The 41,480-nt window shown below is 62.5% G+C and carries 39 protein-coding genes (1 of these 39 cut by a window edge); 11 read left to right on the top strand and 28 right to left on the bottom strand.

The features are described 5' to 3' along the window. Positions 1-151 precede the first annotated feature (151 nt). From FHT70_RS16580 to FHT70_RS16570, 3 genes are all read right to left on the bottom strand, one after another. The gene (locus FHT70_RS16580) at positions 152-733 is read right to left on the bottom strand and encodes a histidine phosphatase family protein (protein ID WP_183703070.1); all 582 of its coding nucleotides are present in this window, start codon (positions 731-733) and stop codon (positions 152-154) included. 34 nt (positions 734-767) lie between these two features. After that, complete coding sequence (locus FHT70_RS16575; RefSeq protein WP_183703067.1) at positions 768-2,027, bottom strand: cyclopropane-fatty-acyl-phospholipid synthase family protein; 1,260 nt, start codon at positions 2,025-2,027, stop codon at positions 768-770. Positions 2,028-2,160: 133 nt separating this feature from the next. After that, positions 2,161-4,470 carry a Tex family protein gene (locus tag FHT70_RS16570; protein WP_183703064.1) on the bottom strand — a complete coding sequence of 770 codons (2,310 nt, stop codon included), beginning with the start codon at positions 4,468-4,470 and terminating at the stop codon, positions 2,161-2,163. A gap of 239 nt (positions 4,471-4,709) precedes the next feature. On the opposite strand from FHT70_RS16570, the gene glyS reads away from it, so the two are divergent. The 3 genes from glyS (at position 4,710) to FHT70_RS16555 (ending at position 7,682) form a co-directional block, all read left to right on the top strand. Then, on the top strand, positions 4,710-6,824 hold the full coding sequence (glyS, locus tag FHT70_RS16565; RefSeq protein WP_183703061.1) for a glycine--tRNA ligase subunit beta: 2,115 nt from the start codon (positions 4,710-4,712) through the stop codon (positions 6,822-6,824). Between the two features lie 112 nt (positions 6,825-6,936). Next, positions 6,937-7,083, top strand: a complete 147-nt coding sequence (locus FHT70_RS16560) for a hypothetical protein (RefSeq protein WP_183703058.1) — start codon at positions 6,937-6,939, stop codon at positions 7,081-7,083. Between the two features lie 110 nt (positions 7,084-7,193). Continuing rightward, a complete protein-coding gene (locus tag FHT70_RS16555; protein WP_183703055.1) occupies positions 7,194-7,682 on the top strand; it encodes a DUF523 domain-containing protein in 489 nt (162 codons plus the stop codon). An 80-nt stretch (positions 7,683-7,762) separates the two neighbouring features. Here FHT70_RS16555 and FHT70_RS16550 read toward each other — a convergent pair whose 3' ends face one another. The 10 genes from FHT70_RS16550 to FHT70_RS16505 form a co-directional block, all read right to left on the bottom strand. Further along, positions 7,763-9,586: a methyl-accepting chemotaxis protein gene (locus tag FHT70_RS16550; RefSeq protein ID WP_183703052.1), complete on the bottom strand. Its 1,824-nt coding sequence runs from the start codon at positions 9,584-9,586 to the stop codon at positions 7,763-7,765. A 429-nt stretch (positions 9,587-10,015) separates the two neighbouring features. Next, complete coding sequence (locus FHT70_RS16545) at positions 10,016-10,477, bottom strand: plant virulence effector HPE1-like domain-containing protein (protein ID WP_085777159.1); 462 nt, start codon at positions 10,475-10,477, stop codon at positions 10,016-10,018. A 93-nt stretch (positions 10,478-10,570) separates the two neighbouring features. Next, a complete protein-coding gene (gene purD / locus FHT70_RS16540; RefSeq protein WP_183703049.1) occupies positions 10,571-11,854 on the bottom strand; it encodes a phosphoribosylamine--glycine ligase in 1,284 nt (427 codons plus the stop codon). Between the two features lie 66 nt (positions 11,855-11,920). Next, entirely contained in the window at positions 11,921-13,855 is a 1,935-nt protein-coding gene (locus tag FHT70_RS16535; RefSeq protein WP_183703046.1) for a DUF2207 domain-containing protein, read from the bottom strand. Between the two features lie 38 nt (positions 13,856-13,893). Continuing rightward, positions 13,894-15,156: a 3-phosphoshikimate 1-carboxyvinyltransferase gene (gene aroA, locus FHT70_RS16530; RefSeq protein WP_183703044.1), complete on the bottom strand. Its 1,263-nt coding sequence runs from the start codon at positions 15,154-15,156 to the stop codon at positions 13,894-13,896. A gap of 91 nt (positions 15,157-15,247) precedes the next feature. Then, positions 15,248-15,799, bottom strand: coding sequence for a LemA family protein (locus FHT70_RS16525; RefSeq protein WP_183703042.1), 552 nt, complete (start codon positions 15,797-15,799; stop codon positions 15,248-15,250). A 61-nt stretch (positions 15,800-15,860) separates the two neighbouring features. After that, entirely contained in the window at positions 15,861-16,412 is a 552-nt protein-coding gene (locus FHT70_RS16520; RefSeq protein ID WP_183703040.1) for an AAA family ATPase, read from the bottom strand. Further along, positions 16,409-17,365, bottom strand: a complete 957-nt coding sequence (locus FHT70_RS16515) for a glycine--tRNA ligase subunit alpha (RefSeq protein WP_064694016.1) — start codon at positions 17,363-17,365, stop codon at positions 16,409-16,411. Before FHT70_RS16515 ends, FHT70_RS16520 begins: the two co-directional genes overlap by 4 nt. 390 nt (positions 17,366-17,755) lie before the next feature. Further along, a complete protein-coding gene (locus FHT70_RS16510; protein ID WP_003584596.1) occupies positions 17,756-17,947 on the bottom strand; it encodes a hypothetical protein in 192 nt (63 codons plus the stop codon). Positions 17,948-17,965: 18 nt separating this feature from the next. After that, positions 17,966-18,826: a S49 family peptidase gene (locus tag FHT70_RS16505; RefSeq protein ID WP_183703038.1), complete on the bottom strand. Its 861-nt coding sequence runs from the start codon at positions 18,824-18,826 to the stop codon at positions 17,966-17,968. Positions 18,827-19,008: 182 nt separating this feature from the next. Between FHT70_RS16505 and FHT70_RS16500 the strand changes: the two genes are divergently transcribed. After that, on the top strand, positions 19,009-20,349 hold the full coding sequence (locus tag FHT70_RS16500) for an Nramp family divalent metal transporter (protein ID WP_183703036.1): 1,341 nt from the start codon (positions 19,009-19,011) through the stop codon (positions 20,347-20,349). Here FHT70_RS16500 and FHT70_RS16495 read toward each other — a convergent pair. Together FHT70_RS16495 and FHT70_RS16490 are read right to left on the bottom strand one after the other, a co-directional pair. After that, positions 20,339-21,136, bottom strand: a complete 798-nt coding sequence (locus FHT70_RS16495) for a methyltransferase (protein WP_183703034.1) — start codon at positions 21,134-21,136, stop codon at positions 20,339-20,341. The genes FHT70_RS16500 and FHT70_RS16495 overlap by 11 nt on opposite strands. A gap of 7 nt (positions 21,137-21,143) precedes the next feature. Continuing rightward, positions 21,144-21,371, bottom strand: a complete 228-nt coding sequence (locus tag FHT70_RS16490) for a DUF2007 domain-containing protein (protein ID WP_085777151.1) — start codon at positions 21,369-21,371, stop codon at positions 21,144-21,146. Positions 21,372-21,479: 108 nt separating this feature from the next. Here FHT70_RS16490 and FHT70_RS16485 point away from each other — a divergent pair, with 108 nt between their 5' ends. From FHT70_RS16485 to moaB, 4 genes are all read left to right on the top strand, one after another. Then, the gene (locus FHT70_RS16485) at positions 21,480-22,496 is read left to right on the top strand and encodes a polyprenyl synthetase family protein (RefSeq protein WP_183703032.1); all 1,017 of its coding nucleotides are present in this window, start codon (positions 21,480-21,482) and stop codon (positions 22,494-22,496) included. A gap of 127 nt (positions 22,497-22,623) precedes the next feature. Beyond that, positions 22,624-24,456, top strand: coding sequence for a tetratricopeptide repeat protein (locus FHT70_RS16480; protein WP_183703029.1), 1,833 nt, complete (start codon positions 22,624-22,626; stop codon positions 24,454-24,456). Between the two features lie 12 nt (positions 24,457-24,468). Further along, positions 24,469-25,353 (top strand): 4-(cytidine 5'-diphospho)-2-C-methyl-D-erythritol kinase, encoded by an 885-nt coding sequence (locus FHT70_RS16475; protein WP_183703026.1) that lies wholly within the window; start codon positions 24,469-24,471, stop codon positions 25,351-25,353. Then, positions 25,353-25,904, top strand: coding sequence for a molybdenum cofactor biosynthesis protein B (moaB, locus tag FHT70_RS16470; RefSeq protein WP_183703025.1), 552 nt, complete (start codon positions 25,353-25,355; stop codon positions 25,902-25,904). Before FHT70_RS16475 ends, moaB begins: the two co-directional genes overlap by 1 nt. An 80-nt stretch (positions 25,905-25,984) precedes the next feature. Here the strand turns inward: moaB and FHT70_RS16465 are convergent, their stop codons facing one another. After that, on the bottom strand, positions 25,985-26,341 hold the full coding sequence (locus FHT70_RS16465) for a hypothetical protein (protein ID WP_183703022.1): 357 nt from the start codon (positions 26,339-26,341) through the stop codon (positions 25,985-25,987). 370 nt (positions 26,342-26,711) lie between these two features. After that, positions 26,712-27,230, bottom strand: a complete 519-nt coding sequence (locus FHT70_RS16460) for a glycosyltransferase family A protein (protein ID WP_183703019.1) — start codon at positions 27,228-27,230, stop codon at positions 26,712-26,714. 139 nt (positions 27,231-27,369) lie between these two features. Between FHT70_RS16460 and FHT70_RS16455 the strand changes: the two genes are divergently transcribed. After that, entirely contained in the window at positions 27,370-28,527 is a 1,158-nt protein-coding gene (locus FHT70_RS16455; protein WP_183703016.1) for a PA0069 family radical SAM protein, read from the top strand. Between the two features lie 167 nt (positions 28,528-28,694). Next, a complete protein-coding gene (locus tag FHT70_RS16450; RefSeq protein ID WP_183703011.1) occupies positions 28,695-29,384 on the top strand; it encodes a ribonuclease HII in 690 nt (229 codons plus the stop codon). 403 nt (positions 29,385-29,787) lie between these two features. Here the strand turns inward: FHT70_RS16450 and FHT70_RS16445 are convergent, their stop codons facing one another. The 11 genes from FHT70_RS16445 to FHT70_RS16395 all read right to left on the bottom strand — a co-directional run bounded on the left by FHT70_RS16445 (position 29,788) and on the right by FHT70_RS16395 (position 41,138). Then, positions 29,788-30,279: a F0F1 ATP synthase subunit B gene (locus FHT70_RS16445; RefSeq protein ID WP_183703009.1), complete on the bottom strand. Its 492-nt coding sequence runs from the start codon at positions 30,277-30,279 to the stop codon at positions 29,788-29,790. Between the two features lie 3 nt (positions 30,280-30,282). Then, positions 30,283-30,906 (bottom strand): F0F1 ATP synthase subunit B, encoded by a 624-nt coding sequence (locus tag FHT70_RS16440; RefSeq protein ID WP_085777142.1) that lies wholly within the window; start codon positions 30,904-30,906, stop codon positions 30,283-30,285. Between the two features lie 77 nt (positions 30,907-30,983). Further along, positions 30,984-31,211, bottom strand: a complete 228-nt coding sequence (locus FHT70_RS16435; RefSeq protein ID WP_003588243.1) for a F0F1 ATP synthase subunit C — start codon at positions 31,209-31,211, stop codon at positions 30,984-30,986. 68 nt (positions 31,212-31,279) lie between these two features. Next, positions 31,280-32,032: a F0F1 ATP synthase subunit A gene (locus FHT70_RS16430; protein ID WP_085777141.1), complete on the bottom strand. Its 753-nt coding sequence runs from the start codon at positions 32,030-32,032 to the stop codon at positions 31,280-31,282. Positions 32,033-32,095: 63 nt separating this feature from the next. After that, complete coding sequence (locus FHT70_RS16425) at positions 32,096-32,431, bottom strand: AtpZ/AtpI family protein (protein WP_183703006.1); 336 nt, start codon at positions 32,429-32,431, stop codon at positions 32,096-32,098. Between the two features lie 272 nt (positions 32,432-32,703). Beyond that, the gene (locus FHT70_RS16420; protein WP_183703002.1) at positions 32,704-33,915 is read right to left on the bottom strand and encodes a cell wall hydrolase; all 1,212 of its coding nucleotides are present in this window, start codon (positions 33,913-33,915) and stop codon (positions 32,704-32,706) included. Positions 33,916-34,260: 345 nt separating this feature from the next. Next, positions 34,261-36,159, bottom strand: coding sequence for a potassium transporter Kup (locus FHT70_RS16415; RefSeq protein WP_085777138.1), 1,899 nt, complete (start codon positions 36,157-36,159; stop codon positions 34,261-34,263). An 18-nt stretch (positions 36,160-36,177) separates the two neighbouring features. Further along, positions 36,178-37,152, bottom strand: coding sequence for a magnesium transporter CorA family protein (locus FHT70_RS16410; RefSeq protein ID WP_183702999.1), 975 nt, complete (start codon positions 37,150-37,152; stop codon positions 36,178-36,180). Between the two features lie 451 nt (positions 37,153-37,603). After that, the gene (locus FHT70_RS16405; RefSeq protein WP_183702996.1) at positions 37,604-38,773 is read right to left on the bottom strand and encodes an Mrp/NBP35 family ATP-binding protein; all 1,170 of its coding nucleotides are present in this window, start codon (positions 38,771-38,773) and stop codon (positions 37,604-37,606) included. A 614-nt stretch (positions 38,774-39,387) separates the two neighbouring features. Continuing rightward, positions 39,388-40,122 carry a LuxR family transcriptional regulator gene (locus FHT70_RS16400; protein ID WP_183703084.1) on the bottom strand — a complete coding sequence of 245 codons (735 nt, stop codon included), beginning with the start codon at positions 40,120-40,122 and terminating at the stop codon, positions 39,388-39,390. Between the two features lie 221 nt (positions 40,123-40,343). Next, positions 40,344-41,138, bottom strand: a complete 795-nt coding sequence (locus tag FHT70_RS16395; RefSeq protein WP_183702993.1) for an IclR family transcriptional regulator — start codon at positions 41,136-41,138, stop codon at positions 40,344-40,346. Positions 41,139-41,267: 129 nt separating this feature from the next. Between FHT70_RS16395 and FHT70_RS16390 the strand changes: the two genes are divergently transcribed. Further along, positions 41,268-41,480, top strand: the beginning of a protein-coding gene (locus FHT70_RS16390) for an SDR family oxidoreductase (RefSeq protein ID WP_183702991.1). 558 nt of this gene lie beyond the right edge of the window; 213 of the gene's 771 nt are visible here — the first part of the coding sequence; its start codon is at positions 41,268-41,270; its stop codon lies off the right edge, out of view.

The raw sequence follows: 41,480 nt of genomic DNA, 5'->3' as shown, positions 1-41,480 counted from the left end.
GCTAAGAAGGTGACGATCCGACAACCAGCTGCCGGGCGGGCGGCCACCCGCCCGGCAGGCATCAATATCCTACATTTTTCTTATCCAAGAAGGTGGCCCGAAGGGTCGGATGAGGGGGCCGCACGGGCCGACGCCAGCTATGGAATTTGCCCTATCTCTGGTTCCAGCGGCGGATGACCGGCTCGGTCAGGTCGTGCTCATAACCGAGCACGCTGATGCTGGCGGTATCGAGCACGAAATGCGCGCCACCCTGCGGCGGCAGGCCAAGCCAGCGGGCGGCCAGCACGCGCAGGAAATGCGAGCTGGAAAAGATCAGGATGGGCGCTGCCGCTTGGCGAAGCGCATGGATGACGGCATCGGCGCGGGCACCGACATCGGCAGCCGTTTCGCCGTTCGGGCAGCCGTCGCGAAAGAGCTGCCAGCCGGGACGTTCCGCCAGGATCGCCTTCGTCGTGACACCTTCATAGGCGCCATAGTCCCATTCGGCGAGGTCGTCGCGGATCAGAGCGCCCGTTCCGAAGCCGGCGAGCGCGCAGGTCTTGCGGGCTCGCGCCGACGGGCTCGACCAAACGGCGGAAAAGGAAAGGCCGGCCAGCCGCTCGGCAAGTTTTCGAGCGGCGGCTTCACCATTCGCCGTCAAGGGAATATCGCTGCGCCCGGTATGGCGCCCGGACAGGCTCCATTCGGTTTCACCGTGTCGAACCAGATATATTTCGGGAAACGCACTGCTCATCCGCATTCCCTTTCATTCCAAACGCTGCGGCGGTTCAGAACGTCACCTTTTCCAGCGGCGCCCGCCGCGCCTCGAATTCCTTCAGCTTGGCTTCATTCTCGGCGATGTAGTTGCGGTTGTCGGGAACGGCGAACTGGTTTTTGGCGATCTGGATCTGCAGGATGAACAGCTCATCCCAGCGGAAGCCCATTTCGGAACCGGCGAGATAGAATTCCCACATGCGGAAGAACTGTTCGTCGTAAAGGGCCACCGCCTCGGCCTTGCGCGCCACGAAACGCTCGCGCCAGTGGCGCAGCGTATAGGCGTAATGCATCGGCAGGATTTCGACATCCTTGACCAGCAGCCCGGCCTTTTCAAGCGGCGGCAAAACCTCGCCGACGGAAGGGATGTAGCCGCCCGGAAAAATATATTTCTCGATGAAGGCATTGGTGCCGAAGCTCGGCTTCGGACGGCCGATCGAATGCAGCACCATGACGCCGTTGTGGTCGAGCAGGTCCGAGACCTTGCGGAAGAAATTGCCGTAGTTGCCGATCCCGACATGCTCGAACATGCCGACCGAGACGATGCGGTCGAACTTCCTGCCCGTCATGGTGCGGTAATCCTGCAGCTCGAAACGAACACGCTCGGACAGACCGCGTTTTTCGGCGCGTGAGCGGGAGACCTTCAGCTGCTCTTCGCTCAGCGTGATACCGGTAAACTCGGCGCCTTCAGTTGCTTCCGTCAGGTACATGCCCATGCCGCCCCAGCCGGAGCCGATCTCCAGGATGCGCTGGTTGGGGGCAAGCAGGAGCTTGGCGGCGATATGGCGTTTCTTGGCGAGTTGCGCCTCATCCAGACCGATGCCCGGCGGGTTGAAATAGGCACAGGAATATTGCCAATCCTCGTCGAGGAAAAGATCGAAGAGCTTGGCCGAGAGATCGTAATGATGGGCGACATTGTGCTTGTTACGATTGATCGGCACGCGGCTTTTCAGCTGCTGCCAGGCGATACGGCCGACGAGCAGCGCCGCCATCTTGAAGTCGAAGATCTCGTTGGTGGTGTTCTGCTTCACCAGCGACAGGAAGTCGTAGATGTTGCCCTGTTCGAGAATGAACCGGCCCTGCATGTACATCTCGCCGAGCTTCATCGTCGGGTCGCGCCGGATGGCGTCTTCAGCCTCCTGATCGGCAAGCCGGGCGACCACCAAGTCGCCGGTGCCGTCGCCGATCACGTGGGTCTCGCCGTTGGCAAGGGTAAGCTTCAACGAACCCTTGCGGATGATTTGCTGGACGATCGATAAGAAAGCCGACGCCATGGACGCCTCGCAAATGTGACAGGATGGTCACATCAACTTAATAGCTCTCACTCGCCTTACAAGCGCCGGATTTAGCAGTCAGCGCAGAACGCTGCCAAACTGTGGCATTTTTGCAAGAATGCCGGCTAAATCCTTATTTTCGCTTCATGGCTTCAGCGAGTGCAGCGCCGAAAGCACCCTGGCCCTCCGCTTTCGGAGCTGCGGGCCGGCGCTCATTCTGCGGCCGGGCGCCCTGACTTGCGCGAGAATCGCCCCGCGGCTGAGACGCAGAAGAACCATCGTCGCGGCGCATCGAAAGGCCGATGCGCTTGCGCTTGGCATCGATTTCCACGACCCGCACCTTGACGACATCGCCCGCCTTGACCACCTCATGCGGGTCCTTGACGAAGCGATCGGCGAGTTGCGACACATGCACCAGACCGTCCTGGTGCACGCCGATATCGACGAAGGCGCCGAAGGCCGCGACATTGGTGACCGTGCCTTCGAGCACCATGCCGGGCGTCAGGTCGGAAATCTCGTGGACGCCCTCGGCGAAGGTCGCGGTCTTGAAGCTCGGACGCGGGTCGCGCCCGGGCTTTTCCAGCTCGGCGATGATATCCTTCACCGTCGGCAGGCCGAATTTCTCGTCGATGAACTGACGCGGATCGATCGATTTCAAGATGGCGCTATCGCCCATCAGCGTGCGCAGGTCGCGGCCGCAGGCGGCGACGATCTTCTTGGCGACGCCGTAGGCCTCGGGATGCACCGAGGAGGCATCGAGCGGCTCCTTGCCGTTCGGAATGCGCAGGAAGCCGGCGCATTGTTCGAAGGTGCGGCCGCCGAGGCGTGCGACCTTCAGCAGATCGCGGCGCGTCTCGAAGCGGCCCTCGCTGTCGCGGTGGCGGACGATGGCCTCTGCGATCGACGGGCCGAGGCCGGAGACACGGGCGAGCAGCGGCGCCGAGGCGGTGTTCAAATCGACGCCGACGGCGTTCACTGCGTCCTCCACGACAGCATCGAGGGAACGCGATAGCTTCTGCTGGTCGACATCGTGCTGATACTGGCCGACGCCGATTGACTTCGGTTCGATCTTGACGAGCTCGGCAAGCGGATCCTGCAGGCGGCGGGCGATGGAGACGGCGCCGCGCAGCGATACGTCGAGATCGGGAAACTCCGCCGCTGCGGTCGCCGAGGCGGAATAGACCGAGGCGCCGGCTTCCGAGACGATGACCTTGGTCGGCTTCGGGGTCGGCAGATCGGCCAGCATGTCGGCCACCAGCTTTTCCGTTTCGCGGCTGCCGGTGCCGTTGCCGATCGAGATCAGCTCGACATTGTGCTTGCGGATCAGCGAGGCGAGTTCGATCTGGGCGCCGCGCACGTCGTTCTTCGGCTGGAAGGGATAGACGGTCGAGGTCGCCACCACCTTGCCGGTGCCGTCGACGACGGCGACCTTGACGCCGGTGCGGATGCCGGGATCCAGGCCCATCGTCGCGCGCGAGCCGGCGGGTGCGGCCAGGAGCAGGTCCTTGAGATTGCGGGCGAAGACGTGAATCGCCTCCTCTTCGGCCCTTTCGCGCAGCTCGCGCATCAGGTCAAGCGACAGCGACATGGAAAGCTTCACCCGCCAGGTCCAGCTGGCGACCTCCATCAGCCAGCGGTCGCCGGGGCGACTCGTGCAGATCTCGTAAGCAGCGGCGATCATCCGTTCGACCGGCTTATTCGGCGAGGCGATCTCGGCATCGGCCTCGATGGTCAGCGTCAGCACCTCCTCGTTCCAGCCGCGCAGCATGGCAAGCGCCCGGTGGCCGGGCGCGGTCGCCCAGCGTTCCGAGTGATCGAAATAGTCGGAAAACTTCTCACCCGCCGCCTGCTTGCCATCGATGACCTTGGCTTTCAGCAGCGAAGCCTGGCGCATATGGGCGCGCAACTTGCCGAGCAGGTCGGCATTTTCGGCAATGGCTTCGGCAATGATGTCGCGAGCGCCTTCGAGCGCCGTCTTCACGTCGGGCACATCAGCCGTGACGAAGCCTTCAGCGAGCACCGCTGGCTCCCGGCCGCGATCGGCAAGGATCGCCTCGGCAAGCGGGCCGAGGCCGCGTTCCCGGGCGATTTCGGCGCGGGTACGCCGCTTCGGCTTATAGGGCAGATAGAGATCCTCGAGCTCCGCCTTGGTTGCGGCACCCGCGACCTTGGCCATCAGCTCCTCAGTCATCTTGCCCTGGCCGGTGATCGATTCGACGATCGTGTCGCGCCGGGCCTCGAGCTCGCGCAGGTACACCAGCCGCTCGGCGAGATCGCGCAGCTGCGTGTCATCGAGCCCGCCCGTCACTTCTTTGCGGTAGCGGGCGATAAAGGGCACGGTGGCCCCCTCGTCGAGCAGCTCGATGGCGGCCTTGGCCTGGTCGGGCCGGGCATTGATTTCGGAGGAGATGCGGGCTGCGAGAAAATGGAGGTCTGCGGCCATGGGATTCCCTATGTCGACGAAAGTTGCGGGACCATAGCGGCGAAAAGCGGCAAGGCAATGCCCGACTGGGGTTTCCACAGCGGAAGTTGACGGGTTGGGGCTACACGGCACAACGCCAACCGTTGCCCACTACCCCATTGCTCTCTTCCGTTTTTGCGGTTGTGCAGATGCGGCATTCTTTGATAGCAGAAGCAACGTTTTTGGATCGCCCTGCCCGCGGGCGCAAGGAAAAGAGTGACATGCCAAACCTTCTTCTCGAACTTCGCTCCGAAGAGATTCCGGCCCGCATGCAGCGCAAGGCTGCGGGCGACCTGAAGAAGCTCGTCACCGATGCGCTCGTCGAAGCCGGCCTGTCCTATGAAGGCGCGCGCGAATACTGGACGCCACGACGGCTGGCGCTCGACATTCACGGCCTGACGGCGCGCTCGGCCGATGTGCGCGAGGAGCGCAAGGGGCCGCGCACCGACGCCAACGAGAAGGCGATCGAGGGCTTTCTTCGCGGCGCCGGCCTTTCATCCGTCTCTGAGGCCCAGGTGGTGAGCGACCCGAAGAAGGGCGATTTCTACGTCGCGGTGATTTCCAAACCCGGCCGCGCGACGGAAGAGATCGTTGCCGAAGTGATGCCCGGCATCATCCGCGATTTCCCCTGGCCGAAATCCATGCGCTGGGGCAAGGCTTCCTCCAAGCCCGGCGCAATGCGCTGGGTGCGGCCGCTGCAGTCGATCGTCTGCACCTTTGGCCCGGAGCATGAGGAAACCGTCGTTATCCCGTTTGAAATCGACGGCATCACCGCCTCCAACATCACCTACGGCCATCGCTTCCACGCGCCCGAGGGAATCACCGTCCGGCGTTTCGACGATTACGTGGCGAGCCTGGAAAAGGCGAAAGTCATCCTCGACGCCGAGCGGCGCAAGGACATCATCCTGCATGACGCGCGCGACATCGCTTTTGCCAACGGGCTCGAACTGGTGGAAGACGAAGGCCTGCTGGAGGAAGTTTCCGGCCTCGTCGAATGGCCGCAGGTGCTGATGGGTTCCTTCGAGGAGGATTATCTCTCCATTCCCTCGGAGATCATCCGCCTGACGATCAAGACCAACCAGAAGTGTTTCGTAACCCGCAGGCAGGGTGAAGAGACGCTGTCGAACAGGTTCGTTCTCGTCTCCAACATCCAGGCGAGCGACGGCGGCAAGGAAATCGTTCACGGCAACGGCAAGGTCGTGCGCGCCCGGCTTTCGGATGCCCTGCATTTCTGGAAGCGCGACCAGGGCGATATGCCCGATCTCGAAACGCTGAAAGCATCTGCGGCAAAGTTCGGTCTCGACCTGAGCAAGCCGCTCGACCAGCGCATGGCCAAGCTCGACGCGCTCGACGTGACCTTTCATGCCAAGCTTGGCACACAAGGCGCCCGTGTCGCCCGCATTCGCGCGCGGGCATCGGAGCTCGCGAAAATTACCGGCGCCGACGCGGCTCTCGTCGATCGCGCCGCCGTGCTCGCCAAGGCGGATCTGCGCACCGAAGCCGTCGGCGAGTTTCCGGAACTGCAGGGCTTGATGGGCCGCAAATATGCGGTGCTGCAGGGCGAGAACGCCTCCGTCGCCGCGGCGATCGAGGACCATTACAAGCCGCAGGGTCCGTCGGACCGCGTGCCGGAGGACAAGGTGGCGATCACGCTGGCGCTTGCCGACAAACTCGACACGCTGACCGGCTTCTGGGCGATCGACGAAAAGCCGACCGGTTCGAAGGATCCGTTCGCCCTGCGGCGGGCGGCCCTCGGTGTCGTCCGCATCCTGCTGGAGCGACGGATCCGCCTGCCGTTGCTGGCGGCCACCAAGGACGGCGATCTGCTCTCCTTCTTCCATGACCGGCTCAAGGTCTACCTGCGCGATCAGGGCGCACGGCACGATCTGATCGATGCCGTGCTGACGCCTGAAGCCGACGACCTGTTGATGGTGGCGCGCCGCGTCGAAGCGCTGACGGCTTTCATCACCTCGGAGGACGGCGAGAACCTGCTTGCCGGCACCAAGCGCGCCACGCAGCTGCTCGCCGCCGAGGAGAAGAAGGGCACCGTCATCGCCGACGGCGTTTCGCCGGCGCTCTTCAGGCTCGATGCCGAAAAGGAGCTGTTCGCCGCCATAACGAGTGCCTCGAAAGATGCGGCGAACGCCGTTGCCGGCGAGGATTTCCGCTCGGCGATGGAGGCGCTTTCCAAGCTGCGCGGCCCCGTCGACCGCTTCTTCGAAGACGTGCTCGTCAACGACGAGGATGCCGCGATCCGCGCCAACCGTCTTGCCCTGCTGCGGTTGATCCGCGAGGCGACGGGAACGGTGGCGGATTTCTCGAAGATTTCGGGGTGAGCGGATTTTGAGCTGGGTGCTCTCGCCAGTGCTAACGCGAACGCTGTGCTTGCCGCATGGATCCTCGGGTCAAGCCCGAGGATGACGGAGTGGGGAGTGAGCACTGCGCCAAATGCGGCGCCGCAGACGCAATACGATCAGCGACTTCGAATTCAGTTTCCTAGAGCGCAGCCAGCTTTTCATGGGAAAGATGCAGACGTCCTTTCTTGCCAACAGTGCCGCCCATCTCTCCGTCATGCTCGGCCTTGACCTGCCTTGACCCGAGCATCCATGCCAAGCACTCTGCTTGTGCGGTTTGTTTTGGTCGGTCACCATACATCGATGATCCAACCCTAGCATCACCGCCCCAATGCGGTTACTCAAGCAGCCATGCAAAACAAGATTCTCGTCAGCGCCTGCCTCATGGGGCACGCCGTCCGTTATGACGGGCGGGCGAAGCCGTTGCTTCACCCGGCGATCGAGAGATGGCGGGCCGAAGGGCGGCTGGTGACGATCTGTCCGGAGATGTCGGCGGGCATGCCGGTGCCGCGGCCGCCGGCGGAGATCGCGGATGGAGCGACCGGCGAAGAGGTTCTGGCCGGCACGGCTCGGGTTATAGAGCTGACGGGCGGCGATGTGACGGAAGAGTTCCAGCAGGCGGCCGGAAATGCCGTGGCGCTCGCACGCCAGACCGGTTGCCGCTTTGCGCTGCTCATCGACGGTAGCCCGTCCTGCGGGTCTGGGTTCATCTATGACGGCACGTTTTCCGGCCGCCGGCAGGCCGGCAGCGGCGTCACGGCGGCAGCACTGAAAGCGGCCGGCATCGAAGTGTTTTCCGATCGGGAGATCGAGCGGCTGATCGAGCGCATCGCACGATAGGCCTCCAAATGACACGGCCGCCGGAGAACCGACGGCCGCTAAGAATTTCGTGATAAAAAGGCTTGTTGCCTCCGCGCCGTTTAGGCCGCGCGGCGACCCTGATGTGCAACGGGAGCAGCGCCGGCATTGCCGACCCGGAAGCCGCGGATGAGATCGATCAATTCGTCGGTGTCGCTGGCGAGCGTCTCGGCCGATGCAGTGGTCTCTTCGGCCATGGCGGCGTTCTGCTGGGTGGCGGCGTCGAGCTGGTTCACCGACGAGGAGATCGAGCGCAGCGTCGTGTCCTGCTCGGAGGCGCTGTGGGCGATCTTGGCGACGATCTCGTTGGCGGCCTTGATCTGGTCGGAGATGCGCTTCAGCGCCTCGCCTGCCTCGCCGACCAGACGGACGCCGTGTTCGACCTGGCTGGAGGAGCGGGCGATCTGGTCCTTGATCTCCTTTGCCGCGGCGGCGGAGCGCTGGGCAAGTTCGCGCACTTCCTGGGCGACGACGGCAAAACCCTTGCCGGATTCGCCGGCACGGGCAGCCTCGACGCCGGCGTTCAAAGCCAGGAGGTTGGTCTGGAAGGCGATCTCGTCGATGACGCCAATGATCTTTGATATCTCCGAAGACGATTTCTCGATGCCGCTCATCGCCTCGATCGCCTGGCTGACGATCGCATCGCTATGGGTGGTCTCGGCACTGACGGCGTGTACGCGCTTGCTCGCCTCATGGGCGCCATCGGCGGTCTGGCGGACGGCAACCGTGAGCTCATCGAGGGCGGCGGATGTTTCCTCCAGGCTTGCGGCCTGGCGCTCGGTCCGCTGCGACAACTCGTTGGAGGCGCGGCGGATCTCTTCCTTGCTGGTGCCGATATCACTGCCCTTGGCGCTGACCTTGGCCATGGCAGCCTCGAGATGCGACAGCGCATCGTTGAAGTTATCGCGAAGGGCGGCGTATTTTTGGCCGAGATCGGCGCAGCGGACCGTAAGGTCGCCGCGGGCGATCAGTTCCAGCGCCTGGCCGATCCTCGCCACCACGCGGGCCTGGAGCGCCGTCTCGTCCTGCTGCTGGCGCAGGTTGTTTTCGCGCTCGCTTTCCAGCGCCAGCTGCTGGGCCGCCTCGCGATCGGACATCTGATGGCGTTCGCGGATCTTTTCCTGCAGCGACAGCGTCGCCTTCGCCATCATGCCGACCTCATTGTTCATGCCGGTATGCGGGATGGCGATGGAAACGTCCTCTTCGGAGACCGCCTTCAGGGCGGCATGGACATTGTTGAGAGGGCCAGAAATGCCGCGAATGACGACGTAGGCAGCCGCCATGGCAAGGACGAAGAGAACGATGCTGCCGGAGAGCGCGGTCAGGATCGTGCTGTTAATCTGGGCATCGAGATCATCCATATAGACGCCGGTGACAACGACGACCTTCCAGGGGTCGAAGGCCTGGCCATAGGCCGTCTTGCGATAATCGCCGGCCGGCTGGCCCGGCTTGCTGGTGGAATAAAATTCAACCAGACCGCCACCCTGCTGACCGAGCTTGACCAGCTCTTCACGATAGAGCTTGCCCTTGCTGTCCGGCTGCCCCTTCAGGTTCTGTCCGACCTTCGAGGCATCGTAGTGAAACATCATCTGGACATCGTAGCTATAGCCGAAGAAATAGCCGTCAGGATCGTATTTCATGCCGTTGACGGTGGCGTAAGCCTGCTTCTGGGCATCCTCCAGCGTCATTTCGCCTGCGGTGACCTTGGCCTGGTAAAGCTTCAGAACCGAGATCGCCGACTGAACCTCGGCACGGAGCATGTCGTAACGCTCCGTGTAAATCGCATCGACCGAGGAGCGGATCTGCAGGGACGTGGCGATCGCAAAGGCCGCCATCAAGCCGACGATCAGCAATATGAGCTGCTTCGATATCTTTAGATTTTTCATGATTCCTCGCAAAGGGAATGAGCGAATACATTCCGGTGCGGTCTTCTACCGCCTGTGCGAGCGCATCTGAGAAGGACGCGTCTACCGCTGCTAAACAACATGCTGCGACCGGCGAATAAGAATTGAAGGTGACTCAATAAGAAAGCTTTAATTTTATTCGAACTGACGCGAATTTCCCTAAAAATCAGGGAGCTGAGTTACTAAGACAAGCGGTGAGTTTCCCCCTCACAGTCGGATATCGCTCGTTTTCGCTCTGCGGATCTGCCGGGGCCTCAAAGCAGGAATGCACCCCCGCTTCTCTTCGAGGGTGCATCCGCTCCACCGCAGTGGAACCCCAAGCGATCGAAACCTTGATCGGGCAGGGGCAGGGAACTGTCGCAGCGACTCCAATTGGCTTAAGGGCACACAGCCCTCTGATGCCGTGATTTTTTAGAAACGCAGCTTGAATTCGGAAACATCGGGAGCTGGCGGCTGCTCAACCATGCCGGCGGCAACCGGCTTGGCATCGCCGCCAATGACGGCTGCAGTCGTTGCGTTCATGTCGATGCCTGGCGCGGGCGAGATCGAAGGTTCGGCGGCTGCCAAGGCTTCCGGCGTTGCCTTGCTGACGAAGACGACGGGCGAACCGCCCATCCAGGCTTCGGTGCGGAAGATCTTCGTTTCGCCGCCGACGTCGCGAACTTCGCTCGCCTGGAGGACGCCGGGTTTCAGTTCCGGCACCGTATAGTCCTTGCGGCTTTGCTCGGCCTGTAGCGGCGGGCAAGCAGTGCAGCGTTCAGTGACGATGCTGCCTTCGGCACGCCCTGCCGTTTTGCCGATCACCTCGATCGAGGAGGCCATCGCCGAGCCTGCCATCAGCAGGACTGCCGCACCGAGGAAAATCTGACGCATCAACGCACCTCCGTCTCACTACGACAGCGGTATAGCGCAGCTTCGTTTCCATCCCGTCAGGGGAAAGGATAAAAATTTAAGGAACGCGACGATTTATGCGTCGTTCGAGGCTTTTTCGCGCTCGATCGCGCGCCAGCCGATGTCGCGCCGGCAGAAGCCGTTTTCCCACCGAACCCTATCCAGCAGGGCATAGGCGCGGCCCTTCGCCTCGGCAACCGTGCCGCCCGATGCCGTGACGTTCAGCACGCGGCCGCCGGTTGCGACCAGCACGCCGTCCTTCACGCCCGTGCCGGCATGAAACACCTTCTCGCCCTCGCCTGCCTCCGGCAGGAATTCGATCGGCGTGTTCTTCTCATAGGTGCCGGGATAGCCCTTCGAAGCCATGACCACCGTCAGCGCCGGATCGTCGCTCCATTCGGCCTTCACCTGATCGAGCGTGCCGTTGGCGGTGGCAAGCAGCAAGGGCAGGAGATCGCTTTTCAATCGCATCATCAGCACCTGGCATTCGGGATCGCCGAAGCGGACATTGTACTCGATGAGCTCCGGCCCCTTCTTCGTGATCATCAGTCCGGCGAAAAACACGCCGGAGAAGGGATGACCGCTCTCGGCCATGCCGCGAATCGTCGGCTCGATGATCTCCTTCATGGTGCGCTCGACCATCTCGGCCGTCATCACAGGCGCCGGCGAATAGGCGCCCATGCCGCCGGTATTGACGCCGGTATCGCCCTCGCCCACCCGCTTGTGATCCTGGGCGGTCGCCAGCGGCAGCGCATGTTTTCCATCGCAGAGACAGAAGAAGCTCGCTTCCTCGCCATCGAGATAAGCTTCGACGACAACTTCGGCGCCAGCGACGCCAAAAGCGCCCTCGAAGCAGTCGTCGACGGCATCGAGCGCTTCGTCGAGCGTCATCGCAACAGTCACGCCCTTGCCGGCGGCCAGCCCGTCGGCCTTGACGACGATCGGAGCGCCCTGGGCGCGAATATAGGCTTTGGCTTTCGGTGCGTTGTTGAAGCGCTGGTAAGCGCCGGTGGGGATGCCGTAGCGAGCGCAGATATCCTTGGTGAAGCCCTTGGAGCCCTCGAGCTGGGCGGCACCGGCGGAGGGCCCGAAGACTGCCAGGCCGTCGGCGCGCAGCCGGTCGGCGAGGCCGGCGACGAGCGGCGCCTCGGGCCCGACGACGACGAAGTCGATCGCATTGTCCTTGCAGAAAGAGGCGACCGCTTCGTGATCCTCGACATTCAAGGGCGCGAGGATCGCATGTTCGCCAATGCCGGGATTGCCGGGGGCGGCGTAGAATTCGCTCATCAACGGCGATTGCGCCAGCTTCCAGGCGAGCGCGTGCTCGCGTCCGCCCGATCCGATCAACAGAACCTTCATGCGCGATCCCTTTCCTGTTCCGTCAGGCGGTTAAGGGCCGAGGGCCGAAAGGTCAAGCGGGAAAGCTTACCAGCCCCCGCCTCCGCCGCCGCCTCCACCGCCGCCGGAGGAGCCGCCGCCGGAAAAACCGGAGGATGAACTCGATGGCGGCGGCGAGGGTATCGTCGACGCGATGGTGGAGGCCATCGACGAGGAGAAGCCGCCGATGCGATCGGAGAAGCTGCCGCTGTTGAAATCGCCGGAATACCAGGAGGGGGCATAGGCTGCGGCCGCGCCGGCGGCAGCGGCCGCAAGCCAGGTTTCGAAGGTGCGCGACCAGGGCTTTTCGACGCCGAGCGCCACCGCATAGGGCAGCAGCGTCTCGAAATGCTGCGGCGACATTTGTGGGGCGCCGGCCATATTCATGCGATCCTTCTCGGCCAGCGTCAGATATTGTCGCAGGCCGTCAATGCCGTCCATCATCCTGGCGCCGAGTGGCGTCGGCGCGCCCATGATGAAGAAATAGAGGACATTGAGCAGCACGATGCCGCCGACGGCAAAGAGCATCGGCGTCTCGTGCAATTCCACCAGCGACGAGGCAAGCGTCAGGACGATAATGGAAAGAATGCCGATGCCGACAAAAACGCCGACCGCTGCGGCGATGACGGCCATGACCTTGGCGAACAGCGATCTGCCCTGGTGCAGCGACTTGACCAAACCGGCGATGAAGACGGCAATAAAGACGGAAATGCCAATCGGGATCAGCATCAGCGCGATCGTATCCGGCTCCAGTGAGCCGAAGACGAACAACGCCACTAGGGCGGCGGCGCTCAGCGCAACGCCGCCGGTGGTGTAGCCGATGTTGGAATTATAATATTTGCCGCGATGCTCCCTCTCGATCGCCGAACGGAAGGACTGGCCGATCGTTTTCACCCGCTCACCATTCGCCTCGTCGATCGTCAGCGTCCGGCCTTCGCCGCCGGCAGCCTTCAGCAGCTCTGTCTCACCGGCCTGGAATTTCTCCTTGCCGAGCGGCTTGCCGGTGCCGCGGATGATGATCGAATCCTTGAGGTCTTCGAGCTTGACATAGCCGCGCACCGCAAGATTGAGGGCGGTTGCGGCAAGCGCCGTCCAGCCGCCGCCGGAGAAGCCCTTATTGTCGATATAGTTGACCAGCGCCGGCGAGATGCCGTCCGGCGCATCCCAGCGCGGCACGACGACGCCTCGGGCGGGGTCGCGGCCGACCTTCAGCCAGGATCTGAGGTAGTAGGCAAAAACCAGGATCAGGCCGCCGAAGCCGATGAAATAATTGCGGTTGTCCTTCAGCCACCAGGTGCTTTCCATGTCCGCGCCCGGCGGATCGATCGAGCCCTTCGGCATGCGGATCGCAAAGGTCAGGCCTTCATTGGGGCCAAGAGGCGCGGTGGTGGAAAAGACGATGCCGGCGCCGCTTTCGCTGACACTGGCATCCTTTCCCCTGGCGCCCTGCGGGCCGGTAAAGAAAGTCGTCTCGGTCGCGCTGACATCAGGCGGCAGGTTCACGGTTGCGGTGACTGACCTGATCGGAAAGATCCAGCCATTGCCGGTGACGTTCCAGTAGAGTTCGTCGTGATCGTCGAAGTAGCGGATCTGGCGGTTGGTCCGGTAGGTGAAGACATAGCGATGACGGCCCGGCGTCACCGTCACCTCGGCTGAGCCGGCATAAATGCGGATACCGCCGGATATCGATTCCGTGTGCCAGCGCTCGTTCGCGCCATCGCGCGTGACCGAGACCATGTCGAAATCGACGCTGCGGCGACGGCCGCCGGCGTCGGTGAAATAGAGCGGAAAATCCCGGAAGATGCCGTGGTTGATCCGGTTACCCTCGGCATTGACGATGATGGTTTCCGTCACCGTCATCACGCCGCTCTTTTCGAGCGCGATCTCGGAGGCGAAACTGTCGATCACCTCGGCTGCAAAGGCCGCCGGGGCGGCGACCATCAGGAGCAGCGCCAAGCAAAAACCGAAAAACCGACGCCCCATCCCTGTCTCCCCGCCGGCTGCCCCGGCTGCGCCTTGCTTCAATCCCTATCCCGATAGGTCACGCCAAGCGCGGCAAGCGTCCGCCAATAGGCGGGGAAGGTCTTGCCGACACAATCAGGATCGAGAATGGTGATGCCGTCGATCTTGAGGCCCGCAAGTGCGAAGCTCATCGCGATCCGGTGGTCGGCAAAGGTGTCGATCTCGGCCGGCAACGTCTGACCGGCGAGAGCAGGATCGGAGTGGACGATCAGATCGTCCCCCTCCTCGACGGCCAGACCTTCGCGGATATTGTTGAGTCCGGTGGACAGGGCGCGGATGCGGTCGCATTCCTTGACGCGCAGATTGGCGATGCCGACGAAGCGGACCGGCGTCTCGTTGAAGGCGGCCAGCACGGCGATGGTCGGAACGGCATCCTGCATCTGCGAGCCGTCGATTTCAGCCGGCAGATGCGGAAATTTGGCGATCGTCTCGTAGGCCTTGGCATCCGGCTGGGTGAAGGCATCGTTCGGCACGCCGAGATCGATCCTGCCATCGCTCAGCACTTCGGCCGCCCAGAGATAGGTCGCGGCGGATGCATCCGGCTCGATGACGAAATCGGCGGCGCGATAGCCGGTCGGCTCGACGCGCCAGGTGACGGGGCTGGTCTTTTCGACATTGGCGCCGAAGGCCTTCATCGCCGCGGTGGTGAGATCGATATAGCCAAGCGCGCCGATATCCTCGCCAACGAGTTCGATGTTGACCGGACGGTCGCCGCCGGCTGCCATCATCAGCAGCGCCGAAACATATTGGCTGGACAGCCCGCCATCGATCAGGATTCGATCGGCCTCAAAGCGGCCGGTGCCTCTGACGGTGACCGGCGGGCAGCCGGTCTCAGCTGCGACGTCGATGCCGAGTGTGCGCATCGCTTGAACCAGCGGTCCGATCGGGCGCTTGCGCATGTGCTCATCGCCGTCGACGATGACGGTGCCGTCGACCAGAGCCGCAGCCGCCGTCAGGAAGCGTGTGGCCGTGCCGGCATTGCCGAGGAAGAGCGGCGCCTTCGGCGGCATGAGTCTGCCGCTACCGGTGACGACAAAGGTCGTGTCGTCGGGCTCGTCGATCACAACGCCCATGGCGCGCAGCGCATCGGCCATATAACGGGTATCGTCGCTCTTCAGCGCACCGGTCAGCCGGCTCGTGCCCTTGGCAAGACCGGCGAGCAGCAGGGCGCGATTGGTGATCGACTTCGAACCCGGTGGCATCGCGCGGCCCGAAAGCGGCCGGCCCAGCGGGATGATCGTGAGTTTGGCTGTGCGTGTCATTCTATGTCTTCCGTCCATGAGCGAGGCTAAATCGCGTCGCCATCTGCCTTTGCTCTTAACCGCTTTCTCGCAAAGGCAAAATGCCGGATCGTCAGAATTTGACGCTGGGGACGGCGCGATCGGCCTCGTTGGTGATTTCGAAATAGTCGCGCTTGGCAAAACCGAACTGGCCGGCAACAAGATTGGAGGGGAAACTTTCGACCCTGACGTTCAGGTCGCGGGCCGCGCCATTGTAATAACGTCGCGCCATCTGCAGCTCACCTTCCATGGTTTCAAGCGACGCCTGCAGCTCGGCGAAATTCTGGTTGGCCTTGAGATCGGGATAGGCTTCGGCGAGCGCGATCACCCGGCCGAGCGCCTGGCCGAGCAGCCCTTCCGCCTGCGCCCTGCCGGCTACATCGCCCGATGGCACGGCCTGCGCCTTGTTGCGCAGCGCAACCACCTCCTCGAGCGTCGACTTTTCATGGGCGGCATAACCCTTGACCGTCTCGATCAGGTTCGGAATCAAATCGGCGCGGCGCTTCAGCTGGACGTCGATACCCGACCAGGCTTCCTCCGCTATCTGACGGGAGCGAACCAGGCCGTTGTAGATGAAGACGACATAGAGTGCGACCAGAACGATGACGCCAAGCGCAATATACATCGCGAATCCCCTGCAACGAAGTAATGTTTGTACAAAGACTACGCAGGATACCCGGCTGTCGTCAAACACCGATATGCGTGAGAATTCGAGCCGCCGTCTGCTCGGGCGAAAGGTCCGTCGTATCAATTTCGACCGTGTGTTCAGCCAGTCCGCGCAACAGTTTATAGTTTGCCCGGAGCTGTTGCAGCTTCACCGTATCCGTCAGCTTGAGCGCCTCGGATCGGCCGGGAGAGATGAGGCGCCTGGCATTCTCCTCCGGCGCGCAATCGAGGAGAACCGCGACCAGATCCGCGCCTCTGGCGGCAGCCAGATCGCGATACCAGGAGAACATCGCACTATCATGCTCGTCATCGGCAAGAGCATCGGTAAAGACGAAACTTTCAGCCGGATCAGCGCGCACGGCATGGTCGAAAAAAACCCGCCGAATCTGCTCACGCAGAGATAGATGCAGAGGGTTGCTGCGGGCGAAAAGCGCTTCGGCCGGATTAAGCAGCATGTGATTGTCGATAAGCCGCGCGCCGATTCTTTTCGCCAGCAGGCGGCCGATAGTTAGCTTCCCGGTGCCTGGCCAGCCGTTGATATGGACGATACGACTGGCAGGCTTTTGCGTCACGCCGCCTCTTTCGACAGGTTGACGCCGCCGGCGTCGGTCAGCAGGAAGGCTTCGCCACAGGCCTTGGCGAGCGTGCGCACCCGCAGGATGTAGCTCTGGCGCTCAGTGACCGAGATGACGCCGCGTGCGTCGAGCAGGTTGAAGACGTGGCTGGCCTTGATGCACTGGTCATAGGCCGGGAAGACGCATTTGTGCAGTCGCTGATTGTCGCTTTGGCCCGGCGCGCCGGCATCGAGCAGCGCCCGGCATTCCTTCTCGGCATCGACGAAATGGCGATGCAGCATTTCGGTATTGGCGAATTCGAAATTGTGACGCGAATATTCCTGCTCGGCCTGCAGGAAGACGTCGCCATAGCTGATCTTCTCGTCGCCTTCGCGGCCATTGAAATTGAGGTCGTAGACATTGTCAACGCCCTGGACGTACATGGCGAGGCGCTCGAGACCGTATGTCAGTTCGCCCGCGACCGGCGCGCATTCGATGCCGCAGACCTGCTGGAAATAGGTGAATTGCGAGACTTCCATGCCGTCGCACCAGCATTCCCAGCCGAGGCCCCAGGCGCCGAGCGTCGGGCTTTCCCAATCGTCCTCGACGAAACGGATGTCGTGCAGCAGCGGGTCGAGGCCGATCGCTGCGAGCGAACCGAGATAGAGTTCCTGCAGATTGGGCGGATTCGGCTTCAGGATGACCTGATACTGGTAATAATGCTGCAGCCGGTTCGGGTTTTCGCCATAGCGGCCATCCGACGGGCGCCGGGAGGGCTGGACGTAAGCCGCTTTCCACGGCTTGGGGCCGAGGGCGCGCAAGGTCGTTGCCGGGTGGAAGGTACCGGCGCCGACCTCCATGTCGTAGGGCTGCAGCACCGCGCAACCCTTGTCCGCCCAGTAGCTATGCAGGGTCAGGATCAGCGCCTGAAAGGAGCGCTTCGGGTTCATATGGTCTGGGAGAGCTGACATGGGATGGCACCGCTGGCTTGGGAATTATCGGCGCGACAGGTGCCATGGAGGGCGGCAGGGGTCAAGGGTTTTGCAGCGGTCGGGGTCGAACGTCGATGTGGAAGCGGAACCTAACTGCGCCTAACCTCAATCCAGCGATGGTGGGCTAGGCACCCCCTCTGTCCTGCCGGACATCTCCCCCACAAGGGTGGAGATTGGCAAGAGGCTTGACCATCGCCCCCTCTCTAACGGCAGCGACAATCACAATGCTCAGTTGCTTGGGGAAGCCGTCACGCCCAGCCGATCTCCCTCCTTGTGGGGGAGATGTCCGGCAGGACAGAGGGGGGTGCCCAGCCCACCTACGTTTGCGCGGCGGACCCGCAGCCGGATGAGGCAAATCCAAGGCTGTATCTATTCCTCATCCCGCTTCAGCCGATATTCCCCGGTCACGGGGTCCTTGACCAGCGTGCCGATCGCGCCGGTCTGGCGTTCCTTTTCGGCGCGGCGCGATTTTTCGGCGAGCTTGCGGGCATCGGACACGAAGCGGCGGTAGAGCCACCAGGCTGAGAACACCAGGACCAGGATCGTGATAAGCTGTGCCATGCCCCTCTCTTGCTCCTCTCAAAGCCCGAAGCGGCTCCACAATGCTCTCTCTTCCGCCGCTTCGACAAGTCCTGTTGCGAGACCTGCCCCCCCGCCTTCGAGTGTAACAGGCGATACGCCGGGAATGCGGCGGCCGAAGAGGCCGCGGCCGGCGGTGACGAGTTCCAGCCGGGTCTTCTGGCCGTAGCGCCGCTTCAATTCCTGGCGCATGTCGCCGAGGCCATCGATGAGGCCAAGCTCGAGGCCGCGGGTGCCGCTCCAGAACAAGCCGGAAAACACCGTCGCATCATCCGTCAGCTTGCCGGCGCGGCGCTCGCGCACCATTGCGATGAAGACCTGGTGGATTTCGAGCTGCAGGCTCTTGAGGTACTCGATATCCTTTTCCTTTTCCGGCTGGAACGGATCGAGGATCACCTTGTTTTCGCCGGCCGTATAGACGCGGCGCTCGACGCCGATCTTCTTCAGGAGTTCGGGAAAGCCGAAACCGCCGGAGACGACGCCGATCGAGCCGACGATCGAGGTGGCGTCGGCGATGATCTCGTCGCCGGCAAGCGCGATCATGTAACCGCCGGAAGCGGCGACATCCTCGACGAAGACCAGCACCTTCTTCTGCTTTTCGCGGGCGAGCTCGCGGATGCGGGTGAAGATCAGTCGGGACTGGACCGGCGAGCCGCCCGGCGAATTGATTGTTATGGCAACGGCCGGCGCCTCCTTCATGGCGAAGGCCTTTTCCAGGACGGGGGCGACATTGGCGAGATTGAGGGTGGGGCGGAACTGGCCGCCGCCGCTGATGATGGCGCCCTGCAGCCTGACGACGGGGATGGTGAGGCCCTCCTTGCGGAACCGTTTCGGCAGCAGCTTTCTCAAGAATCCGGCCATTTCCCATCCTTCGCTTCGGGTCGTACGATCGTCATTTCGCAATCGCATCCATGTATGCGCTGGAACGACAAACGCAATGGCCGCGTTCCTGAAAAACACCGGATTGATTTTCTTGTTGCGAATGACTTGCATTATCATTCTAATCGGTCATAGTGCACCGACGATAAACAGGTGGAAATGGCATGGACGCCCTCAATCCCAATGCAAACAGCGGCTGGCGGCACGAACGCGGCGAGGCGTCGCTGTCGGATGTCTACCGAACCGTCGGAACCGGACGTCACAGCTCGGTGTGGCGACGGGCGGCAGCCTTTGCCGGGCCGGGCTACATGGTCGCAGTCGGCTACATGGACCCGGGCAACTGGGCGACCTCGCTCGCCGGCGGTTCGAAATTCGGCTATGCGCTACTCACCGTCGCACTGCTTTCCAACCTGATGGCAATCGTGCTGCAATCACTCTGCGCGCGCCTGGCGATCGCCTCCGGCCGCGACCTCGCGCAGGCCTGCCGCGACGCCTTTCCCAAATGGGTTTCGGTGCCGCTCTGGGCCTTTGCGGAAATCGCCATCATCGCTACCGACATTGCCGAGGTGATCGGCACGGCAATCGGTCTCAATCTGCTGTTCGGCATTCCGCTTGAGCTCGGCGTTCTGATTACCGCGCTCGACGTCTTTCTGATCCTCTTCCTGCAGAGGCTCGGCTTCCGCTGGGTGGAAGCCTTCATCATCGCCTTGCTTGGGGTAATCGCGCTCTGCTTCGGCGTGCAGATCTTCCTTGCCGATCCGCAATGGGGCGCCGTCATCACCGGCTTCTTCCCGACGACCGAGATCGTCACCAACCCGGAAATGCTCTATTTGGCGCTCGGCATCCTCGGTGCGACCGTCATGCCGCACAATCTCTATCTGCACTCCGGCATCGTGCAGACGCGGGCCTATGGTCACACGATCCCCGAGAAGAAGGAGGCGCTGACCTATGCGACGATCGACTCCACCGTCGCGCTCTGTTTCGCGCTGTTGATCAATGCCTCGATCCTGATCCTTGCAGCCGCCGCCTTCAATGCCAATGGCAAGACCGATGTCGTCGAGCTCGGCAACGCCTATGCGCTGCTGTCGCCGCTGCTTGGCCTCGCCATCGCCCCGACGCTCTTCGGCATCGCGCTTCTCTGCTGCGGCCTCAACTCGACGGTGACGGCGACGCTTGCCGGCCAGATCGTCATGGAAGGCTTCCTCAAGATCCGGCTGAAACCCTGGGTGCGCCGGCTGATCACCCGCGCTATCGCCATCGTGCCGGCAGCGGTCGTCACCATCTGGTACGGCAACCAGGGCACGGCTGAACTGCTGATCCTCACGCAGGTCGTGCTCAGCCTGCAGCTTTCCTTCGCCGTCTTCCCGCTGGTGATGTTCACCGCCAGCCGGGCCAAGATGGGCGAACTCGTGGCGCCGCGCTGGCTGAGCGGCATCGCCTATGTGATTGCGGTCGTGATCGCTGGGCTGAACGTCAAGCTGCTCTTCGACTTCGTCACCGGCTAGCGTTTGACGATCGCAGCCTGGAATAGGCCGCCCGGCCATTGTTGAAATCGTCGACCAGAGGGGAGAATTTGTGGCTTCCCTCTTCGTGCATGACGAGGGCCGCGCGCAGCGACAGCCGCGCCCGTGAGCCCTTGATGGCGGTCACCAGGATGCGGACGGCATTTTCCCCGGGGCGCGGATGGATGGCCGTCACCTCGATGCCGCCGAAGCGGCGGCCGCAGGCATCGATGATCTCGGCGATCGACTGGGGTCTGGCGATCAGCGACAATTGCCCGCCCGGGATCATGATGGCGCCGGCCGTGCGGATCCAGCTTTCGAACAGGCCGTCGGTCATCGCATGGGCTTCGGCCTTCAGCGCATCGGGCGTGCGCCGGTCGCCGGCATCGTTGAAGGGCGGGTTCATGATCACGTGATGGAAGCTTTCATCGGCAAGGCCGGCATCGTTGCGTGCCTTGGCGGTCAGCGTCACATCGGCCTCGACGACACTGAGGCGGGCGGCGAGATGGGCATTTTCCGGCAACAGGATGCTGCGGCGGGCATAATCGGCCATCTCGGCAGAGCGTTCGAACAGCAACACCTCTGCATTGACAAGGCGCGAGGCGACGGCAAGGCCGGCGGCGCCGGCGCCGGCGCCGAGATCGGCAACCCTGATCGCGCGATCGTCGGCGACGAGGGCGGCCAGCAGCATCGCATCCATGCCGGCGCGATGGCCCCTCCCCTTCGGCTGCACCAGATGAAAGGCGCCGCGATGGAAGGCGTCGATAGTTTCAGCGGGGCCGATGGTCATCGTCCGCTCACGTCCTGTCGCGCAGTTCGCCGCCGAGGCCGGCGTCGATCAAAATGCGGCGGGCCCGGTCGGCCATGTCCTCATCCACCAGCAGGCGGCGCGGCAGCATGCCGAGCGAGCCTTCCAGCACGCTCATGCCCTGATCGGCGATGAAGCAGTGAATTCCGGCATCCTTCATCAGGCTCTCGGCGAAGGAGAGCAGAACGGGATCGTTAGCGCGGATAAGTTCATGCATTTGCCGTCTTTTTCCTTCCAATTTCGGCTAACGCGACAATTCACCCCTTGCCGCGTCCATCGCCCCTTTCTATTGTCAGATGCAATGAGTGAACAGGAGTCCGGGTCGTTGGGCGTGGTCATACCGCTTGAAGAAAGCAAAAACAAACTGGCATCCATCAAGCCGTTGGTCGATCTCACCCGGGCTGACATGGAGCGGGTGAACCAGCTCATTCTGTCCAAGGCCGGCTCCGACGTGCAGATGATCCCCGAAGTGGCGAACCATCTGATCTCATCAGGCGGCAAGCGGCTGCGGCCGATGCTGACGCTGGCGGCCGCCTCACTGTTCGACTATCGCGGCGAAAACCACATCAAGCTCGCCACCTCGGTCGAATTCATGCATACGGCGACGCTGCTGCATGACGACGTCGTCGACGAAAGCGACCTGCGCCGCGGCAAATCGACTGCGCGGATGATCTGGGGCAACCAGGCAAGCGTGCTGGTCGGCGACTTCCTGCTCGGCCAGGCCTTCCGCATGATGGTCGATGTCGGCTCGCTCGATGCGCTCGACGTCCTGTCTTCCGCGGCATGCGTGATCGCCGAAGGTGAAGTGCTGCAGCTTTCCGTCGCCAAGAACATGGAAACGACGGAGGACGATTACCTCTCCGTCATCCGCGCCAAGACGGCGGCTCTCTTTGCGGCTGCCGCCGAAGTCGGGCCGATCGTTGCCGATGCCGGCCGCTCCGGCCGCAATGCGCTGAAATCCTACGGCATGAATCTCGGCCTCGCCTTTCAGCTCGTCGACGACGCGCTCGACTATGGCGGCAAGGCCGCCGATCTCGGCAAGAATGTCGGTGACGATTTCCGCGAAGGCAAGATCACGCTGCCCGTCATCCTCGCCTATCGCCGCGGCACGACGGAAGAGCGCGCATTCTGGCGTGATGCGATCGAGGCCGGCAACAGCAGCGACGCCAACCTGGAAAGAGCGCTCGGGCTGATCACCAAATACGGCACGCTGAGCGACACGATCGGCCGGGCGGTCCATTACGGCACGATCGCGCGGGACGCGCTGGCGCCGCTACCCGATACGGTATGGAAATCCGCTCTGATGGAAGTGATCGACTTCTGCATCGAGCGCGTCAATTGATCGAACGCCGCGATCGAAGCTGATTTTCTTGCAGCGCCGCTCCAAAAAAGCCATCCTGTTATGACTCAGTGATGACGACTGATTTGCGACCGGCAGCGGCCGGACGCTCTCGAAGAAAGGTTTTCTAATGCGGCAGAGAATTGCCATCCGTCTCCTTACGAGCGCAGCGCTGGCGGCTGTCCTTTCGCTTGGCGGCGTTGCCGGCGTGAGTGCCGAAGATGCGGCCACGGCGGGCGATGCCGGCAAAGCCGAGAGCTTCTTCGATGCCGATAACGTCACCACGTTCTCAGGCGCCTTCCTCGCCGCGCGCACAGCCGATGTCGATCACGATTACGAGACCGCGATCGCGCTCTACAAGAAGGCGCTGCAGATCGAGCCCGGCAATCCCGAGATCCGTCAGCGGCTGATGATCTCGCTGCTGCTCAACGGCGACATCAAGGAAGGCGTCAAATACGCCAATGATCTGAAGAGCGATCCTTCGGTCGAGCGTATCACCACGATCGTGCGCGCCATGGATGCCGTGCGCCGCGACGACTACAAGACAGCCGAGTCGATCCTGAAATATAAGGGTCCGAACGATCTCGACCGGATGATGAACGACCTGCTGCTCGCCTGGGCCCGCGTCGGCGCCGGCCGCGGCAAGGAAGCGCTCGCCATGGTCGAGAAGATGAAGGGCCCGGACTGGTTTCGCATCTTTCAGAACTACAATGCCGGCGCGATCGCCGTCGTTACCGGCGATGTGAAGTCGGCCCGCCAGCATCTCAACGACGCCGTGCTCGACAAGGAAGGCGGGGCGACGGCGCCCGACACGTTCATGCGCGCGGTGATGGCGCTTGCCCGCCTGGAGGCGGCGCAGGGCAACAAGCAGAAGGCGCTCGATGCGGTTTCCGTCGGCGATAACCTGCTGCCGAACTACGCGCCGCTGAATGCGCTGCGCGACAGCATCGAGAAGGCCGAGAAGCAGGAGCAGCAGGTCAAGACGGCCGAAGAAGGCGCCGCCGGCGTGCTCTTCTCCGTCGGCGGTGCTCTGAACCGCGATGGCGCCGAGGATATCGTCTCTCTCTACCTGCAGACCGCGAAGGCGCTCGACCCCAACAGCGCCGATACACTGGTGCTGCTCGGCGGCATCGCCGAAAAGCAGAACCAGATGGACCGCGCCATCTCCCTCTATAAGAAGGTGCCGGAAGATTCGCCGATGCGGCGCATCTCCGAGCTTCAACTCGGCCTCGCCCTTGCCCAGGGCGGCAAGGTCGACGAGGCGCGCAAGCACCTGCAGGCGCTGATCGCCTCCGATCCGAAGGATATCCGCAGCTACCTCGCCTATGGCAGCGTGCTCTCCGACGCCAAGGACTACGAGGCGATGGCCGCCAATTACGACAAGGCGGTCGAAGTGATCGGCCCAATCCCCGGCCGCGCCAACTGGAGCGTCTTCTTCCAGCGCGGCATTGCCTATGAGCGGCTGAAGAAGTGGGAGCAGGCCGAACCGAATTTCCGAAAAGCCCTGGAGCTCAACCCCGACCAGCCGCAGGTGCTGAACTATCTCGGCTATTCCTGGATCGACATGAACCGGAATCTCGACGAAGGCCTCGCCATGATCAAGAAGGCTGTCGATCTTCGCCCTGACGACGGCTACATCATCGATTCGCTCGGCTGGGCCTATTTCCGCCTTAACCGCTTCGACGACGCCGTCGACGAGCTGGAGCGGGCTGCGCAGATCAAGGCCGGCGACGCGACGATCAACGACCATCTCGGCGATGCCTACTGGCGGGTCGGGCGCAAGCTCGAAGCAGTCTACCAGTGGAACCGGGCGCTCGCCTCCGAGCCTGAAGCGGCCGAAATTCCGAAGATCAAGGAAAAGATCGCAAACGGCCTGCCCGCTAGCGACGATGCCAAGGCGGCCGACAAGAAGCAACCGGATCCGGCGCCGGTCACGCCGCCGCCGGTCGACAAGAAGTCCTGACGGGCGCGACCGATGCCTGAGCAGGGCTTGGCCGACGCTTTCGGCGTCACCGAAGAGGCGCGCGCGAAGATCAATCTCGCCCTGCATGTGACGGGCCAGCGGCCGGACGGCTATCACCTGCTCGATATGCTGGTGACCTTCGCAGATTGCGGCGACCGGCTGGGCTTCCTGCCCGCGCAGGCCGACGCCTTCACCCTGTCGGGCCGCTTCGGAGAGACGCTTGCCGGCGACGGCGACACCAACCTTGTAATCAGAGCGCGCGATTTGCTGCGCGAGGCTGTCGGCGCCCTTGCCTTCCCTGTTCACATCCATCTCCAGAAGAACCTGCCCGTTGCCTCCGGCATCGGCGGCGGCTCGGCCGATGCGGCGGCGACCCTGCGGGGGCTAATGCGCCTCTGGGGCTTGCGATTGCCGGTGGAAACGCTGGCGGCGCTGGCGCTGAAGCTCGGCGCCGACGTGCCCATGTGCCTCGAGAGCCGGCCGCTGATTGCCCGCGGCATCGGGGAGGAGATCGAAGCCGTGCCCGATCTGCCGGCCTTTGCCATGGTGCTGGCCAACCCGCTGAAGGGGGTTTCGACGCCGGAGGTTTTCCGCCGGCTCACGGCAAAGAACAATTCACCCCTGACGCTCGCACACACCGAAGGCTGGCTTGCGGCGATCGGCGCGGCTCGCAACGACCTGGAGCCACCGGCACGCGAAGCCGTGCCCGAAATCGCGGCGATCTCGGCGATGCTGCAGGCTGAGGGCGCTCTTCTTGCCCGCATGTCCGGCTCCGGCGCCACCTGCTTCGGGATCTTCGCCGATATGGCCGCCGCGCGCCATGCGACGGCAGCTCTTCACGAGGCGCAGCCCGACTGGTATTTCCAGGCGACGGAAACGGTTTCGGGAGGCATGTGATGGCAGGTTTGGACGAAAAACGGCCCTTCATCGCCGTCGGCATAGCCGTCCTCACCGTCTCGGATACGCGCACGCCGGAGACGGACAAGTCCGGCGATACGCTGGCGGTGCGGATCGCCGAGGCCGGCCACAGGCTGGTCGAGCGAGCGATCGTGCCCGATGACCGGGAGAAAATCGCCGCTCAGGTCAAAGCCTGGACCGAGCGTGATGAGATCGATGTCGTTATCACGACGGGCGGCACCGGCTTTACCGGCCGAGACGTGACGCCCGAGGCGCTGGAGCCGCTGTTCGAAAAGCGCATGGATGGCTTTTCCGCTGTCTTCCACCGTATCTCCTATGACAAGATCGGCACGGCGACCATCCAGTCGCGCGCCACCGCTGGCGTTGCCAACTCCACCTTCATCTTCGCCCTGCCCGGCTCGCCCGGAGCCTGCCGGGACGCCTGGGACGGCATATTGAAAGCACAGCTCGACTATCGGAGCTTGCCTTGCAACTTTGTCGAGATCATGCCGCGCCTGGACGAGCATCTGAAACGCGGCGCAAAGAAATAGACTGGCGCTGCCGTTACAGTGCCGCGGTCGCGCCGTCGAAAACCTGATTTAGACTTTCGAGGCCGACGCGCTGGCCTGTGTTATGTGGCAATGCCCGGCAGAGCCGGCATCGAATCCCAGCCATCACCCGACAGCAGAATGCAACTTATGCCGTGGACATCCGTGACGACGAGCGTCCAGGTGCCGCTTTTGGCGGCATAGACCTCGAGAACGGCGTTTTGGTTGATCAGGCCGACGGCGGTGAGCTTCTCACCGAAATTCCTGTCGAGGAAACTGATGACGTCGGGTCGGCCTGCGCAACTGAGCATCGTCTGCGATGCTGCCGAATTCGGATGCGCGATTACCAATGTCGGCAATATGACGGCCAGCAGGCCGTAGATCCTACCGCGTACGCCGCAGATCCTGCCGCGCATGCGGTAAATCCTACCGCGTGGCATGACGCACCTCCTTTCGCCGGAAACCCGGCAGAAGAGGAGATTTTTCGCCGACCTGTTCTGCCGTTCACCGGCATTCCACGGCATCCGTTGCGAAGCGCGGCGCTTCGGCGGCGCCATAGGTGAATTATAGCGCGAAATCCGATTGGGCGCCATCTTTGCGCGATGGCGGGACGTAATCACCAAAGCGCGCTTGCGACGAGACCAGTCATCCGGCTGCCGCCACCTTCCCGCTTGCGGGCGAAGGGGATATGCCGCGCCAGCTTCCTCCATCTCGACGTTGCATTGGGCACGTCACCTCGCCCCGCTTCTACGGGGAGAGGGTTAGGTGAGGGACAATCTCTCAGACAGCGTAGATGCAGCGATGGGCATTCTACCGCGTGGCACGCGCCACCCAGGAAGGAATCAATTCACTTGCAAGCTTGCGCGGCTTCTGGCCCTTGTCGAAGTCGGCAACAGGCATCCCGCTTCTGGCGGCGGCGAGCGCCAGGTTCTTCGGCATCAACAAGCCAAGCTCCAGCGGCGGTCGACCGCGGGCAACGCGCTGGAAGAACGGGCGTCGATAGCCGCGCGAGGCGGCAAAGCGCGCGGGTGTCTTATTCAGCGCCACATATTCGGCGATCTCATCGATCCAGCCGGCCTGGGGCCTGGCGCCCGGCTCGATAAAGAGCAGCCATTCGCCTCGGGCGGAGCGCACGATGTCCTTGATATCCCACTGTGAATGGAAACGGCAGCCGGCGGCGTCGGCAACCCGCGAGGTGCCGTCGCGCGAGCCGTGATCAAGCACGATCACATCGCTGACGAGTCCTTCCACCGCGCCTGCCACCAATACCGATAAGGTCTGCGCCAGTTCGGATTCCTGATCCTGGCATTCGAGAACAACCGTCAACATCGATTATTCATAATGCGCCGCACAATTTTTTGCCAGTACCGTTTTGCGTATTTTGTTCTTGCATTGTTCTCATTTTACCGATAGGAATTTAATCATCACAAACGGCGGAGACAACGGCTTTCCGCTGCGGGAGAATCCGATGAGAGAGCAGTCCCTGGCAGGGCAGGCCGCATTCGCGCCTGCCAATACGGCAGATATTGCCGATGCGATGATCGTGTCCTCCGGTCTTCGGGTCGAGGTTGACCGGCGGCGCGGGCGTGGAGCGGGACTGAACCCAACAGGGCGGTTCGAAGCGCTGCAGCGGGAGACCTTCGACGACGGTTGGCAAACGTTGGAAGAACTGCCACCGTTCAAGACCGAGGTTCAGATCGAAAAGCCGCGCACCGCGATTACACGCAATGAATCGCCGGATCTTTCCTTCGACCGCTCGATCAATCCCTATCGCGGCTGCGAGCACGGCTGCATCTATTGTTTCGCCCGCCCGACGCACGCCTATATGGGGCTTTCGGCGGGGCTCGATTTCGAGACGAAGCTCTTCGCCAAGCCCGATGCGGCGAAGCTCTTGGAGCGGGAGCTCGCCAAGCCGGGGTACAAGGTGAGGGTGATCGCGATCGGCACCAATACCGACCCTTATCAACCGATCGAGAAGGAATGGCGCATCATGCGCGGCATCCTCGAGGTGCTGAACAAGGCGAACCATCCGGTGTCGATCGTCACCAAGTCGGCGATGATCCTGCGCGATCTCGACATTCTGCAGGAGATGGCCGGCAAGAACCTGGTGCGCGTCGGCATCTCGGTCACCACGCTCGACCGCAAGCTTGCCCGGGCGATGGAACCGCGCGCCGCCACGCCGCCGCGACGGCTGGAGACCATTCATGCGCTCTCTGAGGCAGGGATCCAGACTGCCGTCATGGCCGCTCCGCTGATCCCGGCGCTGAACGATCACGAATTGGAGCGCATTCTGGAATCGGCGAAGGCTGCCGGCGCAACCGAGGCGAGTTATGTCATCCTCAGGCTGCCGCTTGAAGTCAGCCCGCTCTTTCGCGACTGGCTGCTGCAGCACTATCCCGATCGTTACCGGCACGTGATGTCGCTGGTGCGCTCGATGCGCGGCGGCAAGGATTACGACGCCGAATTCGGCAAGCGCATGAAGGGCGCCGGCCCCTATGCCTGGCAGATCGCCCGGCGTTTCGAAATGGCGGCGAAACGCTTCGAGCTGACGCGGCGCAGCGTGCCGTTGCGCGACGATCTGTTCGTGCCACCGGATGGCAGCGGCGTACAGCTGTCGCTGCTCTGATTTTTTAAGCTTGCGCATCGGCTGCTCAGAAAATCCGCCCTGTTTTCGAGCCCCGAGCGCAATTTCCGCGGATGGCCCTGACCGCCTCCATCCGCCGGACCGTCCCCGGCCGCCGCCCTGATCCGGGGACTTGCGGGAAATCGGGTTGGCGTGCGAGGTTCAGCCGCATGAAACGCCGCACGCCACCCGATTCTCCCCTGCTTTTCGACACGGTCCCTCTCGTGCCGGATTTCAAGCTCGAGCTCAAAGCCCGCAAGGCCGGCCACTGGCCGGTCGCCGGCGCCGACGAGGCAGGCCGCGGGCCGCTGGCGGGCCCCGTGGTGGCCGCTGCGGTCATCCTCGATCCGAAGCGCATCCCTGAAGGCCTCAACGATTCCAAGCAGCTCTCGGCCCAGCGGCGCGAAGAACTCTTCGCGCAGATTCTGGCGACGGCGACGGTTTCCATCGCCTCCTCCAGCTCGACCCGGATCGACGAAACGGACATACGCAAGGCAAGCCTTGACGCGATGCGCCGCGCCATCTGCAGCCTCGCCATTCCCGCAAGCTACGTGCTGACAGATGGGCTTGATGTGCCGCCCGGCCTCGATTGCCCAGGACAGGCCGTGGTCAAGGGTGACGCCCGCTCGGTTTCTATCGCCGCCGCCTCTATCGTCGCCAAAGTGACGCGCGATCGGATGATGGCGCGGGCGCATCATGTATTTCCCGATTACGGTTTTGCGGCCCACGCCGGCTACGGCACGGCGCAGCACCGCGCCGGCATTGAACAGCACGGCCCCTGCTCCCTGCACCGGATGAGCTTTCGGCCACTGCGGAAGGACGGCGACGAGCCTGAGATGGACGAACTGCTTTCGGAATAGTCGCCGAAAAAAGATCGGCATATTCCGCCTTTGGACTGGCGATCAGCCCCTCATCCGGCTGCCGCCACCTTCTCCCCGCATGCGGGAGAAGGGGATATACCGCACCCTCTCCGTTCCCCTCTTAGTCTAGCTCTCGCAGACACGTCCATTCTTCCCTCGGGAAGGAGAGCGTAAGGCCATCCGAGAGCGAGCTGCAAAAGGACAGGGTGGAGGGGAAAGAAAGGTTGCTGCATGCCCCCTTCTCCCTGCAAGCGGGGAGAAGGTGGCGGCAGCCGGATGAGGGGCGGACGCCGGAGCAGGGACGCTACGCTGCCTCCGCACGAGGCCAAGCAAAGAACAGGCCTTATCACCAAAGAAAAAGGCCGGGACATGCCCGGCCTTTCCTTATTCCAGTCGATACTGCTCAGTTGAGCCGTGTCTTGACCTGTCCGACGGCGTTGCCGAAGAGCTCGGCCTGGACCTTGCCGTCGGCCTTCTTGGCGAGCACCGTTTCTGCGGCCGCGATGGCAAGGTCGACGGCGGCCGAACGCACCGCCTTCATCGCATCGGCCTCGGCCTGCTTGATCTTCTGCTCCGAGAGCGCCGTGCGGTTGGCGACGAATTCTTCCGTCTTCTTCTTCGCCTCGGCGGTCAGCATCTCGGCTTCGCGCTCAGCGGCGGCAACGATATGGGCCGCTTCCGCTTCCGCTTCCTTGCGCTTGCGCTGGTATTCAGCGAGCAGATGCTGGGCTTCCTCGCGCAGGCGCTTGGCTTCGGCCAATTCATTGCGGATCTGGTCGGCGCGGTCGTCGAGCGAGCGTGCCATCATGCCCGGAACCTTCAGATAGACGACCAGCGCCAGGAAGAGGACGAGGCCGACAAAGGCGAAGAAAGTCGCGTCGAAATGAAATTCCATCGATCAAGCCTCCTTCTTGGCGGCCGCGACGGCGGCGGCGACATCTGCCTGCGCAGCGCTGCTGCCGATCAGTTGTTCGACGACGGCGGCTGCCGTTTCCTCGGCAATGGTGCCGACGTCGGCGAAGGCCTTGGCCTTGATGTCGGCGATCCGGGCTTCCGCAGCCTTGATCTTTTCCGACAGGCTGGCCTCGACGGTGCGGCGATCCTCTTCGGCCTTGACCTTCGCGGCGTCGCGGGCGGCGGAACCGATCGCGTGGGATTTGGCGCGGGCAGCGGCCAGTTCGCCTTCATAGGTCTCGACGGCGGCATCGGCTTCCGCTTTCAGGCGGCCTGCTTCTTCCAGGTCCTGGGAGATGCGCGTGTGGCGCTGGTCGAGGATGGCCCCGATGCGCGGCGCAATGACCTTTTGCATAAGGAGGTAGAAGACGCCGAACGTAATCACCAGCCAGAGCAGCTGGGATGCGTAGGTCGTCGAATCGAAAGGCGGGAACGGGCCGCGGGCGTGTTCGCCTTCGGCAACACCGGTCTCGGTATGGACCTCGCCTGCGGCCGGAGCGGCATGCGCATCCGTACCGGTCGCTGCCGCCGGTGCTTCTTCAGCGTAAGCCGGGGTCACAAAAAACATGCTCACCTCCAGGTGGACTGCAAATGCAAAGGATCACGGCTTGCGGTCGCAGGCCGTGATCCATCTATTCGCCGATATCAGACAGCGAAGAGGAGGAGGAGAGCGACGAGCAGCGAGAAGATGCCCAGAGCTTCCGTAACGGCGAAGCCGAATACCAGACGGCCGAACTGGCTGTCAGCGGCAGACGGATTGCGCAGAGCGCCGGAGAGGTAGCTGCCGAAGATATTGCCGAGGCCGAGAGCCGTACCGGCCATACCAAAGCAAGCCAGGCCTGCACCGATGAACTTTGCTGCTTCCGCTTCCATGTTGAACTCCTTTGAAATGGTTGTTGCGGCGAATGACTGACGCCCTGGAGACGTCGTTGTCGTTATCCTTAGTGCCCGCCTGGATGGATTGCGTCGTTGAGGTACATGCAAGTCAGCACCGCGAAGACGTAAGCCTGAAGGAAGGCGACGAGGAACTCGAGACCGGTCAGGGCGACGGTCATGATGAGGGGAAGAACGGCGCCGCCGACACCGACCGCACCGAGGGTTCCAAGCGAGGCGACGAAGCCTGCGAACACCTTCAGCGTGATGTGACCGGCGAGCATGTTGGCGAAAAGACGAACGGAGAGCGAAATCGGACGGGACAGGAAGGAAATGATCTCGATCGAGACGACCAGCGGCAGCAATATGCCGGGCACGCCCGAGGGCACGAAGACATTCAGGAAGTGGAAGCCGTGCTTATAGAAACCGTAGGCGAGCACCGTACCGATGACGAGAATCGCCAGCGCGAAGGTGACGATGATCTGGCTGGTGATCGTGAAGAAATAGGGGAACATGCCGAGCAGGTTCGCCGTCAGCACGAACATGAAGAGCGAAAAGACCAGCGGGAAGAACTTCATCCCCTGCTTGCCCGCGCCCTCTTTCAGCATGTTGGCGATGAATTCATAGGACATTTCCGCGACCGACTGCGAACGACCCGGCACGATGGCGCGGTTCGAGGTCGAGAAATAAAGGAAGCCTGCAGCAACGGCTGCCGAAGCGACCATGAAGAGCGACGCGTTGGTGAACGAAAAATCAATTCCGCCGATTTCGATCGGCACAATCTTCTGGATCAGGAACTGATGAGTCGGATCGTTAGACACCGCTTGTTCTCTCTCTTTGGCCCGCAGGACGCGGGGTCATTGCACTGGACCGGGACCGGCCCCCTATTTCTTTTCGTCCTTGTCCAGAGGGTGGGCCACCACCCCCGCAGAACGCAGCACGTTCAGAACGCCGGCACAGAATCCGAGAAGCAGAAGAACAATCAACCCCCAAGGCGCCGTGCCAACAAAACGGTCGAGAAGATAGCCAAGGACGGCGCCGACGACGATCGCGGAAATGAACTCGCTGGAAAGCTTCATCGCCTGGGCATAACCTTTGCGGCTTTCCTCGGCGCGGGCTTCGCTTGCCTCTTCCACTTTCGCCTCTACGCGCTTGGTCGCGAGTTCCGCTTCCAGCTGCGCACGGCGCTTCTCAAGACTTTCCTCGCGGTCGTCCGCCATGGATCTCTCCTCGCCTGCCCGTCGCCCGCACTCCCGCTACCCCGGTCATTCGGACCCCGGACGCGAAGGTTGAGACCCTTCCGGCCCGTTCTGAAGTCGCGCGCAACATAGTTTTAGGGCTTGGTATAGTCAAGGCGTAGACGGCTTCTGTCCAGCCAGAAAATAAATTTGTGAAATCAAAGGGATAAGTCGATTTCCGGCCGAGCGCGCAAATTCGACGGAAAGAATCCGCTTTTGGGGGCGGAAAATCGGCATCGCCCCAACGCTTTCTCTCAGCTCCAGCCGCCGCCATAGGTGCGATAGAAGACATGAAGACCGATGCGCCCGACCTTTTCCATGGTCTTTGCCCATTTCGGGCGGACGTAAACGGCATGGTAGTGCGTCGCCGACCCCACCTGCGGCAGCCAGATTCTGCCTGATGTCACCGCCATGGCCACGTCGCGGGCGACCCGCCAGTGATATTGCGAATTCACCCGGTCCTTGATGGCGTCGCAGGCGAAGGAAAACTGGCAGCGGTTGCGCCAATCCTCGTTCTGGTAGACGACGCCGCAGATGCTCTTGGGATAGGCGGGGTTGCGAACGCGGTTGAGTATGACCTGGGCGACGGCCGCCTGGCCCTTCACCGATTCCCCGCGCGCCTCGAAATATATGCCTGAGGCAAGGCATTGCTGCTCGCGGGCGGAAAAGACGCTCGGCGGCAGCACGCTTGCGGCCCAGGCGTGGTCGCCCGGACCGATCTGGGGGACGAAGCGGCCGCTTTCCGGTTCGGTCAGGATCGAATCGAACGGCGAGTGGCGGGCATAATCCGGTGCCGCCGGCGCATAGGCGGTGGCAAGCACGTCGGCCTTGTTGCTGGTGACGAGGCTTGCGAGCATCGCCGGCATGCCGACCTCCGGCCTCACCGGCTGTTTCCTATAGAAAGAGGTGGCGATCTCGATTTCCCTACCCTGGATCTTCGGCTTGACGAAAGCCGACCTGTCCTTGAGATCGAAATTCGGAGTGAACAGCATCTTGGTGCGCTCAAGAATGGAGCCGGCGGAAAAGTCTTTCGGCGGCTGCATCTTCTCGATGGCGACGACGCGGCCCTTCTTCGTGCCGCGAATGACCCGGTCCTCGTCCGGCGTGTCCTCGTGCCCCTTGTCCTTGGCCGTAAATGCCACCTTGCGGCCGTCGGGCAGCACCATGCCGGCGCCTGAGGCGATCGAGCTGGTCGCTGCCGGATCGGCGAAGGCGAGCTCGGCCTGATGGATGGAACCGGCCGGCGAATTGGTCAGCACCATGCGCCAGCTCTCCCCCTCACGGTCGAGACCGGCAAGCATGGTGGCGAGATCGGCGTGGGAGGCAACGCTCGGGAAGATCAGCCAGCCGGCAAGTCCGAAGACGACGGGCGACACCCAGTTCTCGGGAAGAAGACGCAGCTTGCTACGGGAAGGGCTCTTTCGACGCAACACGAACTCCGGGCATGGAACGCGGGAACATGCCATCGAAAATCTCTCATTAACCTTGATGCCTGGTTAACGAGGCGTGCCGGAAGTAGCAGTGTGAGTTTTTGGATGTTCTAATATGGCTGATAACCTCGTCCACCAGGAGCCGCTGCGCTCGTGGTGGCGCTATGCCTGTTGACCCGAACCTGCGGGGCGAGTTCGACGGAAACGAATCCCAATCTCCGTCGTCCTCGGCCTTGAGCCGAGGACCCATGCCTCAGCTGCTGGTGGGTGCGGTGTGGATGCTCGGCTCAAGACAGCTCAAGGCCGAGCATGACGGAGGTTAGGTGGCGGAAGGGCAGATCCAAAGCGCGGGCGCTGACGTCAGCAATCACTTCCCATCCATCAAATAATAACGTGCGAGCCCAGCTCCACCACCCGGTTGGCCGGCAGGCGGAAATAGTCCGAGGGGTTGGCGGCGGCGTTGGCCAGCGCGATGTAGAGCCGGTCCTGCCAGTAGGGCATGCCCGACTTGGCATCCGGCACCAGCTTGCGACGGCCGAGATAGAAGGAGGTCGACATGATGTCGAACTTCAGTCCGGTCTTGCGCAGCGTCGCGAGCGCCTGCGAGACGTTCTGCGATTCCATGAAGCCGAACAGCAGTTCGACACGGGAGAAACGCGGGGAAATCTGCTCGACCTTGTAGCGGTCCTGGCTCGCCACCCGCGGCTTATTGACGGTGCGGATCGTCAGGATGACGTTGCGGTCGTGAAGCACGTGGTTGTGCTTGAGGTTGTGCAGCAGGGCGGCGGGGGCCGATTCCGGATCGCTGGTCAGGAAGATCGCCGTGCCCGGAACCTGGGCCGGCGAATGTTCGCTCTTTCGCTCGATGGAACTGACGAAGGAGGCGAGCGGAATATCGGTGTGCCGGGTCTTCTCCATCAGGATCGCGGTGCCGCGGCGCCAGGTCCACATGACGACGGTAAAGGCGGTGGCGATCAGGATCGGGATATAGCCGCCATCGTGGATCTTCAGAAGGTTGGCGCCGAGGAAGATCATTTCCAGCACGACGAGTGGCGCGAGCGCGATCACGGCGACCGGCAGCGACCAGTTCCAGCGTGCGCGGACGAATTCGAAGGCCATGATCGAGGTGACGACCATGGCGCCGGTGACTGAGATGCCGTAGGCGGTCGCCAATGCGTCCGAGGTCTTGAAGCTCAGCACCAGGAAGATGACGCCGAAGAACAGCACGGCGTTGACCGACGGCACGAAGATCTGTCCCGTATTGGTTTCTGAGGTGAAAAGGATTTCCATGCGCGGCAGGAAGCCGAGGTTGATGCCCTGGCGCACCAGCGAAAAGGCGCCCGTTATGACGGCCTGGCTGGCGATGATCGTCGCCGCTGTCGCCAGGATGACGACCGGCAGCAACGCCCATTGCGGATACATCAGATAGAAGGGGTCGGACATCGTCATCGGATTGCCGAGGACGAGCGCACCCTGCCCGAGATAATTCAGCGTCAGCGCCGGAAACACCAGCAGGAACCAGGCCCATTGAATCGGGCGGCGGCCGAAATGGCCGAGGTCGGCATAAAGCGCCTCGGCGCCCGTTACCGTCAGGAAGACGGCACCGAGCACGACGACGCCGTAAAAGCCCTCATGTAGCAGGAAGCTGACAGCATAATAGGGGTTGAAGGCGGCGAGGATGCCGAAATCGTCCGAGATATGGGAGATGCCGGCGGCGGCCATGACGAGGAACCAGAGAGCAGTGATCGGCCCGAAGAACTTGGCGACGGCACCGGTGCCGCGCGATTGCACGACGAAGAGCAGCGCCAGGATCACCACCGAGATCGGCACGATATATTCCGCCAGGCTGGGCGTGACGAGTTTCAGACCTTCGACCGCCGACAGCACCGAAAGTGCCGGCGTGATCATCGCATCGCCGAGGAACAGGGCAGCGCCCATCAGTCCGAGCAGCATCAGCAGTGCGGTATGGCCGTTGGCGGTCTTCATCAGAAGGGCGAGCAGCGACAATGTGCCGCCCTCACCGTCGTTGTCGGCGCGCAGCAGGAAGAGGACGTATTTGATGGTGACGATAATGGTCAGCGCCCAGATCATCAGGGAAATAAGACTGATGATCTCGAAACGAGTGACGCCGTCATGGGCGACGGGCTTCAGCGCTTCGCGAAAAGCGTAGAGCGGGCTCGTGCCGATATCGCCGTAGACGACACCAACGGAACCGAGCGCGAGATAGAACAGCTTGCGCGGCGTCATGTGGCGTTCGTGCGGATCGCTCTCTTCGGACATGAAATTTCAACAGGCTCTTCAGAGCCAGCCTTTCCAGCGAAAAAAGAAAAAGGGGATGACGGCTGATATTACCATCAAGGCCAGCGAATAGGGATAACCCGCCGCCCAGGCCAGTTCCGGCATGACCTGAAAATTCATGCCATAGATGGAAGCGACCAATGTCGGCGGCAGGAACACGACGGAGGCGATCGAGAAAATCTTGATGATCGAGTTCTGTTCGATGTTGATGAGGCCGAGCGAGGCGTCGAGCAGGAAGGTGATGTTGCCGGCGACAAAGGAGGCATGCTCCGACAGCGATTGAATATCGCGCGAGACGGTGCGGCAGAGCTCCTTCGCCTCGTGGTCCTGCTGGATCGCCGGGACCGTGTAAAAGAACGTCAGAAGCCGGGAAAGCGAGCCGAGACTGTCGCGCAGCTTGCTGATCATGCGGTGATGACCGGCGATATCGCGCAATTTCTGCTCGAGGTAGTTCGAAGGCTTGCGGACCTTATTCGCCCTGCCGAAGACATGCGTCGACAAGATGTCGATGCGCGAGACGGAGGTTTCGAGGATTTCGGCGGTCCGGTCGACGATCGTCTCCAGCAGCTTGGCGAGAAGGGCCGCACCGCTGCGCCAGTTTTCCGGCAGCCGGTGAAGGGCGGCGATGAACAGCGCAAAGGATTTCGGTTGGGCGTAGCGGATGGTGACCAGGCGGTTTCCGGCCAGGATGAAAGCGACATCGGTCAGCGTCGGCGCGTCGGTGTCCGCCTTCCAGACGAGCGAAGCGGTCATGAAGACGGCGTCGTTTTCGATATAAAGGCGAGCCGACGGTTCGATGTCCTTGAGATCGTCGCGAGTCGGGACCTCGATGCCGAGAACCTTCTCGACATAAAGCTCCTCCTCGCGGCTCGGCTCGAGCATATCGATCCAGACGACATCCTCGGGAAAGGATGCCGGCTGCGAGAAATCGCGGATCTCGACCGATTTGCAATTGGAACGGTAAGCGGTGATCACCGGCAGCGTCTCCGATGCTCACGACACTTCGTGGTCATCATCTTCATTGCAAGCCTTTCCATCCGTCCGCCATCGCGGCAATGCGAGGGTGGCTCGTTCCAGGCCCAAACGGAAGCGGATCAAGAAAGTTCATACAACTCCGGCTGCATCCGGCCTCGAAAGCCAGCATGCGCATTGTGCTCCACCGCATCGCAGTTACCAATCCCTTCGACCTTGTAGGCGGTCCGGGACCTTCGAAACGAAGACGGCCGTCATTGAGCATCTGCAGCAATGCCATCATGGCGCCGCGGCATATGAAGCAAAGCCGTGAAATAATCAAGACATCTTCCGTGAAGCGCGGCTTTTCACCACATTTCCCGCACAATTCGAGGTGGTCGCAACGGTGATTCGGCGCTTCAGCGCTTTGCTGTCATGCGCTCCGGCCCGGAAGTCCTGCCCATAAACCGAAACGTCATTCAAAGACGATCGCCGGCGCCGAGCGCTGGGGCTGGCCGCCGAGCTGCTGCCACACCTTGGCGGCGATGCCGCGATAGATGCCGGCGACGACGCCGTTCGGATCGGAGGCGACGAGCGGCGTGCCGGCATCGGACGTTTCGCGGATGTTCATCGTCAGCGGCACTTCACCGAGGAAGGGCACGCCGATGCGCTCGGCCTCCTTGCGGGCGCCGCCATGACCGAAAATGTCGTAGCGGGTGCCGGTGTCGGGCGCTATGAAATAGCTCATGTTTTCGACGATGCCGAGAACCGGCACCTCGACCTTGCGGAACATGTTGAGGCCCTTGCGGGCATCGATCAGGGCGAGATCCTGCGGCGTGGAAACGATGACGGCGCCGGCAAGCGGCACCTGCTGGGCCATCGTCAATTGCGCATCGCCGGTGCCGGGCGGCATGTCGACGACGAGAACGTCGAGCTCGCCCCATGCCACTTCTCGCAGCATCTGCATCAGGGCAGACTGGACCATCGGCCCGCGCCAGATCATCGCCGTCTCCTCGTCGACGAGGAAACCCATCGACATGACCTTGAGGCCGTAATTCTCCATCGGATTGATGATACGGCCATCGATCTGCGTCGGGCGGCCGGAGATCTTCAAGAGCCGCGGCATCGACGGGCCGTAAATATCGGCATCGAGAATGCCGACCCGGAGACCGTTGGCGAGCAGGCCGAGCGCCAGGTTGACGGCGGTGGTGGACTTGCCGACACCGCCCTTGCCGGAGGCGACGGCAATGATGGCGCCGATACCGGGGACTCCGATCTTGCCGGCGCGGGGCGGCTGTTGCTGCGGCGCATGCGCGTGGCTCCCATGATCATGACCGGCATGACCGTGGGGCGGGTTCGGCGCCGGGCGGGCAGCGGGCGCCGCGGCGGCCGCCTTCTTGTCCGCCGTCAGCGTGACGAGCGCACCCTTGACACCCGGCATCTCCTTGATGACGCGCTCCGCGGCGAGCCGCATCGGCTCCAGCTCCTTGGCGCGTTCGGCCGGAACGGTGATGGAAAAATAGACCTTGCCGTCGGAGATGAAGACATCGGAGACCATGCCGAGCGAGACGATGTCGTGTTCGAGATCCGGTCCGCGCACGGTCTTCAGCGTTTCGAGAACCTGTTCCTTGGTGACGTCGGTCATTCCACCCTCATTGCTTTTTCTCGCAGACTACGGCGCCACGCGTCTTTCGAGGCGCGCACATGATTTTAGCCTCGGCCGATTCCGACCAAGGCATGAAATCATGCGGTAGAGATAGTGGAGCCGCACGTCTTCGCCAAACAAAATCATCGGGAGGAAAATCAATTTGCCGGCTGCGAAAAACGCCGGCGGGGACCCCGCGAATCCGCTGCGGCCATCAAGTCCGCCGGGCTTCTCGCCCTGATGGCCGCAACGGTCTCTCTCCCCAGAACCGGCGCAATGCGGGGCGAATTAGCGCAAGCCGAAAAAAAGGCCAGTGAAAAGTGACCGGGAAGAGGAAATCGTAAACAGCTGCCCAAGAAGCGGTGCCAAAAGGCAACAACCGCCACCGACGCCGAAGGCCGGGAGAGAAGCGGCGTCGGCGTCGGGCAGCGGTGTGTCGGCCGCGCCATTTCCTGGCGCTGGTCATCAAAGTCCCCTCTGGACCTCTGGCAAAGCAGATGCAGAAAGCGTGCCAGATGAAAAAATCGGGAAAAGCGCCGAGAAACGCCGCGGCAACATCCCGGTTCTGCCTAAGCGCTGAGCGGACGGCCACGGCGCGCCACCATCTTTGCGACTTATTTGATCAGACCGATCCGCAGTGCCTTGGCGACCGCCTGGGTGCGGTTGACCGTGTCGAGCTTCTTGGTGGCGCGGTTGAGGTAATGATTGACCGTATGCTCCGACAGCGCGAGGATTTCGGCAATCTCGGCGCTGGTCTTACCGGCCGCCGTCCAGTTGAGGCAGTCGATCTCTCGGTCGGTCAGCGAATCCGTCATGCGCGTATCGAGGTTGCGGATTTCGGCAAGCCTGTCAAAGACATGGATGGCGATATAACAAAGCTCGCGCATTTCGGCGGCGCTGAAGGGTTCGCGGTCGCCGGAGAAGGAGACGGCACCGCGCAGGCCGGAGGCCTCGTGGGTTGGGAAATAGGCGCCGCGTATCATCCTGAAACGCTCGAACAACCCCGTGACCAGGACGGACTTGCCGTCGTCCCGCGCCCAGGCCTCCCGCGACATGTCGTAAAAGAAAGGCCGCGTCGATGTTCTAAGCCGCCTCAAAACCGGGCTGTTCACCATCAGCGCTTCCTGGTCGTAGAGCGCCAGAAGCTCGGCCGGCCAACTGGTGATGACGGTGTTGGCCTGCAGGTCGAGAGAGGTGATCGGCGGCAGGTTGAGAACCATGAAGGCGCGACTGCGATAGGCTTCCGTGACGCGTTTCAAGAAACGGAAAATATCGAACTGCGTCTTCAGGCCGGCGATTTCGTTGATATAATCGTCTTCTTCCGTGGAGGTTTGCGACAAGGGTACCATCACAGTTTTCATCTTCGGCGCCGCGGCCGGTTCGGTTGCATCGAGGCGTGACGAGCGTGAATTGGATTACGTGGAAGCGGTCTCGGCAGACAGGCTTCAGCCAATGCGTGGTTGTAGATTCGCGGGTCATTCCACTTGGCGTGATTCGCCCGCAAATCTCAATATTTCGCTCATCATAAGCATGCTTAGCGAGCCGTCCAGCAAAGGTGGTAGCGATACCGTCACCGGCGCGGGCCGAGGCGGACGCGCATGCCCTCCATAATCCTCGCAGCCGCCAGCTGTACGGGAACGGCCCACTGACGCAGAAGTTCCATCGAGAGCCGGTAGGCCGGGCCCGTGACCGAAATGCCGCCGATGAAGGTGCGATCCTCCGACCAGACGGGCGCGGCGACGCAGCGGATGCCGGCCTCGTGCTCCTCGAGGTCGAAAGCATAGCCCTGTTCGGCAATCTCGCGGATTTCGGCGGCAAGCGTCTCGGGCGAAGCATGTGTCGAGGCGGTAAAGCTGGTGAAGTTCAGGCCGGCGAGGAGATCGGCAAGAGTTTCGGGCGGAAGCAGCGAAAGAGCGGCCTTGCCGACGCCGGTGCAGTAGCAGGGCGAGGCGTTGCCGATCTGCGAATACATGCGCACCGGCTGACGGCCTTCGACCTTGTCGAGATAGATGATCGACTGTCCCCGGAGAACGCCGAGATGCACCGTCTCGCCGGTCGCCTGCTGGAGTTCGCTCAGGTGCGGTTCGGCAACCAGACGGAATTCGTTGCGCGCCCAGCTGCGCGCGGCGAAATCGAGCAGGCGCAGGCCCGGCGCATAACAGCCGTCACCATCGAGCTCCAGCAACCCCTCCTCCACCAGGTGGCTGAGCTGGCGATGCAGCGTGCCGCGCGGCTGGCCGGCGAGCGTCAGGATATCGGTGAAGCGTAGTGGCGTATCCGCATGGGTGACGAGATCGAGGAGAACCATCAATTTGCCGAGGGTGCCGGTCTCGCGGGCCTGGGCCATGCCGTCGCTTGAAGTCATTGTCTATGTGCCATCGAATCGATCCGCGCCGGCAAGCGTGCGCCCTTGACAGGAAGACCAGCATAATCCGATAATTCCACATAGTCAAATTAAGTTCCGAATAATGGAACATCCGGGAGGGAGGAAACGGTGAGCGCAGTGGCAGCACAATTTCCCGAGTTCAAAGATCGCGCCGTGCTCGTGACCGGCGGCGGATCGGGCATCGGTGCCGCGATCGTCGAAGGTTTTGCACGCCAGGGCGCTAAGGTCTCCTTCATCGACATTGCCGAGACGGCCGGCAGCGAACTCGCGGAAAGACTGTCGCGGGAAACGGCGCATCCGGTGCTGTTCTACTATGCCGAT

It is taken from the genome of Rhizobium sp. BK049 (genome assembly GCF_014193135.1).
Taxonomy (GTDB): Bacteria; Pseudomonadota; Alphaproteobacteria; order Rhizobiales; family Rhizobiaceae; genus Rhizobium.
The sequence above is the reverse complement of the archived record's forward strand: the minus strand, read 5'-3'. Positions and strand labels throughout refer to the sequence as shown.

What these genes read in the sequence shown, in the direction of transcription:
- FHT70_RS16580 (WP_183703070.1), bottom strand. Translation starts at nt 733, where the DNA reads ATGAGCAGTGCGTTTCCCGAAATATATCTGGTTCGACACGGTGAAACC.
- FHT70_RS16510 (WP_003584596.1), bottom strand. Translation starts at nt 17,947, where the DNA reads ATGGCACAGCTTATCACGATCCTGGTCCTGGTGTTCTCAGCCTGGTGG.
- FHT70_RS16475 (WP_183703026.1), top strand. Translation starts at nt 24,469, where the DNA reads ATGCCTGAGCAGGGCTTGGCCGACGCTTTCGGCGTCACCGAAGAGGCG.
- FHT70_RS16415 (WP_085777138.1), bottom strand. Translation starts at nt 36,159, where the DNA reads ATGTCCGAAGAGAGCGATCCGCACGAACGCCACATGACGCCGCGCAAG.
- FHT70_RS16555 (WP_183703055.1), top strand. Translation starts at nt 7,194, where the DNA reads ATGCAAAACAAGATTCTCGTCAGCGCCTGCCTCATGGGGCACGCCGTC.
- FHT70_RS16425 (WP_183703006.1), bottom strand. Translation starts at nt 32,431, where the DNA reads ATGGCGGACGACCGCGAGGAAAGTCTTGAGAAGCGCCGTGCGCAGCTG.
- FHT70_RS16420 (WP_183703002.1), bottom strand. Translation starts at nt 33,915, where the DNA reads ATGGCATGTTCCCGCGTTCCATGCCCGGAGTTCGTGTTGCGTCGAAAG.
- FHT70_RS16575 (WP_183703067.1), bottom strand. Translation starts at nt 2,027, where the DNA reads ATGGCGTCGGCTTTCTTATCGATCGTCCAGCAAATCATCCGCAAGGGT.
- FHT70_RS16495 (WP_183703034.1), bottom strand. Translation starts at nt 21,136, where the DNA reads ATGACCATCGGCCCCGCTGAAACTATCGACGCCTTCCATCGCGGCGCC.
- FHT70_RS16455 (WP_183703016.1), top strand. Translation starts at nt 27,370, where the DNA reads ATGAGAGAGCAGTCCCTGGCAGGGCAGGCCGCATTCGCGCCTGCCAAT.
- FHT70_RS16465 (WP_183703022.1), bottom strand. Translation starts at nt 26,341, where the DNA reads ATGCCACGCGGTAGGATTTACCGCATGCGCGGCAGGATCTGCGGCGTA.
- FHT70_RS16535 (WP_183703046.1), bottom strand. Translation starts at nt 13,855, where the DNA reads ATGGGGCGTCGGTTTTTCGGTTTTTGCTTGGCGCTGCTCCTGATGGTC.
- FHT70_RS16400 (WP_183703084.1), bottom strand. Translation starts at nt 40,122, where the DNA reads ATGGTACCCTTGTCGCAAACCTCCACGGAAGAAGACGATTATATCAAC.
- FHT70_RS16440 (WP_085777142.1), bottom strand. Translation starts at nt 30,906, where the DNA reads ATGTTTTTTGTGACCCCGGCTTACGCTGAAGAAGCACCGGCGGCAGCG.
- FHT70_RS16570 (WP_183703064.1), bottom strand. Translation starts at nt 4,470, where the DNA reads ATGGCCGCAGACCTCCATTTTCTCGCAGCCCGCATCTCCTCCGAAATC.
- aroA (WP_183703044.1), bottom strand. Translation starts at nt 15,156, where the DNA reads ATGACACGCACAGCCAAACTCACGATCATCCCGCTGGGCCGGCCGCTT.
- purD (WP_183703049.1), bottom strand. Translation starts at nt 11,854, where the DNA reads ATGAAGGTTCTGTTGATCGGATCGGGCGGACGCGAGCACGCGCTCGCC.
- FHT70_RS16490 (WP_085777151.1), bottom strand. Translation starts at nt 21,371, where the DNA reads ATGCATGAACTTATCCGCGCTAACGATCCCGTTCTGCTCTCCTTCGCC.
- FHT70_RS16405 (WP_183702996.1), bottom strand. Translation starts at nt 38,773, where the DNA reads ATGACCGACGTCACCAAGGAACAGGTTCTCGAAACGCTGAAGACCGTG.
- FHT70_RS16460 (WP_183703019.1), bottom strand. Translation starts at nt 27,230, where the DNA reads ATGTTGACGGTTGTTCTCGAATGCCAGGATCAGGAATCCGAACTGGCG.
- FHT70_RS16525 (WP_183703042.1), bottom strand. Translation starts at nt 15,799, where the DNA reads ATGTATATTGCGCTTGGCGTCATCGTTCTGGTCGCACTCTATGTCGTC.
- FHT70_RS16480 (WP_183703029.1), top strand. Translation starts at nt 22,624, where the DNA reads ATGCGGCAGAGAATTGCCATCCGTCTCCTTACGAGCGCAGCGCTGGCG.
- FHT70_RS16505 (WP_183703038.1), bottom strand. Translation starts at nt 18,826, where the DNA reads ATGGCCGGATTCTTGAGAAAGCTGCTGCCGAAACGGTTCCGCAAGGAG.
- glyS (WP_183703061.1), top strand. Translation starts at nt 4,710, where the DNA reads ATGCCAAACCTTCTTCTCGAACTTCGCTCCGAAGAGATTCCGGCCCGC.
- FHT70_RS16550 (WP_183703052.1), bottom strand. Translation starts at nt 9,586, where the DNA reads ATGAAAAATCTAAAGATATCGAAGCAGCTCATATTGCTGATCGTCGGC.
- FHT70_RS16515 (WP_064694016.1), bottom strand. Translation starts at nt 17,365, where the DNA reads ATGTCAGCTCTCCCAGACCATATGAACCCGAAGCGCTCCTTTCAGGCG.
- FHT70_RS16545 (WP_085777159.1), bottom strand. Translation starts at nt 10,477, where the DNA reads ATGCGTCAGATTTTCCTCGGTGCGGCAGTCCTGCTGATGGCAGGCTCG.
- FHT70_RS16435 (WP_003588243.1), bottom strand. Translation starts at nt 31,211, where the DNA reads ATGGAAGCGGAAGCAGCAAAGTTCATCGGTGCAGGCCTGGCTTGCTTT.
- FHT70_RS16395 (WP_183702993.1), bottom strand. Translation starts at nt 41,138, where the DNA reads ATGACTTCAAGCGACGGCATGGCCCAGGCCCGCGAGACCGGCACCCTC.
- FHT70_RS16450 (WP_183703011.1), top strand. Translation starts at nt 28,695, where the DNA reads ATGAAACGCCGCACGCCACCCGATTCTCCCCTGCTTTTCGACACGGTC.
- FHT70_RS16445 (WP_183703009.1), bottom strand. Translation starts at nt 30,279, where the DNA reads ATGGAATTTCATTTCGACGCGACTTTCTTCGCCTTTGTCGGCCTCGTC.
- FHT70_RS16560 (WP_183703058.1), top strand. Translation starts at nt 6,937, where the DNA reads ATGCGGCGCCGCAGACGCAATACGATCAGCGACTTCGAATTCAGTTTC.
- FHT70_RS16500 (WP_183703036.1), top strand. Translation starts at nt 19,009, where the DNA reads ATGGACGCCCTCAATCCCAATGCAAACAGCGGCTGGCGGCACGAACGC.
- moaB (WP_183703025.1), top strand. Translation starts at nt 25,353, where the DNA reads ATGGCAGGTTTGGACGAAAAACGGCCCTTCATCGCCGTCGGCATAGCC.